This is a genomic window from Thermomonas haemolytica (assembly GCF_004346265.1).
Taxonomy (GTDB): domain Bacteria; phylum Pseudomonadota; class Gammaproteobacteria; order Xanthomonadales; family Xanthomonadaceae; genus Thermomonas; species Thermomonas haemolytica.
In genome coordinates this window covers 155636-210225 of record NZ_SMAP01000003.1, presented here as the reverse complement: position 1 = coordinate 210225, position 54590 = coordinate 155636, and the positions used below count along the sequence as shown (strand labels likewise).

The 54590-nt window shown below is 68.1% G+C and carries 63 protein-coding genes and 4 tRNA genes (2 of these 67 running past the window's edge); 4 read left to right on the top strand and 63 right to left on the bottom strand.

Annotation, left to right across the window (positions count from 1 at the left end; all coding sequences use genetic code 11):
- Positions 1-779 carry the final stretch of an amidase gene (locus EDC34_RS05830; RefSeq protein ID WP_114959678.1) on the top strand. 850 nt of this gene lie to the left of the window's left edge, so 779 of the gene's 1629 nt are visible here — the last part of the coding sequence; its start codon lies off the left edge, out of view; it ends in the stop codon at positions 777-779.
- Between the two features lie 42 nt (positions 780-821).
- Here EDC34_RS05830 and EDC34_RS05825 read toward each other — a convergent pair whose 3' ends face one another.
- The 56 genes from EDC34_RS05825 to EDC34_RS05550 all read right to left on the bottom strand — a co-directional run bounded on the left by EDC34_RS05825 (position 822) and on the right by EDC34_RS05550 (position 45074).
- Positions 822-2213: a class II 3-deoxy-7-phosphoheptulonate synthase gene (locus EDC34_RS05825; protein ID WP_114959679.1), complete on the bottom strand. Its 1392-nt coding sequence runs from the start codon at positions 2211-2213 to the stop codon at positions 822-824.
- Positions 2214-2276: 63 nt separating this feature from the next.
- The gene (locus tag EDC34_RS05820; protein WP_114959680.1) at positions 2277-2795 is read right to left on the bottom strand and encodes a disulfide bond formation protein B; all 519 of its coding nucleotides are present in this window, start codon (positions 2793-2795) and stop codon (positions 2277-2279) included.
- A 111-nt stretch (positions 2796-2906) separates the two neighbouring features.
- Positions 2907-3278, bottom strand: coding sequence for a 50S ribosomal protein L17 (gene rplQ / locus EDC34_RS05815; RefSeq protein WP_114959681.1), 372 nt, complete (start codon positions 3276-3278; stop codon positions 2907-2909).
- Positions 3279-3494: 216 nt separating this feature from the next.
- On the bottom strand, positions 3495-4493 hold the full coding sequence (locus EDC34_RS05810; protein WP_114959682.1) for a DNA-directed RNA polymerase subunit alpha: 999 nt from the start codon (positions 4491-4493) through the stop codon (positions 3495-3497).
- A 52-nt stretch (positions 4494-4545) separates the two neighbouring features.
- Positions 4546-5175: a 30S ribosomal protein S4 gene (rpsD, locus tag EDC34_RS05805; protein ID WP_114959683.1), complete on the bottom strand. Its 630-nt coding sequence runs from the start codon at positions 5173-5175 to the stop codon at positions 4546-4548.
- Between the two features lie 19 nt (positions 5176-5194).
- Positions 5195-5590: a 30S ribosomal protein S11 gene (gene rpsK / locus EDC34_RS05800; protein WP_114959684.1), complete on the bottom strand. Its 396-nt coding sequence runs from the start codon at positions 5588-5590 to the stop codon at positions 5195-5197.
- 12 nt (positions 5591-5602) lie between these two features.
- Positions 5603-5959: a 30S ribosomal protein S13 gene (gene rpsM / locus EDC34_RS05795; RefSeq protein WP_114959685.1), complete on the bottom strand. Its 357-nt coding sequence runs from the start codon at positions 5957-5959 to the stop codon at positions 5603-5605.
- Positions 5960-6299: 340 nt separating this feature from the next.
- A complete protein-coding gene (gene secY, locus EDC34_RS05790) occupies positions 6300-7649 on the bottom strand; it encodes a preprotein translocase subunit SecY (RefSeq protein WP_240311064.1) in 1350 nt (449 codons plus the stop codon).
- A 7-nt stretch (positions 7650-7656) separates the two neighbouring features.
- Positions 7657-8094: a 50S ribosomal protein L15 gene (rplO, locus tag EDC34_RS05785; RefSeq protein WP_114959687.1), complete on the bottom strand. Its 438-nt coding sequence runs from the start codon at positions 8092-8094 to the stop codon at positions 7657-7659.
- A 4-nt stretch (positions 8095-8098) separates the two neighbouring features.
- Complete coding sequence (rpmD, locus tag EDC34_RS05780; RefSeq protein WP_114959688.1) at positions 8099-8287, bottom strand: 50S ribosomal protein L30; 189 nt, start codon at positions 8285-8287, stop codon at positions 8099-8101.
- Positions 8280-8819 (bottom strand): 30S ribosomal protein S5, encoded by a 540-nt coding sequence (rpsE, locus tag EDC34_RS05775; RefSeq protein ID WP_114959689.1) that lies wholly within the window; start codon positions 8817-8819, stop codon positions 8280-8282. Before rpsE ends, rpmD begins: the two co-directional genes overlap by 8 nt.
- Positions 8820-8968: 149 nt before the next feature.
- On the bottom strand, positions 8969-9322 hold the full coding sequence (gene rplR, locus EDC34_RS05770) for a 50S ribosomal protein L18 (protein ID WP_114959690.1): 354 nt from the start codon (positions 9320-9322) through the stop codon (positions 8969-8971).
- A 42-nt stretch (positions 9323-9364) separates the two neighbouring features.
- On the bottom strand, positions 9365-9892 hold the full coding sequence (rplF, locus tag EDC34_RS05765; RefSeq protein ID WP_114959691.1) for a 50S ribosomal protein L6: 528 nt from the start codon (positions 9890-9892) through the stop codon (positions 9365-9367).
- 13 nt (positions 9893-9905) lie between these two features.
- The gene (gene rpsH / locus EDC34_RS05760; protein ID WP_114959692.1) at positions 9906-10301 is read right to left on the bottom strand and encodes a 30S ribosomal protein S8; all 396 of its coding nucleotides are present in this window, start codon (positions 10299-10301) and stop codon (positions 9906-9908) included.
- 190 nt (positions 10302-10491) lie between these two features.
- Entirely contained in the window at positions 10492-10797 is a 306-nt protein-coding gene (rpsN, locus tag EDC34_RS05755; RefSeq protein WP_114959693.1) for a 30S ribosomal protein S14, read from the bottom strand.
- A 9-nt stretch (positions 10798-10806) separates the two neighbouring features.
- A complete protein-coding gene (gene rplE / locus EDC34_RS05750; RefSeq protein ID WP_114959694.1) occupies positions 10807-11349 on the bottom strand; it encodes a 50S ribosomal protein L5 in 543 nt (180 codons plus the stop codon).
- 1 nt (position 11350) lies between these two features.
- Positions 11351-11665 carry a 50S ribosomal protein L24 gene (gene rplX / locus EDC34_RS05745; protein ID WP_114959695.1) on the bottom strand — a complete coding sequence of 105 codons (315 nt, stop codon included), beginning with the start codon at positions 11663-11665 and terminating at the stop codon, positions 11351-11353.
- A 17-nt stretch (positions 11666-11682) separates the two neighbouring features.
- Positions 11683-12051, bottom strand: coding sequence for a 50S ribosomal protein L14 (gene rplN / locus EDC34_RS05740; RefSeq protein WP_114959696.1), 369 nt, complete (start codon positions 12049-12051; stop codon positions 11683-11685).
- Positions 12052-12066: 15 nt separating this feature from the next.
- Complete coding sequence (gene rpsQ, locus EDC34_RS05735; RefSeq protein WP_114959697.1) at positions 12067-12330, bottom strand: 30S ribosomal protein S17; 264 nt, start codon at positions 12328-12330, stop codon at positions 12067-12069.
- A gap of 12 nt (positions 12331-12342) precedes the next feature.
- Positions 12343-12534, bottom strand: a complete 192-nt coding sequence (gene rpmC, locus EDC34_RS05730; RefSeq protein WP_114959698.1) for a 50S ribosomal protein L29 — start codon at positions 12532-12534, stop codon at positions 12343-12345.
- On the bottom strand, positions 12534-12947 hold the full coding sequence (rplP, locus tag EDC34_RS05725) for a 50S ribosomal protein L16 (RefSeq protein WP_114959699.1): 414 nt from the start codon (positions 12945-12947) through the stop codon (positions 12534-12536). Before rplP ends, rpmC begins: the two co-directional genes overlap by 1 nt.
- A gap of 3 nt (positions 12948-12950) precedes the next feature.
- Complete coding sequence (gene rpsC, locus EDC34_RS05720) at positions 12951-13709, bottom strand: 30S ribosomal protein S3 (protein WP_114959700.1); 759 nt, start codon at positions 13707-13709, stop codon at positions 12951-12953.
- 2 nt (positions 13710-13711) lie between these two features.
- Positions 13712-14047 (bottom strand): 50S ribosomal protein L22, encoded by a 336-nt coding sequence (gene rplV / locus EDC34_RS05715; RefSeq protein WP_114959860.1) that lies wholly within the window; start codon positions 14045-14047, stop codon positions 13712-13714.
- 10 nt (positions 14048-14057) lie between these two features.
- Positions 14058-14324, bottom strand: a complete 267-nt coding sequence (gene rpsS, locus EDC34_RS05710) for a 30S ribosomal protein S19 (RefSeq protein WP_114959701.1) — start codon at positions 14322-14324, stop codon at positions 14058-14060.
- 6 nt (positions 14325-14330) lie between these two features.
- Positions 14331-15158: a 50S ribosomal protein L2 gene (rplB, locus tag EDC34_RS05705; protein ID WP_114959702.1), complete on the bottom strand. Its 828-nt coding sequence runs from the start codon at positions 15156-15158 to the stop codon at positions 14331-14333.
- Positions 15159-15168: 10 nt separating this feature from the next.
- On the bottom strand, positions 15169-15465 hold the full coding sequence (gene rplW / locus EDC34_RS05700; RefSeq protein WP_114959703.1) for a 50S ribosomal protein L23: 297 nt from the start codon (positions 15463-15465) through the stop codon (positions 15169-15171).
- A complete protein-coding gene (gene rplD, locus EDC34_RS05695; protein ID WP_114959704.1) occupies positions 15462-16064 on the bottom strand; it encodes a 50S ribosomal protein L4 in 603 nt (200 codons plus the stop codon). Before rplD ends, rplW begins: the two co-directional genes overlap by 4 nt.
- Before the next feature lie 2 nt (positions 16065-16066).
- Positions 16067-16723, bottom strand: a complete 657-nt coding sequence (gene rplC / locus EDC34_RS05690; protein WP_114959705.1) for a 50S ribosomal protein L3 — start codon at positions 16721-16723, stop codon at positions 16067-16069.
- Between the two features lie 11 nt (positions 16724-16734).
- The gene (rpsJ, locus tag EDC34_RS05685) at positions 16735-17046 is read right to left on the bottom strand and encodes a 30S ribosomal protein S10 (protein ID WP_005408208.1); all 312 of its coding nucleotides are present in this window, start codon (positions 17044-17046) and stop codon (positions 16735-16737) included.
- 449 nt (positions 17047-17495) lie between these two features.
- A complete protein-coding gene (gene tuf / locus EDC34_RS05680) occupies positions 17496-18686 on the bottom strand; it encodes an elongation factor Tu (RefSeq protein WP_114959706.1) in 1191 nt (396 codons plus the stop codon).
- 93 nt (positions 18687-18779) lie between these two features.
- On the bottom strand, positions 18780-20903 hold the full coding sequence (fusA, locus tag EDC34_RS05675; protein WP_114959707.1) for an elongation factor G: 2124 nt from the start codon (positions 20901-20903) through the stop codon (positions 18780-18782).
- A 131-nt stretch (positions 20904-21034) separates the two neighbouring features.
- Complete coding sequence (rpsG, locus tag EDC34_RS05670) at positions 21035-21502, bottom strand: 30S ribosomal protein S7 (RefSeq protein WP_114959708.1); 468 nt, start codon at positions 21500-21502, stop codon at positions 21035-21037.
- A gap of 88 nt (positions 21503-21590) precedes the next feature.
- Positions 21591-21965 (bottom strand): 30S ribosomal protein S12, encoded by a 375-nt coding sequence (rpsL, locus tag EDC34_RS05665; RefSeq protein WP_114959709.1) that lies wholly within the window; start codon positions 21963-21965, stop codon positions 21591-21593.
- A gap of 332 nt (positions 21966-22297) precedes the next feature.
- Positions 22298-26515 (bottom strand): DNA-directed RNA polymerase subunit beta', encoded by a 4218-nt coding sequence (gene rpoC, locus EDC34_RS05660; protein WP_114959710.1) that lies wholly within the window; start codon positions 26513-26515, stop codon positions 22298-22300.
- Between the two features lie 71 nt (positions 26516-26586).
- Positions 26587-30750: a DNA-directed RNA polymerase subunit beta gene (gene rpoB / locus EDC34_RS05655; protein WP_114959711.1), complete on the bottom strand. Its 4164-nt coding sequence runs from the start codon at positions 30748-30750 to the stop codon at positions 26587-26589.
- A gap of 233 nt (positions 30751-30983) precedes the next feature.
- Positions 30984-31355, bottom strand: a complete 372-nt coding sequence (gene rplL, locus EDC34_RS05650) for a 50S ribosomal protein L7/L12 (RefSeq protein WP_114959712.1) — start codon at positions 31353-31355, stop codon at positions 30984-30986.
- 60 nt (positions 31356-31415) lie between these two features.
- Positions 31416-31952: a 50S ribosomal protein L10 gene (rplJ, locus tag EDC34_RS05645; RefSeq protein ID WP_114959713.1), complete on the bottom strand. Its 537-nt coding sequence runs from the start codon at positions 31950-31952 to the stop codon at positions 31416-31418.
- 349 nt (positions 31953-32301) lie between these two features.
- Positions 32302-33000: a 50S ribosomal protein L1 gene (gene rplA / locus EDC34_RS05640; protein WP_114959714.1), complete on the bottom strand. Its 699-nt coding sequence runs from the start codon at positions 32998-33000 to the stop codon at positions 32302-32304.
- Positions 33001-33004: 4 nt separating this feature from the next.
- Entirely contained in the window at positions 33005-33433 is a 429-nt protein-coding gene (rplK, locus tag EDC34_RS05635; RefSeq protein WP_114959715.1) for a 50S ribosomal protein L11, read from the bottom strand.
- A gap of 195 nt (positions 33434-33628) precedes the next feature.
- Positions 33629-34204 (bottom strand): transcription termination/antitermination protein NusG, encoded by a 576-nt coding sequence (nusG, locus tag EDC34_RS05630; protein ID WP_240311065.1) that lies wholly within the window; start codon positions 34202-34204, stop codon positions 33629-33631.
- 11 nt (positions 34205-34215) lie between these two features.
- Complete coding sequence (gene secE / locus EDC34_RS05625) at positions 34216-34596, bottom strand: preprotein translocase subunit SecE (protein ID WP_114959717.1); 381 nt, start codon at positions 34594-34596, stop codon at positions 34216-34218.
- A 53-nt stretch (positions 34597-34649) separates the two neighbouring features.
- A tRNA-Trp gene (locus tag EDC34_RS05620) sits at positions 34650-34725 on the bottom strand.
- A gap of 100 nt (positions 34726-34825) precedes the next feature.
- Positions 34826-36016, bottom strand: a complete 1191-nt coding sequence (gene tuf / locus EDC34_RS05615; protein ID WP_114959718.1) for an elongation factor Tu — start codon at positions 36014-36016, stop codon at positions 34826-34828.
- A 51-nt stretch (positions 36017-36067) separates the two neighbouring features.
- Positions 36068-36143: transfer RNA gene (locus EDC34_RS05610), tRNA-Thr, on the bottom strand.
- Between the two features lie 27 nt (positions 36144-36170).
- Positions 36171-36244, bottom strand: a tRNA-Gly gene (locus EDC34_RS05605).
- Positions 36245-36298: 54 nt separating this feature from the next.
- Positions 36299-36384: transfer RNA gene (locus EDC34_RS05600), tRNA-Tyr, on the bottom strand.
- A gap of 128 nt (positions 36385-36512) precedes the next feature.
- Positions 36513-37022, bottom strand: a complete 510-nt coding sequence (locus tag EDC34_RS05595; RefSeq protein WP_114959861.1) for a dihydrofolate reductase — start codon at positions 37020-37022, stop codon at positions 36513-36515.
- A gap of 22 nt (positions 37023-37044) precedes the next feature.
- Positions 37045-37839: a thymidylate synthase gene (locus EDC34_RS05590; protein ID WP_114959719.1), complete on the bottom strand. Its 795-nt coding sequence runs from the start codon at positions 37837-37839 to the stop codon at positions 37045-37047.
- Positions 37836-38732: a prolipoprotein diacylglyceryl transferase gene (gene lgt, locus EDC34_RS05585; protein ID WP_114959720.1), complete on the bottom strand. Its 897-nt coding sequence runs from the start codon at positions 38730-38732 to the stop codon at positions 37836-37838. The genes EDC34_RS05590 and lgt overlap by 4 nt, the downstream gene beginning before the upstream one ends.
- Before the next feature lie 37 nt (positions 38733-38769).
- Positions 38770-39519 (bottom strand): TerC family protein, encoded by a 750-nt coding sequence (locus EDC34_RS05580; RefSeq protein ID WP_114959721.1) that lies wholly within the window; start codon positions 39517-39519, stop codon positions 38770-38772.
- 34 nt (positions 39520-39553) lie between these two features.
- Entirely contained in the window at positions 39554-39934 is a 381-nt protein-coding gene (locus EDC34_RS05575; protein WP_114959722.1) for a diacylglycerol kinase, read from the bottom strand.
- Positions 39935-40054: 120 nt separating this feature from the next.
- Positions 40055-41290 (bottom strand): ABC transporter permease, encoded by a 1236-nt coding sequence (locus EDC34_RS05570; protein WP_114959723.1) that lies wholly within the window; start codon positions 41288-41290, stop codon positions 40055-40057.
- Complete coding sequence (locus tag EDC34_RS05565) at positions 41287-41997, bottom strand: ABC transporter ATP-binding protein (RefSeq protein WP_205388044.1); 711 nt, start codon at positions 41995-41997, stop codon at positions 41287-41289. Before EDC34_RS05565 ends, EDC34_RS05570 begins: the two co-directional genes overlap by 4 nt.
- Positions 41994-43547, bottom strand: coding sequence for an efflux RND transporter periplasmic adaptor subunit (locus tag EDC34_RS05560; RefSeq protein WP_114959724.1), 1554 nt, complete (start codon positions 43545-43547; stop codon positions 41994-41996). Before EDC34_RS05560 ends, EDC34_RS05565 begins: the two co-directional genes overlap by 4 nt.
- 96 nt (positions 43548-43643) lie before the next feature.
- A complete protein-coding gene (locus EDC34_RS05555) occupies positions 43644-44357 on the bottom strand; it encodes a sensor histidine kinase (RefSeq protein ID WP_114959725.1) in 714 nt (237 codons plus the stop codon).
- A 15-nt stretch (positions 44358-44372) separates the two neighbouring features.
- Positions 44373-45074, bottom strand: coding sequence for a response regulator transcription factor (locus tag EDC34_RS05550; RefSeq protein ID WP_114959863.1), 702 nt, complete (start codon positions 45072-45074; stop codon positions 44373-44375).
- 109 nt (positions 45075-45183) lie between these two features.
- Here EDC34_RS05550 and EDC34_RS05545 point away from each other — a divergent pair, with 109 nt between their 5' ends.
- Positions 45184-45525 (top strand): DMT family protein, encoded by a 342-nt coding sequence (locus EDC34_RS05545; protein WP_114959726.1) that lies wholly within the window; start codon positions 45184-45186, stop codon positions 45523-45525.
- 24 nt (positions 45526-45549) lie between these two features.
- Here EDC34_RS05545 and EDC34_RS05540 read toward each other — a convergent pair whose 3' ends face one another.
- The 4 genes from EDC34_RS05540 to nudE are packed head-to-tail and all read right to left on the bottom strand — an operon-like array spanning position 45550 to position 48089.
- A complete protein-coding gene (locus EDC34_RS05540; protein ID WP_114959727.1) occupies positions 45550-45861 on the bottom strand; it encodes an Mpo1-like protein in 312 nt (103 codons plus the stop codon).
- Positions 45858-46760 carry a nucleoside triphosphate pyrophosphohydrolase gene (mazG, locus tag EDC34_RS05535; RefSeq protein ID WP_114959728.1) on the bottom strand — a complete coding sequence of 301 codons (903 nt, stop codon included), beginning with the start codon at positions 46758-46760 and terminating at the stop codon, positions 45858-45860. Before mazG ends, EDC34_RS05540 begins: the two co-directional genes overlap by 4 nt.
- On the bottom strand, positions 46757-47542 hold the full coding sequence (cysQ, locus tag EDC34_RS05530) for a 3'(2'),5'-bisphosphate nucleotidase CysQ (protein ID WP_114959729.1): 786 nt from the start codon (positions 47540-47542) through the stop codon (positions 46757-46759). Before cysQ ends, mazG begins: the two co-directional genes overlap by 4 nt.
- Positions 47535-48089, bottom strand: a complete 555-nt coding sequence (gene nudE / locus EDC34_RS05525) for an ADP compounds hydrolase NudE (RefSeq protein ID WP_114959730.1) — start codon at positions 48087-48089, stop codon at positions 47535-47537. Before nudE ends, cysQ begins: the two co-directional genes overlap by 8 nt.
- Positions 48090-48118: 29 nt before the next feature.
- Here nudE and bioA point away from each other — a divergent pair, with 29 nt between their 5' ends.
- Together bioA and EDC34_RS05515 are read left to right on the top strand one after the other, a co-directional pair.
- Entirely contained in the window at positions 48119-49522 is a 1404-nt protein-coding gene (bioA, locus tag EDC34_RS05520; RefSeq protein WP_162797676.1) for an adenosylmethionine--8-amino-7-oxononanoate transaminase, read from the top strand.
- On the top strand, positions 49513-50244 hold the full coding sequence (locus EDC34_RS05515; RefSeq protein ID WP_114959731.1) for a 16S rRNA (uracil(1498)-N(3))-methyltransferase: 732 nt from the start codon (positions 49513-49515) through the stop codon (positions 50242-50244). The genes bioA and EDC34_RS05515 overlap by 10 nt, the downstream gene beginning before the upstream one ends.
- 31 nt (positions 50245-50275) lie before the next feature.
- On the opposite strand, the gene EDC34_RS05510 is transcribed toward EDC34_RS05515, so the two are convergent.
- The 3 genes in view from EDC34_RS05510 to EDC34_RS05500 are tightly spaced (at most 8 nt apart) and all read right to left on the bottom strand, a layout consistent with a single transcriptional unit that may run on beyond the window.
- Positions 50276-50752, bottom strand: coding sequence for a chemotaxis protein CheW (locus tag EDC34_RS05510; protein ID WP_114959732.1), 477 nt, complete (start codon positions 50750-50752; stop codon positions 50276-50278).
- An 8-nt stretch (positions 50753-50760) separates the two neighbouring features.
- On the bottom strand, positions 50761-51735 hold the full coding sequence (locus tag EDC34_RS05505; protein WP_114959733.1) for a chemotaxis protein CheB: 975 nt from the start codon (positions 51733-51735) through the stop codon (positions 50761-50763).
- Positions 51732-54590 carry the end of an Hpt domain-containing protein gene (locus tag EDC34_RS05500; RefSeq protein ID WP_132982859.1) on the bottom strand. 3078 nt of this gene lie beyond the right edge of the window, so 2859 of the gene's 5937 nt are visible here — the last part of the coding sequence; its start codon lies off the right edge, out of view; the stop codon is at positions 51732-51734. The genes EDC34_RS05505 and EDC34_RS05500 overlap by 4 nt, the downstream gene beginning before the upstream one ends.

Sequence of the window (54590 nt, the reverse complement as noted above, 5' to 3'; positions counted from 1 at the left end):
CCGCCGATCCGGCTGCCAGCGAGCGCAAGGATGCGACCCCGATCGACTACACCGCGCACCTGAAGGCCGACGCGCTCAAGGGCGCGCGGATCGGCGTGGTGCGCAAGCTCACGGGCTACCAGCCGGACACCGACGCCGCGTTCGAAGCGGCGGTCGCCGCGATCAAGGCCGCCGGTGCGACCGTGGTGGATGCCGAGATCCCCACCCTCGGGCAGTGGGACAACGACGAACTGCAGATGATGCTGTACGAGTTCAAGGACGGCCTGAACCGCTACCTGGCCAGCGCCAATACGCCGTACAAGACGCTGGCGGACCTGATCGCCTACAACAAGGCGCATGCCGCGCAGGAAATGCCCTACTTCGGGCAGGAGCTGTTCGAGCAGGCGCAGGCGAAGGGGCCGCTGACCGAGCCGGCCTACCTGGCCGCGCGCGACAAGGTGCGCAGGCTGGCCGGGCCGGAAGGGATCGACGCGGCGCTGCGCAAGCAGCACCTGGATGCGCTGGTGGCACCGTCGATGTCGCCGGCCTGGCCCACCGACCCGATCAACGGCGACCACTTCATCGGCGCCGGCTACGGCGCGGCGGCGGTCGCGCGCTATCCCAGCCTGACCGTGCCGATGGGCGAGGTGCACGGCCTGCCGGTCGGCATCGTGTTCATGGGCAGCGCGTGGAGCGAACCGCGCCTGGTCGAGCTGGGCTATGCCTTCGAGCAGGCCACCCATGCGCGCAAACCGCCGCGCCTGCTGCCGGCGGTGAAGCTGCCACCCGCCGCGAAGTAAGCCGGCGATGGCCCGGCGCGTCGCCGCACGTGGCGGCGCGCCTCAGGCTACGATGGCGCCGCGCTTGCGTACGATCAGCATCGCGATCTCCAGCGCCTGCTCGTAGTTCAGGCGCGGATCCACGGTGGTGCGGTAGGCGCGCTGCAGGTCCAGTTCGGTCAGCTCGCGCGCGCCGCCCAGGCACTCGGTGACGTTCTCGCCGGTCAGCTCCAGGTGCACGCCGCCCAGCCGCGTGCCCGCCGCCGCATGCAGGTCGAACGCCTGCTCGATTTCGCTGCGGATGTTCTCGAAGCGCCGCGTCTTGTAGCCGTTGCGGGTGGATTCGGTGTTGCCGTGCATGGCATCGCAAATCCACAGCACGCGTCGCCCCTCGCGCCGCACCGCCTCCAGCAGCGGCGGCAGCTTCTCGGCGATCTGCTGGGCGCCCATGCGATGGATCAACCCCAGCCGGCCCGGCTCGTTGTCGGGGTTGAGCGCATCGATCAGCGGCAGCAGTTGCTCCGGCGTCACCGACGGCCCGACCTTCACCGCCACCGGGTTCTGGATGCCGCGGAAATACTCGACGTGCGCGCCGTCCAGCGCGGCAGTGCGCATCCCGATCCACGGGAAATGGGTGCTGAGGTTGAACCAGCCGTCGGCGCGCGGCACCTTGCGCGTCTGCGCCTCCTCGTACGGCAGCAGCAGGGCTTCGTGCGAGGTATAGAAATCGACCCGGTTCAAGCTCTGCATCTGGCGCCCGGCCAGGGTTTCCATGAAACGCACGGCGTCGCCGATGTTCTCCACCATCTTCTGGTATTCGGCGGCATGTGGCGACTGCCCCACCCAGCCCAGGCCCCAGTATTCGGGGTGGTGCAGGTCGGCGAAGCCGCCATCGATCAGCGACCGCACGAAGTTCATGGTCATCGCCGAGCGCGCATGCGCCTTGATCATCCGCCGCGGATCGGGGATGCGCGCCTGCGCGGTGAATTCCGGGCCATTGACGATGTCGCCGCGATAGCTCGGCAAGGCGACGCCGTCGCGGGTCTCCATGTCGGCCGAGCGCGGCTTGGCGTACTGCCCGGCGAAGCGGCCCACGCGCACCACCGGCACCTTCAACCCGTGCACCAGCACCAGGCTCATCTGCAGCAGCACCTTGAGCCGGTTGGTGATGACCTCGGCATTGCACTCGGAGAAGCTCTCCGCGCAGTCACCGCCCTGCAGCAGGAAGCGCCGACCCTCCTGGGCCTCGGCCAGCTGCTGCTTGAGCGAAAGGATCTCGCGCGAGGTCACCAGCGGCGGCAGCGCGCGCAACTCGTCCTGGGCCGCCGCCAGCTCCGCCGCGTCCGGGTACACCGGCATCTGCAGCGCCGGCTTGTCGCGCCAGCTGGACGGCGTCCACCCTTGCGCGGCCTGCGGCGCGGTGGCGACGGGAGCGTGGACGGGCGCGATGGACATGGTGCAACCGGAGCGTGGACTGTTGCGCCGCATCATCCCGCGCGCACGCCGCCCCTGCAACCGTTATCTGCGAAACCGATAGTTCTGCCGCTGGCGGAATCCGGCATACAGCGCACCCAGCCCCAGCCCGAGGAACCACAGGAAGGCCCACATCGGCATCGACAGGCCGAGGAACTGCCAATCGATGCTGGCGCAATCCCCGGTGGCCTGCAGCACCTTGCGCGCCGCCCCCAGCCAGGAGTACTGCTCGACGATGAAATTCAAGCCAGGCCCGCAACTGGGCAGGGCCGGCGGATGCAGCTGCACCCAGCTGTGGCGCCCGGCATAGGCCATCCCGGCCAGCGCCGCCACGAACGCCAGCAGCGACCACGCCTTGCGCGCACCTGCCGCGCGCGGGGCATGCAGCGCGCCGAGCAGGAACACCAGGCCGAGCGCACCGAAGCAGAGGCGCTGGAAGATGCAGAACGGGCACGGCTGGATGCCCAGCTTGAACTGCACGTAGAAGGCATAGCCCAGCAGCGCGGCGCAACAGGCGAACCCGAACAGGAACTGCGTGCGGAACGACCAGCGGAACGGATTCATGCCTGCCCCTTCATCGATCCGCCGATTATGGTGCAGAACCCACCAAAACGAAAAACCCCGGGCAGGCCCGGGGTCTTCGTGCAAGGCACCGCGTTGCGGTGCCGGCGCGCCTTACTCGGCGGCCTGCGGGCGATCCACCAGCTCGACGTAGGCCATCGGCGCGTTGTCGCCGGCGCGGAAGCCACACTTGAGGATGCGCAGGTAGCCACCCGGGCGCTGCGCATAGCGCGGGCCCAGCACGGTGAACAGGGTGCCCACCGCTTCCTTGTCGCGCAGGCGCGCGAACGCCAGGCGGCGATTGGCCACGCCGTCGGTCTTGGCCAGGGTGATCAGCGGCTCGGCGACGCGGCGCAGTTCCTTGGCCTTGGGCAGGGTGGTGCGGATGATTTCGTGCTTGAACAGCGACGCCGCCATGTTCGAGAACATCACCTGGCGATGGGCGCTGGTGCGGTTGAACTTGCGGCCGGCTTTCTGGTGGCGCATGGGCTGGATTCCTGATGAAGGTTGGAACGATTGGACTTCGCTGTCGCCATCCAGGCGTTGGAACTGTGGACTGCGGATGGTCCTTGCCGGTCATTCCCTGGACCGGATGCCGCGGGCTTGGCCCGTCGGTGGTTCGGGGCCCGCCGCCAGCCGCCGGGCGTGCGCCGCGGCAGCCATGGGCGGAACCCCGGCCCGCGCAGGGCGCGGGCGGATGGATCAGCCGAGCATGCCGTGGGAAGCGGCGCCGGCGGGCGGCCAGTTCTCCAGCTTCATGCCCAGCGACAGGCCGCGCTGGGCCAGCACTTCCTTGATTTCGGTGAGCGACTTCTTGCCCAGGTTCGGGGTCTTGAGCAGCTCCACCTCGGTCTTCTGGATCAGGTCACCGATGTAGTAGATGCTCTCGGCCTTCAGGCAGTTGGCCGACCGCACGGTCAGCTCGAGGTCGTCGATCGGACGCAGCAGCATCGGATCGACGCCGCCGGCGGGCTGCTTCGGCGCACCACGCTCACGGCGGGTGAAGTCACCGAACACCGACAGCTGGTCGGTGAGGATGTCGGCGGCGGTGCGCACGGCTTCCTCGGCGTCGATCGTGCCGTTGGTCTCGATGTCCAGCACCAGCTTGTCGAGGTCGGTACGCTGCTCGACGCGCGCGGCCTCCACCGAATACGCCACGCGGCGGATCGGCGAGAACGACGCATCCAGCACCAGGCGGCCGATCGTGCGCGCTTCGTCATCGGGACGACGACGGGCGGAGGCCGGCTGGTAGCCGAAGCCACGGCTGATGGTCAGGCGGATGTTGAGCGCCACGTCCTTGGTCAGGGTGGCGATCACGTGGTCGGGGTTGAGCACTTCCACGTTGTGGGTGGTCTTGATGTCGCCGGCGGTGACGACGCCCGGCCCCTGCTTCTTCAGCTCCAGGGTATCGGTGTCGCCGCTGTGCATGCGGATGGCGACGTCCTTGAGGTTCAGCAGGACCTCGAGCACGTCCTCCTGCAGGCCTTCGACCGTGGTGTACTCGTGCAGCACGCCGTCGATCTCGACCTCGGTGATGGCGAAGCCCGGGATCGACGAGAGCAGCACGCGGCGCAACGCGTTGCCGAGGGTGTGGCCGTAACCGCGCTCCAGCGGCTCGATCACGACCTTGGCGCGGGTGTCGGTGATGCGCTCGATCTGCGGTCCGCGCGGACGCAGGACTTGGGTGGCGGTAACCGTCATTCGGGGAGTCTCCTGCAGGCCTGCGCGCGGGGCGCAGGCCGGTGGCAATGGCTTACTTCGAGTACAGCTCGACGATCAGCGCTTCGTTGATGTCGCTGGGCAGGTCGGCGCGATCCGGCACCGCCTTGAACACGCCGGCGAACTTGCCGGCATCCACTTCCACCCAGGACGGCGACAGGTTCATCTGCTCGGCGAGGGTCAGCGACTCCTTCACGCGCATCTGCTTCTGCGCCTTCTCCGACAGCGCGATCGCGTCGCCGGCCTTGACCGTGTAGGACGGCAGGTTGACCACCTTGCCGTTCACAGTGACGCCGCGGTGGCTGACCAGCTGGCGCGCGGCCGGGCGGGTGACGGCGAAGCCCATGCGGTAGACGACGTTGTCCAGGCGGGTCTCCAGCAGCTGCAGGAGGTTCTCGCCGGTGTTGCCCTTCTTGGTCGCGGCCTTCTTGTAGTAATTCCGGAACTGGCGCTCCAGCAGGCCGTAGATGCGCTTGACCTTCTGCTTCTCGCGCAGCTGGGTGGCGTAGTCGGACAGCTTGCCCTTGCGGGCGTTGGCGCCGTGCTGGCCGGGCTTCTGCTCCAGCTTGCACTTGGAATCGAGCGCGCGCGCCGGCGACTTCAGCGACAGGTCGGCGCCTTCGCGGCGGGCGAGCTTGCAGGTGGGACCGATATAACGAGCCATGTTCTTGTGCTCCCGAGCGTCAGACGCGACGCTTCTTCGGCGGACGGCACCCGTTGTGCGGGATCGGCGTCACGTCGATGATGTTGAGGATCTTGTAGCCGACGTTGTTCAGCGAACGCACGGCGGATTCACGGCCCGGACCCGGGCCCTTGATGCGCACTTCCAGCGACTTCACGCCGTAGTCCAACGCGGCCTTGCCGGCCTTCTCGGCGGCGACCTGCGCGGCGAACGGGGTGGACTTGCGCGAGCCGCGGAAGCCCGCGCCGCCCGAGGTCGCCCAGCTCAGCGCATTGCCCTGGCGGTCGGTGATGGTGACGATGGTGTTGTTAAACGAAGCGTGGACGTGCGCGATGCCGTCGGTGACGACGCGCTTGACCTTCTTCTTGGTCTTGTTGGCAGCAGCCGGCTTGGCCATGGTCTGGGTTCCTTACTTCTTGATGGCCTTGCGCGGGCCCTTGCGGGTGCGCGCGTTGGTACGGGTGCGCTGGCCACGCAGCGGCAGGCCGCGGCGATGGCGCAGGCCGCGGTAGCAGCCCAGGTCCATCAGGCGCTTGATGGCCATGCCGACTTCGCGGCGCAGGTCGCCCTCGACCACGTACTTGCCGACCTCGGCGCGCAGGCGCTCGACTTCCGGCTCGGACAGGTCGCGGATCTTGGTCGACGAATTCACGCCGGCCGCCGCGCAGACCAGCTTGGAACGGGTACGGCCAATGCCGTAGATGCTTTGCAGCCCGACCCAGACGTGCTTCTGGGCAGGCAGGTTGACGCCTGCAATACGCGCCATAAGGCGATCTCCGATATGCGTAATGACGCCGAATCACGGGATCCGGCGCGGGAAACATGGAATTGTAGCAAGATCCCGGTCATTCAGGAAGCCCGGCCGCCTCGCGGCGCCCGGACCCGGCATGGGGAGTGTGCCCATGCTCCGGCGACGGCCCCGGGCTGGCAGCGCGTCGGCCTTGCGGCCGCCGCCTGCCCGCGCGCTACTCTGGCGCGCGGATCGGCCCGGAACCACCCTTGCACGGGATCGCTGCAAGGGTCGCCCAGTTGCCGGACCGCGCATTCGTCGATCCGGCGGTTGTTGCGTCCCGCCCGATGGCGGGGGAAGGTCCGCGGCGTGCGCCTCAGCGCGCCCCGCGCCCCTTCAGGTTGGCCTTCTTCAGCAGGCTCTCGTACTGGTGCGACATCAGGTGTGCCTGGATCTGCGCGATGAAGTCCATCACCACCACCACCACGATCAGCAGCGAGGTGCCGCCGAAGTAGAAGGACGTGCCCAGCTTGGTGCGCATCACTTCGGGAAGCAGGCACACCAGCACCAAGTACAGGGCGCCGGCACCGGTCAACCGGGTCAGCACGCCGTCGATGTACTCGCCGGTGGCGCGACCGGGGCGGATACCCGGGATCAGCGCGCCCGACTTCTTCAGGTTGTCGGCGGTTTCCTGCGAGTTGAACACCAGCGCGGTGTAGAAGAACGCGAACCCGATGATCAGCGCCGCCAGCAGGATCATGTGCAGCGGCTCGCCCGGCGACAGCATCTGGCTGACCTTCTGCAGCCACACGGTGGCAGCGCTGCCGGACTGTCCGAACCAGGTCGAGGCGGTGGCCGGGAACATGATCAGCGAGGACGCGAAGATCGGGGGGATCACGCCCGCCATGTTGAGCTTCAGCGGCAGGAACGAGCTCTGGTTCTGGTAGCCGCCGCGGCCGCCCTGGCGGCGCGCGTAGTTCACGGTGATGCGGCGCTGGCCACTCTCCATGAACACCACGAACCAGGTCACCGCGATCACGATCGCCAGGATCACGAACACGGTGATCCACTGCATCTCGCCGGCATTGGCCTGCTGCAGGGTATGCAGCACGGCGCCCGGCAGGCCGGCGACGATGCCGGCGAAGATGATCAGCGAGATGCCGTTGCCGATGCCGCGCTCGGTCACCTGCTCGCCCAGCCACATCAGGAACACGGTGCCGGCGGTCAGCGAGACCACCGCGGTCAGCACGAAGCCCGGGCCGGGGTTGTACACCACCGGGATGCCGCTACCCGCGCCCTGGTGCTGCAGCGCGATCGCGATGCCCGCGGCCTGGAACACCGCCAGGAACACCGACCCGATGCGCGAGTACTGGGTGATCTTGCGGCGCCCGGACTCGCCCTCCTTCTGCATCGCCTTCAGGCTGGGCAGGATCTGCACCATCAGCTGCATGACGATGGAGGCCGAGATGTAGGGCATCACGTTCAGCGCGAACAGGCTGAAGCGCGAGAGGGCGCCGCCGGAGAACATGTTGAACATGTCCACCACGGTGCCCTTCTGCGCATTCATCAGCTGCAGCATGGCCTCGGGGTTCACGCCCGGCACCGGGATGTAGCACCCGATGCGGTAGACGATCAGCGCCCCGACCACGAACAGCAGGCGCGAGCGGAGTTCGGTGAACTTGCCCGCGCCCATCAGGCCCGACAGTGCATCCGCGGTTCGCGACATGCGCCGGTTACTCCGCCAGCTTGCCGCCGGCCGCTTCGATCGCGGCCTTGGCGCCGGCGGTCGCAGCGATGCCCTTCAGCACGAAGGCCTTGGTCAGCTCGCCCTTGGCCACGATCTTGGCGCGCTTGGCGGTGCTCGACACCAGGCCGGCGGCCTTCAGCGCGGCGAAATCGACGTCGCCGGCCGGCAGCGAATCCAGCTTGTACAGCAGGACCTCGGCGGTCTCCTTGGCCATCAGCGAGCGGAAGCCGATCTTCGGCAGGCGGCGCTGCATGGGCATCTGGCCGCCTTCGAAGCCGGCCTTGATCTTGCCCTTGCCGGCGCGCGCGAACGAACCCTTGTGGCCGCGGCCGCAGGTCTTGCCAAGGCCGGAACCGATGCCACGGCCGACGCGGACGCGCTCCTTGCGGGCGCCGTCGGCGGGCTTGAGCGTATTGAGCTTCATGCGATTACTCCTCCACCCGCACCAGGTAGTGCAGCTGATTGATCAGGCCGCGCACCTGCGGGCTGTCCTTCAGCTCGCGGACGCTGTTGAGCTTGCCGAGGCCGAGCGCCTTCACCGACAGGCGGTGGCGCGACTGGGTGCCGCGCAGGCCCTTGACCAGGCGAACCTTGATGGTCTTGCCTTCGTTAGCCATGGATCAGGTCCTCCACCTTCTTGCCGCGCTTGGCGGCGATCTTGGCCGGCGAGTGCATCGCCTCCAGGCCCTTGACGGTGGCGCGCACCAGGTTGATCGGGTTGCGCGAACCGACGGCCTTGGCCAGCACGTTCTTCACGCCCACCGCCTCGAGCACGGCGCGCATGGCGCCACCGGCGATCACGCCGGTACCTTCGGACGCCGGCTGCATGTACACGCGTGCGGCGCCGTGGCCGGCCTTCACCGCATGGAACAGGGTGCCGTTGTTCAGGTCCACGCTGCTCATGTTCTTGCGGGCGTACTCCATCGACTTCTGGATGGCCACCGGCACTTCGCGCGCCTTGCCATAGCCGAAGCCGACCCTGCCGGCGCCGTCGCCCACCACCGTCAGCGCGGTGAAGGTGAACTGGCGGCCGCCCTTGACGGTCTTGCTGACGCGGTTGACCGCGACCAGCTTCTCGATCATGCCGTCATCGATTTCTTCGCGTTCGCGATTGCGATCGCGGCCGCGGGATTCGCGCTGTTCTGCCATTTCGATGTCTCGATTGATTGAAGGAATTTGCGGCATCGCCGCTTATCGTTGTGGTGTACCGCGGGTGGATCGCCAACCCCGCAACCGGAACTGGCGCCCGGCGCCACTTGCGCCGGCAAGCGGACGGGCGGGCCGGAGCCCGCCGCCCATCAGAACTGCAGGCCGCCCTCGCGCGCCGCGTCGGCCAGAGCCTTGATGCGGCCGTGGTAACGATAGCCGGAACGGTCGAACGCCACCTTCTCGATGCCGGCAGCCTTGGCACGCTCGGCGATCACGCGGCCGACCTTGGCGGCGGCTTCGGCGTTCTTGCCGCTCTTCAGGCCTTCCTTGACATCGGCCTGGACGGTCGAGGCCGATGCCAGCACCTTGGCGCCATCGGCGGTGAACAGCTGGGCGTACAGATGCTGGCCGGTGCGCAGCACCGACAGGCGCGGGACGCCGAGTTCGCGGATGCGCGCGCGGGTGGACTTGGCACGGCGCAGGCGGGCGATTTTCTTTTCCATGGTCTTGGTCTCCGAAAGCTGAAGGCGCGTGATCCCGAAGGATTACGCCTTCTTGGCTTCCTTGCGGATGATGGTTTCGTCGGAATACTTCACGCCCTTGCCCTTGTAGGGTTCCGGCGGACGATAACCACGGATCTTGGCCGCCACCTCGCCCACCAGTTGCTTGTCGGCGCCGGCGACCAGGATCTCGGTCTGGGTCGGGGTGGTGATGGTGATGCCGGCCGGAGGGGTGAACGTGACCGGGTGGGAATACCCCAGCGACAGGTTCAGGTCCTTGCCCTGCATGGCAGCACGGTAGCCCACGCCGACCAGCTCGAGCTTGCGCTCGAAGCCGGCGCTGACGCCATGCACCATGTTGGCGAGGATGGCGCGCAGGGTGCCGGTCATCGGCACCAGCGAGGCATCATTGGCGGAGAGTACGGCATGGCCATCTTCCACCTTGACTTCGATCCCGGCCGGCTTGGCGACGCTCAGGGTGCCCTTCGGACCCTTGACGCTGATCGATTCCGGCTGGACGTTGATTTCGACACCCTTGGCCAGGGCGACGGGCTTCTTGGCGACTCGGGACATGTGTGCGACTCCCTTAGGCCACGATGCACAGGACTTCACCGCCGACGCCCTGCTGGCGCGCCTGCGAGTCGGTCATGATGCCCTTGGAGGTGGAAATGATGGCGACGCCGAGGCCACCGAGCACCTTCGGCAGCGCATCCTTGCCGCGGTACTGGCGCAGGCCCGAGCGCGACACGCGCTTCAGGGTCTCGATCACCGGCTTGCCTTCGAAATACTTCAGCGCGATCTCGAGCTCGGCCTTGGCACCGACCTGGGTCACGCGGGCGTCGGCGATGTAGCCCTCGTCCTTGAGGACGTTGGCGATCGCGACCTTGATCTTGGAGGACGGCATCTTCACCGCCGGCTTGCCGACCGCGGCCGCATTCTTGATGCGAACCAGCATGTCAGCGATGGGATCAGTCATGCTCATTTGGTTTCACCTGATGAGTAGCACCGATATCCGCTTTCGCGAAAATCTGTCTGGGTTGTGGGCGCCGCACCCGTAGGCAAGGCGGTTTACGTCAGCCGCAGGCCCCGCATTGCTGCGGGGCCCGGCCTACCTCCGTGTGCACGGAAGGCAGCTTTCTAGTGTAGCAGGTTCCGACTCCGCCGGGAGCGGATTACCAGCTGGCCTTGCGCAGGCCCGGGACATCGCCGCGCATGGTCGCCTCGCGCAGCTTGTTGCGGCCGAGGCCGAACTTGCTGTACACGGCGCGCGGACGCCCGGTCAGGGCGCAGCGGGTGGTCTGGCGGCACGGGGAGGAATCACGCGGCAGCTTCTGCAGCTTGGTCGCCGCGGCCATCTTCTCCTCGTAGGACGCGTCCTGGCTGGAGATGACCTTCTTGAGCGCCTCGCGCTTGGCGGCGTGCTGCTTGGCCAGCTTGGCGCGCTTGGCCTCGCGGTTGATCATGGAAGTCTTGGCCATGACGTGTCCTTAGTTGCGGAACGGGAAGCGGAAGGCTTCGAGCAGGGCCTTGGCCTCGGCATCGGTCTTCGCGGTGGTGGTGATCGCGATGTCCATGCCGCGCATCGCATCGACGGAGTCGAAATCGATCTCCGGGAAGATGATCTGTTCCTTCACGCCCATGTTGTAGTTGCCACGACCGTCGAACGAACGCCCCGACACGCCGCGGAAGTCACGCACGCGCGGCAGCGAGATGTTGATCAGGCGGTCCAGGAACTCGTACATGTGCGCGCGGCGCAGGGTCACCTTGCAGCCGATCGGCCAGCCGTCGCGGATCTTGAACGACGCCACCGAGACGCGCGACTTGGTGACCACCGGCTTCTGGCCGGAGATCTTGGCCATGTCGGCCACCGCGTTCTCCAGCACCTTCTTGTTGGTGGCCGCCTCGCCCACGCCCATGTTGAGCGTGATCTTGACGAGCTTGGGGACTTCCATCGGATTGGTGTAGCCGAACTGCTGCATCAGCTTCGGCACCACTTCGTCCTTGTAGAACTTTTCGAGTCGGGTGGTCATGTCAGATGGCCTCGCCGCTGGAGCGGAACACGCGGATGCGCTTTCCATTCTCCAGCACCTTGGTGGCAACGCGCTCGCCCTTGCCCGTCGCCGGGTTGTAGAGCATCACGTTGGAAATGTGGATCGATGCCTCGCGCTCGACCACGCCGCCGGACTGGCCGGCCTGCGGGTTGGGCTTGGTGTGGCGCTTGACCAGGTTCAGGTTGGCGACGTACACGCGCTCGCCTTCCACGCGCAGCACTTCGCCGGTCTGGCCCTTGATCTTCTTGTTGCCGGTGGTGATCACCACCTGGTCGCCCTTGCGGATACGGTTCATGTTCTTCCTTCCTCCGCTCAGAGCACTTCGGGCGCGAGCGAGACGATCTTCATGAACTTCTCGGAGCGCAGCTCGCGGGTCACGGGCCCGAAGATGCGGGTACCGATCGGCTCATGCTTGTTGTTCAGCAGCACCGCGGCGTTGCCGTCGAAGCGGATCAGCGAACCGTCGGGGCGGCGGACCCCCTTGCGGGTGCGCACCACCACGGCGTCGTACACATCGCCCTTCTTCACCTTGCCGCGCGGGATGGCGTCCTTCACCGACACCTTGATGATGTCGCCGATGCCGGCGTAGCGGCGCTTGGAGCCGCCCAGCACCTTGATGCACATCAGTTCCTTGGCACCCGAGTTGTCGGCAACGTCGAGAAAGCTCTGCATCTGGATCATGGCTGTCTCTCCTGCTTACTCGGCGGCACGGGTGATGATTTCCACCACGCGCCAGTTCTTGGTCTTGGACATCGGCGCGCATTCGGCCACGCGCACCACGTCGCCCTCGTTGCACGAGTTCTCGGCGTCGTGGGCGTGCAGCTTGGTCGAGCGGCGGATGTACTTGCCGTACAGCGCGTGCTTGACCTGGCGCTCGACGAGCACCGTCACGGTCTTGTCCATCTTGTTGCTGACCACGCGGCCTTCGACCGTGTGCAGCTTCTTGGTTTGTTCGGTCATGGCGCCCGTTCCTTACTTGATCTGGCCAAGCAGCGTGTTGACGCGAGCGATCTCGCGGCGCACGCGGCGGGGCTCATGGGTCTTGGACGGAGGCAGCTGGCCGGTGGCCTTCTGCATGCGCAGCGCGAAGCGCTCCTTCTGCAGCTCAGCCAGGTGGGCCTTCAGTTCGTCCGCCGACTTCTGACGCAGTTGCTTGAGTTCCATCAGCGCACCGTCCGGGTCACGAATTGAGTGGTGACCGAGAGCTTGGCGGCAGCCAGGCGGAACGCCTCGCGCGCCACCTCTTCGCTCACGCCCTCGATTTCATAGATCATGCGACCGGGCTGGACCAGCGCCACCCAGTACTCCACGTTGCCCTTACCGGCGCCCATTCGGACTTCGATCGGCTTCTTGGTGATCGGCTTGTCGGGGAACACCCGGATCCACATCTTGCCGCCGCGCTTCACGTAGCGGCTGATGGAACGACGGGCGGCCTCGATCTGGCGCGCCGTGAGCTGGCCGTGGGCGGTCGCCCTCAGGCCGTACTCGCCAAAGCTGACGGCGTTGCCGCTCCAGCTCAGGCCTTCGTTGCGGCCCTTGTGGACCTTGCGGTATTTGGTTCGCTTGGGTTGCAGCATGGTTTATTCCCTCGCTTCGCCGCGCTCGGCGCGGTCGCCACGGTCACGACGCGGACCGCGCGGACGCTCACGGTCACCACGGTCGCCACGCGGCGCCGGGCTGTCGTCCTGCTTTTCCTGGCCGACCTGGCTGAAATCGAAGATCTCGCCCTTGTAGACCCACACCTTGATGCCGATGATGCCGTAGGTGGTCTTCGCCTCGGCAAAGCCGTAGTCGATGTCGGCGCGCAGGGTATGCAGCGGCACGCGGCCTTCGCGGTACCACTCGGAGCGCGCGATCTCGGCACCGTTCAGGCGGCCGGCCACGTTGACCTTGATGCCCAGGGCGCCCAGGCGCATCGCGTTGCCGACCGCACGCTTCATCGCACGGCGGAACATGATGCGGCGCTCCAGCTGCTGCGCGATGGACTCCGCCACCAGCTGCGCGTCGAGCTCCGGCTTGCGGACCTCGGTGACGTTGATGTGCGCCGGCACGCCGAGCACGTCGGACACTTCCTTGCGCAGCTTCTCGATGTCCTCACCGCGCTTGCCGATCACCACGCCCGGGCGGGCGGTGTGGATGGTCACGCGGGCGTTGTTGGCCGGACGCTCGATCAGGATCTTGCTGATGCCGGCCTGGGCCAGCTTCTTGCGCAGCATGTCGCGGACCTTGAGGTCGCCCGCCAGGAACTCGGCGAACTGCTTCTTGCCGGCATACCACTTGGAGTTCCAGTCCTTGGCGATGCCCAGGCGGATACCGATCGGATTGACTTTGTGACCCATGATTAGTTGCCCTCGCCCACGACCACGGTGATGTGGCTGGTGCGCTTGGTGATGCGCGTGCCACGGCCCTTCGCACGCGCCATGAAGCGCTTCAACGCCGGACCTTCATCGACCATGATGGTCTTGACCTTCAGCGCGTCCGCATCGGCCCCGACGTTGTTCTCGGCGTTGGAGGCGGCGGAGAACACGACCTTGTAGATCATGCCGGCGGCCTTCTTGTCCGAGAACTTCAGCAGGTCGAGCGCGCGCGCCACGGGCAGCCCGCGCACCTGGTCGGCGACCAGGCGGGCCTTCTGCGGGGAGATGCGCGCGGTGCGCAGGATTGCCTTCGCTTCCATCGTCATCTCCTTACTTCGACTTCTTGTCGCCGCCATGACCCTTGAACGTGCGGGTCACGGCGAATTCGCCAAGCTTGTGGCCAACCATGTTCTCGTTGACCAGCACCGGGACGTGGTTCTTGCCGTTGTGCACGGCGATGGTGAACCCGATCATTTCCGGCAGGATCGTGGAACGACGCGACCAGGTCTTGATCGGCTTCTTGCTGCTGCCCGCGGCCTCCACCTTCTTCTGCAGGTGGTGGTCGATGAACGGGCCCTTCTTGAGTGAACGTGCCATTGCCGATTAGCTCCTGCGGTCGCGCACGATGAACTGCTGGGTGCGCTTGTTCTTGCGGGTCTTGTAACCCTTGGTCGGCACGCCCCACGGCGTGACCGGGTGCGGGTTACCCTGGCCGGCCTTGGCCTCGCCGCCGCCGTGCGGGTGGTCGACCGGGTTCATGGCCGCGCCGCGGACGGTCGGGCGCACGCCGCGCCAGCGCTTGGCGCCGGCCTTGCCCAGCTTCTCCAGGCCGTGCTCGTCGTTGCCGACTTCGCCGATGGTGGCGCGGCACTCGGCCGGCACCTTGCGCATCTCGCCGGAGCGCAGGCGCAGGGTAGCGTAGACGCCTTCGCGGGCGACCAGCTGCACGCCGGCACCGGCGGCACGGGCGAGCTGCGCGCCCTTGCCGGGCTTCATCTCGATGCAGTGCACGGTGGAACCGACCGGGATGTTGCGCAGCGGCAGAGTATTGCCGGCCTTGATCGGCACGTCGCGGCCAGACATCACCTGGTCGCCGGCCTTCAGGCCCTTGGGCGCGATGATGTAGCGGCGCTCGCCGTCGGCGTAGCACAGCAGCGCGATGTGCGCGGTGCGGTTGGGATCGTACTCGATGCGCTCGACGCGGGCGGGGATGCCCTCCTTGTCGCGCTTGAAGTCGATGATGCGGTAGTGCTGCTTGTGACCACCGCCGATGTGGCGGGTGGTGATGCGACCGTGGTGGTTGCGACCACCGGTCTTGCCCTGCTTCTCCACCAGCGCGGCGTACGGCGCACCCTTGTGCAGGTCGGGCGTCACCACGCGGACCGCACTACGACGGCCGGCGGAGGTGGGCTTGAATGTCATCAATGCCATGGACTTTTCCTCAGGCCGAGACGGTCATGACGTCGATCGCCTGGCCTTCGGCCAGGGTGACGTACGCCTTGCGCCAGTCGCCGCGACGACCCTGGCGGAACTTGAAGGACTTGGTCTTGCCCTTCACGTTCACCACGTTCACCGCCTCGACCTTGACGTCGAAGATCTTCTCGACCGCGGCCTTCACGTCGGCCTTGGTCGCGGTCTTGGCGACCTCGAAGACGTATTGGTTGGAGACTTCCTGCAGGCGCGCGGTCTTCTCGGACACGCGCGGCGCACGGATCACTTCGTACAGATTGGCGCTCATGCCAGCCACTCCTCGATCTTCTTCACCGCATTGGTGGTGACCACCACGGTGTCGGCGCCGACCAGCGCGACCGGGTCCAGGCCCTGCACGTCACGCACCTGCACGTACGGCAGGTTGCGCGCGGACAGGTACAGGTTGTCGGTCGCTTCCTCGGTCACGATCAGCGGGCGCTTGCCCGCCTTCAGGTCGGCCAGCTTGGCGACCAAGCCCTTGGTCTTCGGTGCATCCACGTCGAAGGACTCGACCACGGTGATACGGCCCTGGCGATTCAGCTCGGACAGGATCGCGGCCATCGCGGCGCGGTACATCTTGCGGTTCACCTTCTGCGCGAAGCTGCGCGGCTTGGCCGCGAAGGTCACGCCGCCGCCGACGAAGATCGGGGCAGTCAGGGCGCCGTGACGGGCACCGCCACCCTTCTGCTTCTTCGACTTCTTGGTGGTGCCGTTGACTTCCGAACGGGTCTTCTGCGCCTTGGTGCCCGCGCGAGCCGCATTGCGGTAGGCAACCACGACCTGGTGCACGAGGTCCTCGTTGAACGCGCGATCGAACACCGCGTCGGACACGGCCAGCTTGCTACCGCCGTTGATATTCAGTTCCATGATCAGACTCCCTTGCTCGTCGGGCGCACGATCACGTCGCCACCCGGCGCACCGGGAACCGCGCCACGCACGGCGATCAGGCCACGCTCGGCGTCCACCTTCACCACCTGCAGACCCTGGGTGGTCTGGGTGACATGACCCATGTGGCCGGCCATCTTCTTGCCCGGGAACACGCGGCCCGGGGTCTGGCGCTGGCCGATCGAACCCGGCGCGCGATGCGACAGCGAGTTACCGTGCGTCGCGTCGCCCATGGTGAAGTTCCAGCGCTTGATCGTGCCCTGAAAGCCCTTGCCCTTGGTCACGCCCTGGACATCGACCTTCTGGCCGACCTCGAAGATGTCGGCCTTGATCTCGCCACCCACCTCGAAACCGCCGATCTGGTCGGCCTCCACGCGCAGCTCCCACAGCCCGCGCCCGGCCTCCACCTTGGCCTTGGCCAGGTGGCCGGCGACCGGCTTGGTGAGCAGGCTGGCGCGCTTGACGCCGGCGGTGACCTGCACGGCACTGTAGCCGTCGGTTTCCACGGTCTTGATCTGGGTAATGCGGTTCGGCGTGGCCTCGATCAGGGTCACCGGCACGGACTTGCCATCCTCGGTGAACATGCGGCTCATGCCGGCCTTGCGACCGACGATGCCGAGCGAATATTTCTTCGCGCTCATCCGTGGCCTCCTCAGGTCAACTTGATCTGGACGTCGACGCCCGCCGCGAGCTCGAGCTTCATCAGCGCGTCCACGGTCTTGTCGTTGGGGTCGACGATGTCGAGCACGCGCTTGTGCGTGCGGGTTTCATACTGGTCGCGCGCGTCCTTGTCGACGTGCGGCGACACCAGCACGGTATAGCGCTCGATCTTGGTCGGCAGCGGGATCGGGCCGCGCACTTGCGCGCCGGTCCGCTTGGCCGTCTCGACGATCTCGCTGGCCGAGCGATCGATCAGGCGGTGATCGAACGCCTTCAGCCGGATGCGAATCTTCTGGTCCGCCATGGGAGGAATGCCTCGTGTCTAAAGAGCGTCAGGCGTGACGGCGTCATGTGCGCCACGCCCCGTGAATACAACGGGTACCACTGCGTCCTGCCCGATCCACCAAGCGGCGGACCACCGTCCAGCCAGACGGGATTTCCATGAACGCGCCGAAAGGCCCCGCCGATATGCCCCGGACACTTCCGGGACGGACGAGGCCTTGCCACGCGACATCTCCCTGTCTGGCGAACACGAGGCGCATCCTGCACCTCATTTCGCTCCCCTCGGCAACTCACATCACGCGAGGGTCTTGCATTCTAACGGAGGAGCCCAGGGCTGCGCAAGCCCTGGTTCCACCTTTTCCATCGCACCCGCGTCCACCTGGAACCGGTGGGCCGGACACCCCGGATGACCCCGACATGCGCGGGTTGGCACCCGGACCCGCCGCGCGCCGAAGCGCGCGGGGCCTTGCATTACTTGAGGATCTTGGACACCACGCCGGCGCCGACGGTGCGGCCGCCCTCGCGGATCGCGAAGCGCAGGCCTTCGTCCATCGCCACCGGGTTGATCAGCGTCACCTTCATCTTCACGTTGTCGCCCGGCATCACCATCTCGACGCCTTCCGGCAGCTCCACCGCACCCGTGATGTCGGTCGTGCGGAAGTAGAACTGCGGGCGGTAACCCTTGAAGAACGGCGTGTGGCGGCCACCCTCGTCCTTCGACAGCACGTACACCTCCGCCTCGAACTCGGTGTGCGGGGTGATCGAACCCGGCTTGCACAGCACCTGGCCGCGCTCCACCTCGTCACGCTTGGTGCCGCGCAGCAGCAGACCCGCGTTGTCGCCCGCCTGGCCCTGGTCCAGCAGCTTGCGGAACATCTCCACGCCGGTCACGGTCGTCTTCTGGGTCGGACGAATGCCCACGATCTCGACTTCGTCGCCCACCTTGATCACGCCGCGCTCGATGCGCCCGGTCACCACGGTGCCGCGGCCCGAAATCGAGAACACGTCTTCCACCGGCATCAGGAACGGCTTGTCGATCGCGCGCTCCGGCTCCGGGATCCAAGTGTCCAGCGCGTCCACCAGCTTGATGATCGACGGCACGCCGATCTCCGACTGGTCGCCTTCCAGCGCCAGGCGCGCCGAACCCGCAATGATCGGGGTGTCATCGCCCGGGAAGTCGTACTTGCTCAGCAGCTCGCGGACTTCCATCTCCACCAGCTCCAGCAGCTCCTTGTCGTCCACCATGTCCGCCTTGTTCAGGTAGACCACGATGTACGGCACGCCCACCTGGCGCGACAGCAGAATGTGCTCGCGGGTCTGCGGCATCGGGCCGTCCGCCGCCGAGCACACCAGGATCGCGCCGTCCATCTGCGCCGCACCCGTGATCATGTTCTTCACGTAGTCGGCGTGGCCGGGGCAGTCCACGTGCGCGTAGTGGCGCGTCGGGCTCTCGTACTCCACGTGCGCGGTCGAGATCGTGATGCCGCGCGCCTTCTCTTCCGGCGCCGCGTCGATCGCGTCGTACGCCTTGAACTCACCGCCGAAACGCTCCGCGCCCACCTTCGTCAGCGCCGCCGTCAGCGTCGTCTTGCCGTGGTCCACGTGACCGATCGTACCCACGTTCACGTGGGGCTTGGTGCGCTCGAACTTACCCTTAGCCATGGTTTGAAACTCCAAAATTTTGGGATTGGAAATTGGGGATTCGTGCCCGGTCGCCGGAAGCGCGCTGCGGCTCCCGGCACCGGACGACGATCCTTACGACTTCTTGATGACCGCCTCGGCGATGTTGCTCGGCGCTTCCTCGTAGTGGTCGAACTCCATCGTGAAGGTCGCGCGACCCTGGGTCATCGAACGCAGCGCCGTGGCGTAGCCGAACATCTCGCCCAGCGGGATCATCGCGTTGATGATCTTGCCCGAGGGGCTGTCGTCCTGGCCCTGGAGCACGCCGCGACGGCGGCTCACGTCGCCCATCACGTCGCCCAGGTAGTCCTCCGGGCTGACGATCTCGACCTTCATGATCGGCTCCAGCAGGACCGGGTCGGCCTTGCGGAAGCCTTCCTTGAAGGCCATCGACGCGGCGAGCTTGAACGCCATTTCCGACGAGTCGACGTCGTGGTACGAGCCGAACACCAGCTTCACCTTGACGCCCACCACCGGATAGCCGGCCAGCGGGCCGCTGGTGATGGTTTCGCGAATGCCCTTCTCGACCGCCGGGATGAATTCCTTCGGAATCACGCCACCGGTGATCTCGTTGATGAACAGGAAGTCGTTCTTGACGTCCGGGTTCGCTCTGTCTTCGGCGGTCATCGGCGACAGCTCGATCACCACGTGGCCGTACTGGCCCTTACCGCCCGACTGCTTCGCGTGCTTGTAATCGCTCTTCACGTCGGACTTGCGGATGGTCTCGCGGTACGCCACCTGCGGCTTGCCGACGTTGGCCTCCACGCCGAACTCGCGCTTCATGCGGTCGACGATGATGTCCAGGTGCAGCTCACCCATGCCGGCGATGATGGTCTGGCCGGACTCCTCGTCGGTACGCACGCGGAAGCTGGGGTCTTCCTGCGCCAGGCGGCTCAGGGCGTTGCCCATCTTCTCCTGGTCCGACTTGGTCTTCGGTTCGACCGCCATCGAGATCACCGGCTCCGGGAAGCTCATGCGCTCGAGGACGATCGGGGCGTCGATGGCGCACAGGGTGTCGCCGGTCGTCACATCCTTCAGGCCCACCGCCGCCGCGATGTCGCCGGCCAGCACTTCCTTGATCTCGTCGCGCTGGTTGGAATGCATCTGCAGCAGGCGGCCGATGCGCTCCTTCTTGCCCTTGACCGAGTTCAGCACCTGGTCGCCAGCACTGAGCGTGCCGGAATAGACGCGGAAGAAGGTCAGCGACCCCACGAACGGGTCGGTCATGATCTTGAACGCCAGGGCCGAGAACGGCGCCTTGTCGCTGGACTCGCGGCGCAGCTCCTTGGTCTCGTCATCCACGTCCACGCCCTTCACCGGCGGCACGTCCACCGGCGACGGCAGCAGGTTGATCACGCCATCCAGCATGGCCTGCACGCCCTTGTTCTTGAACGCGGAGCCACAGAACATCGGCACGATCTCGGTCTTCAGGGTGCGCTCGCGCAGCCCCGCGATGATCTCGGCCTCGGACAGGTCGCCTTCCTCGAGGTACTTGTTCATCAGCTCCTCGGAGGCCTCGGCCGCCGACTCCACCATGAACGCGCGCTCTTCCTCGGCCTTCGCCTTCAGCTCGGCCGGAATGTCGCGGTACTCGAAGTTCAGCCCTTGCGAGGCGGCGTCCCAATGGATCGCCTTCATCTTCAGCAGGTCGATCACGCCCTCGAAGCTGTCCTCGGCGCCGATCGGCACCTGCATCGGCACCGGCACCGCGCCCAGGCGCGCCTTCAGCTGGTCGCGCACCTTGTAGAAGTTCGCGCCGGTGCGGTCCATCTTGTTGACGAACGCGATGCGCGGCACGTGGTACTTGTTGGCCTGGCGCCACACGGTCTCCGACTGCGGCTGCACGCCGCCGACCGCGCACAGCACGAACACCGCGCCGTCGAGCACGCGCAGCGAGCGCTCGACCTCGATGGTGAAGTCCACGTGCCCGGGGGTGTCGATGATGTTGAAGCGATGCTCGGGGAAGGTCTTGTCCATCCCCTTCCAGAACGCGGTGGTGGCGGCGGACTGGATCGTGATGCCACGCTCCTGCTCCTGCTCCATCCAGTCCATGGTGGCCGCGCCATCATGCACTTCGCCGATCTTGTGGCTCTTGCCGGTGTAGAACAGGATGCGCTCGGACGTGGTGGTCTTGCCGGCATCGATGTGGGCCATGATGCCGAAGTTGCGGTAACGCTCGATGGGAGTGGAACGGGCCACGGGAGCCTCTCAATGATTTCGGATTTCGGAATGACCGAAGGCCGCCTCGCGGCGGCATCCGGGATGTCGCGGCCCGTCCGGGGCCGCGGCGCGGAGCGACGGACACCGCCGCACCCGCAGTCCCGCCGGGATTACCAGCGGTAGTGGGCGAACGCCTTGTTGGCGTCGGCCATGCGGTGGGTTTCCTCGCGCTTCTTGATCGCACCGCCGCGGTTTTCGGAGGCATCGATCAACTCGCCGGCGAGCTTGCGCGGCATGCTGTTCTCGCCACGCTTGCGCGCAGACTCGATCAGCCAGCGCATCGCCAGCGCCATGCGGCGGGAAGCGCGCACTTCGACCGGCACCTGGTAGGTGGCACCGCCGACGCGGCGGGACTTCACCTCGACTGCCGGGGCGACGTTACCCAGCGCCTTCTCGACCAGTTCCAGCGCGTTCGGATTCTTCTCGCTGATGACATCCATCGCGCCGTACACGATTTTCTCGGCAACCGACTTCTTGCCGCTCTGCATCACCATGTTGATGAAGCGGGCGATGGTTTCGCTTCCGTGCTTCGGGTCCGGCAGCACGGAACGCTGCGGGGTATTGCCTTTACGGGACATGTTGCTTCTCTCGTGGGGCGGGCGCCAGCCCACCGTTATTCTGCGTGGATGAACCTGTCACCCGGATGACACCGGGCCGGCCCGCCTCTTACGACTTCGGACGCTTGGCGCCGTACTTCGAGCGCGCCTGCTTGCGCTTGGCGACGCCGGCGGCATCCAGCGAGCCGCGCACGGTGTGGTAGCGCACGCCCGGCAGGTCCTTGACGCGGCCGCCGCGGATCAGCACCACGCTGTGCTCCTGCAGGTTGTGGCCTTCGCCGCCGATGTACGAGATGACCTCGTAGCCGTTGGTCAGGCGCACCTTGGCCACCTTGCGCAGCGCCGAGTTCGGCTTCTTCGGGGTGGTGGTGTACACGCGGGTGCAAACGCCGCGACGCTGCGGGCAGTTCGCCAGCGCCGGGGAAGCGCTCTTGTAGGTTTCCGGGCTGCGCGGCTTGCGCACGAGCTGGTTGATCGTTGCCATTTCGGGGCTCAATTGGCGGGCACGGGGCCCTGATGGAGACAAATGCAGCCGGATGCTTGCGCAAGCCGGCCGGCCAAAACAAAAAGCACGGCTAGCGCAGGACCTTGCGGTCAAACGCAGCCATGTCGAAAAACCACGCCCGCCGCACAGGCGGCAGGCCGTGATTGATCTGCGATCCCGTCCGTCCTGGACCCAACACGAGGCGCGTCCTGCGACCTCATTTGGTGATCTGGATGGCGCAAGGCCATCAAAAGCCGCGAAAGCATACACGCTAGCCGGGCTCGGCGCAAGCCCTGCCCGGGGGGTTCCCGGGCAGGGTGCGGGGGGCCGGCTTACTCGCCAGCCGCCTCGTCCGCGGGAGCACCCGCCTCGACGGCCTCCGCCGCCGGTTCGCCCGCCAGCGTCGCCATCTCGGCCTCGGTCAACCCGGAGGCCTGCTTGCGGCGCTGGCTGTGGTAGGCCAGGCCGGTACCGGCCGGGATCAGGCGGCCGACGATCACGTTCTCCTTCAGGCCGCGCAGGGTGTCGCGGGTACCGCGCACCGCCGCCTCGGTGAGGACGCGGGTGGTTTCCTGGAACGAGGCCGAGGAAATGAACGACTCGGTCGCCAGCGAGGCCTTGGTGATCCCCAGCAGCACCGGCTCGAACTTCGCCGGGATCTCGCCCTTGCGCGACAGCCGCTCGTTCTCCTCGATCGCGCGCTGGCGCTCGACCTGCTCGCCCACCAGGAAACGGCTGTCGCCGGCATCGGTGATCTCGACCTTGCGCAGCATCTGGCGAATGATGACCTCGATGTGCTTGTCGTTGATCTTCACGCCCTGCAGGCGGTAGACGTCCTGGATCTCCTTGACCAGGTACGCGGCCAGCTCCTCGACGCCCTTCAGGCGCAGGATGTCCTGCGGGCTCGGCTCGCCGTCCACCACGGTCTCGCCCTTCTCCACGTGCTCGCCTTCGAACACGATGATCTGGCGGTACTTCGGAATCAGCTCTTCGTGCTCGGTGCCATCGGCATTCTTGATGATGAGCCGCTGCTTGCCCTTGGTTTCCTTGCCGAAGCTGACCACGCCGGAAATCTCGGCCAGGATCGCCGGATCTTTCGGCTTGCGCGCCTCGAACAGGTCGGCCACGCGCGGCAGACCGCCGGTGATGTCGCGGGTCTTGGATGCCTCCTGCGGGATCTTGGCGACCACGTCGCCCACGCCGACCGGCGCGCCGTCCTGCAGGTTGACGACCGAGCGCGGCGGCAGCATGTACTGCGCCGGCAGGTCGGTGCCCGGGATGGTGAGGTCCTTGCCGTCCTTGTCCACGATCCGTACCAGCGGTCGCAGGTCCTTGCCCTGGCTACCGCGACGCTTGGGATCGGTGATCTCGCGCGATGCCAAGCCGGTGAGTTCGTCAACCTTCTCGATGACGGTGACGCCATCGACGAAATCGACGAAGCGGATGAAGCCCGCCACTTCCGACACGATCGGGTGGTTGTGCGGATCCCAGTTGGCGACGGTCTGGCCGGCCTTGACCTCGCCGCCGTCCTGCACCTGCAGGGTGGCGCCATAGGGCAGCTTGTAACGCTCGCGCTCGCGGCCGTGGTTGTCCAGCACCGACAGCTCGCCCGAGCGCGAGACCGCCACCAGGTGGCCTTCCGCGTGCTTGACGAACTTGAGGTTGTTGAACTTGATCGAACCGGTGGTCTTCACCGTCACGTTGTCGATCGCCGCCGCACGCGACGCCGCACCACCGATGTGGAAGGTACGCATCGTCAGCTGCGTGCCCGGCTCGCCGATCGACTGCGCGGCGACCACGCCGACCGCTTCGCCGTGGTTCACCAGGTGGCCGCGGCCGAGATCACGCCCGTAGCAGTGCGCACACACGCCGAACGGCGCCTCGCAGGTGATGGTGCTGCGCACCTTGATCACCTGTACGCCGGCATCCTCGAGCTTCTGCGCCCACTGCTCGTCGATCAGGGTGTTGCGGGTGATGAACGGATCCTCGTCGTTGCCCGGCAGGAACACGTCCTCGGCCACGATCCGGCCCAGCACGCGGTCCTTCAGCGGCTCGACCACGTCGCCGCCTTCCACGATCGGGGTCAGGGTCAGGCCATTGAGCGTGCCGCAGTCGGTCTCGGTGATCACCACGTCCTGGGCCACGTCGACCAGGCGGCGGGTCAGGTAGCCGGAGTTCGCGGTCTTCAGCGCGGTGTCCGCCAGGCCCTTGCGCGCGCCGTGGGTCGAGATGAAGTACTGCTGGACGTTCAGGCCCTCGCGGAAGTTCGAGGTGATCGGCGTCTCGATGATCGAGCCATCGGGCTTCGCCATCAGGCCGCGCATGCCGGCCAGCTGGCGGATCTGCGCCTGCGAACCACGCGCGCCGGAGTCGGCCATGATGTAGATCGAGTTCATCGACTTCTGGTCGATGATCTCGCCCTTGGCATTGACCACCTTCTCGGTGCCGATGGTGTCCATCATCGCCTTGGCGACGCGCTCGTTGGTGCGCGACCAGATGTCCACGACCTTGTTGTAGCGCTCGCCGGCGGTGACCAGGCCCGACTGGTACTGCTGCTGGATCTCCAGCACCTCGGCCTCGGCTTCCTCCAGGATCGCCTTCTTCTCGGCGGGGATGGTCATGTCGTCGATGCCGATCGACACGCCCGCGCGGGTGGCGAACGCGAACCCGGTGTACATCAGCTTGTCGGCGAACACCACGGTGTCCTTGAGGCCGAGCATGCGGTAGCAGCTGTTGATCAGGCGGCTGATGTTCTTCTTGGTCAGCTCCAGGTTGACCAGCGCGAACGGCAGGCCTTCCGGCAGGATCTCGCGCAGCAGCGCGCGCCCGACCGTGGTGTCCACGATCGAAGTCTGCTGGCTGCGGCTGCCGTCCTCGGCCAGCACGGTCTCGGTGATGCGCACCTTGCACTTGGCGTGCAGCTCAACCACGCGGTTGTCGTAGGCGCGCTTCACTTCGGCGATGTTGGCAAACACCATGCCTTCGCCCGCCTTGTTCTCCAGCGCGCGGGTCATGTAGTACAGGCCGAGCACCACGTCCTGCGACGGCACGATGATCGGCTCGCCGTTGGCCGGCGACAGGATGTTGTTGGACGCCATCATCAGCGCGCGCGCTTCCAGCTGTGCTTCCAGCGACAGCGGCACGTGCACGGCCATCTGGTCACCGTCGAAGTCGGCGTTGAACGCGGTGCAGACCAGCGGGTGCAGCTGGATCGCCTTGCCTTCGATCAGCACCGGCTCGAACGCCTGGATGCCGAGGCGGTGCAGGGTCGGGGCGCGGTTCAGCAGCACCGGGTGCTCGCGGATGACCTCCTCGAGGATGTCCCACACCTCGGCTTCCTCGCGCTCGACCAGCTTCTTCGCCGCCTTGATGGTGGAAGCAAGGCCGCGCGCCTGCAGCTTGGCGAAGATGAAGGGCTTGAACAGCTCCAGCGCCATCTTCTTCGGCAGGCCGCACTGGTGCAGCTTGAGGTACGGACCGACCACGATCACCGAACGGCCGGAGTAGTCCACGCGCTTGCCGAGCAGGTTCTGGCGGAAGCGGCCCTGCTTGCCCTTGATCATGTCGGCCAGCGACTTCAACGGGCGCTTGTTGGTGCCGGTGATGGCGCGGCCGCGGCGGCCGTTGTCCATCAGCGCATCCACCGCCTCCTGCAGCATGCGCTTCTCGTTGCGCACGATGATGTCGGGCGCGTTCAGCTCCAGCAGGCGGCGCAGGCGGTTGTTGCGGTTGATGACGCGACGGTACAGGTCGTTCAGGTCGGAGGTCGCGAAGCGGCCGCCGTCCAGCGGCACCAGCGGGCGCAGGTCCGGCGGCAGCACCGGCAGCACGGTCATGACCATCCACTCCGGGCGGTTGCCGGACTCGATGAAGGCTTCGATCAGCTTGATCCGCTTGGTCAGGCGCTTGAGCTTGGTCTCGCTGTTGGTGGAGGCGATCTCCTCCTTCAGCTGCACCATCTCGCTCTGCAGGTCGATGGTGCGCAGCAGGTCATAGACCGCCTCCGCGCCCATCGCCGCGTCGAAGTCGTCGCCATGCTCCTGGCGCGCCTTCATGTACTCCTCTTCATTGAGGAGCGTGCCGCGTTCGAGCGGGGTAAGGCCCGGCTCGGTCACCACGTACGCCTCGAAGTAGAGGATGCGTTCGATGTCGCGCAGGGTCATGTCCAGCATCAGGCCGATGCGCGAGGGCAGCGACTTCAGGAACCAGATGTGCGCGACCGGCGAGGCCAGGTCGATGTGGCCCATGCGCTCACGGCGCACCTTGGCCAGGGTCACCTCGGTGCCGCACTTCTCGCAGACCACGCCGCGGTGCTTCATGCGCTTGTACTTGCCGCACAGGCACTCGTAGTCCTTGATCGGACCGAAGATGGCAGCGCAGAACAGGCCGTCGCGCTCCGGCTTGAAGGTGCGGTAATTGATGGTCTCGGGCTTCTTCACCTCGCCGTACGACCACGAGCGGATCAGGTCCGGGCTGGCCAGCGCGATCTTGATCGCGTCGAAGTCGAGCGTCTGGCGCTGCTGGTTGAAGAGGTTCAGCAAATCTTTCATTGGGATTCTCCGGGTCGGGGGCAATGGGTCCTGCGGGGCGGCGCGGCCTCAGGGCCGCGCCGTCGCGAAACTCAGTGCTCCTCGAGTTCCATGTTGATGGCCAGGCTGCGGATTTCCTTCACCAGCACGTTGAAGGACTCCGGCATGCCGGCGACCATCTCGTGCGCGCCATCGACGATGTTCTTGTACATCTGGTTGCGGCCCTGCACGTCGTCGGACTTCACCGTCAGCATCTCCTGCAGGGTGTAGGCCGCGCCGTAGGCTTCCAGCGCCCAGACTTCCATCTCGCCGAAGCGCTGGCCGCCGAACTGCGCCTTGCCGCCCAGCGGCTGCTGGGTGACCAGCGAGTACGGGCCGGTCGAGCGCGCGTGCATCTTGTCGTCGACCAGGTGGTTCAGCTTCAGCATGTGCATGTAGCCGACCGTGGTCTTGCGGTCGAACGCCTCGCCGGTGCGGCCGTCGTACAGCTGGACCTGTCCCGACTCCGGCAGGTCGGCAAGCTTCAGCATTGCCTTGATTTCGGCTTCGGTGGCGCCATCGAACACCGGCGTGGCCATGGGCACGCCGTCGGTCAGGTTCTTCGCCATCGCCAGCAGCTCCTCGTCGCTGAACTGCGACAGGTCCACCCGCTCGACGTGGGTCTTGCGGTCGTGGTTGTAGATCTCGTCGAGGAACTTGCGCAGCTCGGCGACCTTGGCCTGCGCCTCCAGCATGCGCTGGATCTTCTGGCCCAGCCCCTTGGCCGCCAGGCCCAGGTGCACTTCCAGCACCTGGCCGATGTTCATACGGCTCGGCACGCCCAGCGGGTTCAGCACGATGTCCACGGTCTGGCCATCGGCCATGTACGGCATGTCCTCGACCGGCACGATCTTGGACACCACGCCCTTGTTGCCGTGGCGGCCGGCCATCTTGTCGCCCGGCTGGATCCGGCGCTTCACCGCCAGGAACACCTTCACCATCTTCAGCACGCCCGGGGCGAGGTCATCGCCCTGCATGATCTTGGCACGCTTGTCGGCGAAACGCTTGTCGAACTCCTTCTGGTGCGCCTCGAGCTGCTTGGCGGCGCGCTCGATGGCATCCGCCGCGTCGTCGTCCTTCATCCGCAGCTGCAGCCAGTCGGACTTCTTCAGCCCGTCCAGCACCAGCGACGACACGGTATCGCCCTTCTTCACGCCCGGGCCGCCGTTGGCGACCTTGCCCAGCAGCTGCTCGCGCAGGCGGGCGTAGATGGCGTTCTCGAGGATGCGGTACTGGTCGTCGAAGTCCTTCTTGACGCGGCGGATCTCGTTTTCCTCGATCTGGCGCGCGCGCTTGTCCTTCTCGATGCCGTCGCGGGTGAACACCTGCACGTCGATCACCACGCCATCCATGCCCGGGGGCACGCGCAGCGAGCTGTCCTTCACGTCCGAGGCCTTCTCGCCGAAGATCGCGCGCAGCAGCTTCTCCTCGGGGGTCAGCTGGCTCTCGCCCTTCGGCGTGACCTTGCCGACCAGGATGTCACCAGCGCGCACCTCGGCGCCGATGTACACCACGCCGGACTCGTCGAGGCGCGACAGCGCCTGCTCGGAGACGTTCGGGATGTCGGCCGAGATCTCCTCCGGCCCCAGCTTGGTGTCGCGGGCCTGGACGGTCAGCTCCTCGATGTGGATCGTGGTGTAGCGATCCTCCTCGACCACGCGCTCGGAGAGCAGGATCGAGTCCTCGAAGTTGTAGCCGTTCCACGGCATGAACGCGACCAGCATGTTCTGGCCCAGCGCGAGTTCGCCGATGTCGGTGGACGGCCCGTCGGCCAGCACGTCGCCGCGCTCGACCCGGTCACCCACGTTCACCAGCGGGCGCTGGTTGATGCAGGTGTTCTGGTTGCTGCGGGTGTACTTGACCAGCGAATAGATGTCCACGCCGGCATCGGTCTCGCCCGAGATCTCGGCTTCGTCCACCTTGACCACGATGCGCGCCGCGTCGATCTGCTCGACCACGCCGCCGCGGCGGGCGTTCACGGTCACGCCCGAGTCGCGCGCCACCGCGCGCTCGATGCCGGTGCCGACCAGCGGCTTCTGCGCGCGCAGGGTCGGGACGGCCTGGCGCTGCATGTTGGCGCCCATCAGCGCGCGGTTGGCGTCGTCGTGCTCCAGGAACGGCACCAGCGCCGCCGCCACCGACACCGTCTGCATCGGCGAGACGTCCATGTAATGGATTTCGCTCGGCGGCTTCAGCAGGTTTTCGCCCTGGAAGCGGCAGGCCACGAACTGCGCGGTGATGTTGCCGTGCTCGTCGCGCGGCGCGTTGGCCTGCGCGATGACGTACTCGTTCTCCTCGATCGCCGACAGGTACTCGACCTCGTCGGTGACGCGGCCGTCCACCACCTTGCGGTACGGGGTCTCCAGGAACCCGTACTTGTTGGTGCGGGCGAACACCGCCAGCGAGTTGATCAGGCCGATGTTCGGGCCTTCCGGGGTCTCGATGGTGCACACGCGGCCGTAGTGGGTCGGATGCACGTCGCGCACTTCGAAACCGGCGCGCTCGCGGGTCAGGCCGCCCGGGCCCAGCGCCGAGACGCGGCGCTTGTGGGTGACCTCCGACAGCGGGTTGTTCTGGTCCATGAACTGCGACAGCTGCGAGGAGCCGAAGAACTCCTTCATCGCCGCGGCCACCGGCTTGGCGTTGATCAGCTCCTGCGGGGTCAGGCCCTCGGACTCGGCCATCGACAGCCGCTCCTTGACCGCGCGTTCCACGCGCACCAGGCCGACGCGGAAGGTGTTCTCGGCCATCTCGCCGACGCTGCGCACGCGGCGGTTGCCGAGATGGTCGATGTCGTCCACCACGCCGCGGCCGTTGCGGATCTCGCACAGCACGCGGATCACGTCGAGGATGTCGGAGCCGACGCCGCCGGTCATCTCGCGCAGGCGCACGGACTCTTCGTCCTTGCGGTCGGCGAAGTACTTGGCGTCGAACAGCACCGGCGCGCCGGTGACTTCCTTGCGGCCCAGGCGGCGGTTGAACTTCATCCGGCCCACGGCCGACAGGTCGTAGCGCTCGAAGGTGAAGAACAGGTTGTGGAACAGGTTCTGCGCGGCGTCCTTGGTCGGCGGCTCGCCCGGACGCATCATGCGGTAGATCTCGACCAGCGCCTCCAGCTGGGTCTTGGTCGGATCGATGCGCAGGGTGTTCGACAGGTACGGGCCACGGTCGAGGTCGTTCACCCACAGGGTGCCCACGCTGGCGATGCCGGCCTTGCGCAGCTTCTCCAGGATGTCCAGGGTGATCTCGTCGTTGGCGCTGGCCAGCAGCTCGCCGGTCTTCGGATCAACCACGTCATGCGCCAGGATGCGCCCGGCGATGTAGTCGTCCGGCACCGCCAGCGCGGACACGCCGGCCGCCTCGAGCTGCTTGATGTGGCGCGCGGTGATGCGCTTGCCGGCCTCGACGATCACCTTGTCGCCATCGGCGAGGTCGAAGTCGAGGGTCTCGCCGCGCAGGCGCTCGGGCACCAGCTCCAGCTGCACGCCTTCCGCCTCGATGTGGAAGGTGTTGATGTCGAAGAATTCGGCCAGCATCTCCTCGTTGGAGTAGCCCAGCGCGCGCAGCAGCACGGTCACCGGCAGCTTGCGGCGACGATCGATGCGGGTGAAGAGCGCGTCCTTCGGATCGAACTCGAAGTCCAGCCAAGAGCCGCGGTAGGGAATCACGCGCGCGGAGAACAGCAGCTTGCCCGAGCTATGGGTCTTGCCGCGATCGTGGTCGAAGAACACGCCGGGCGAACGGTGCAGCTGGGAGACGATGACGCGCTCGGTGCCATTGACGATGAAGGTGCCGTTGTCGGTCATGAGCGGGATCTCGCCCATGTAGACCTCCTGCTCCTTCACGTACTTGATCGCCTTGGTGGACGACTCGCGGTCGTAGATGACCAGGCGCACGGTGACCCGCAGCGGCGCGCCGTAGGACAGGCCGCGGGTGCGGCACTCGCGCTCGTCGAAGGCCGGCTCGCCCAGCTTGTAGCCGACGTACTCCAGCGCGGCATTGCCGCTGTAGCTCACGATCGGGAACACCGACTTCAGCGCGGCGTGCAGGCCCTTGTCCTCGCGCTTGGAGGGCTCGACGTTCTCCTGCAGGAACTCGCGATAGGAGTCCAGCTGGATGGCGAGCAGGTAGGGGACCTCAAGGATAGAGCGGCGCTTGCCGAAATCCTTGCGGACGCGCTTTTTCTCGGTGAACGAATACTGCTTGGCGGTAGTCATGTCGCGTGCGCCTCGTCATGTTCGGCCGCGGTTGCGCGGCCGGCGGGGAAATACAGGAACTGACAGTGGGAAGTCGCTGGTATTGCCGGCACCAGCACGCCCTCTCCCGCTACTTCCGACTGTCAACTCGGTGGCTCTGGAACAACGGTTTCCACAACGGCCAAAGGCCGGGGGCTTCCGCCCCCAGCCTTTGGTGGTCGCCAGCATGTGCAGCCCGGCGACGCAACGAAGGATTACTTGATTTCGACGGTCGCGCCGGCGGCCTCGAGGTCCTTCTTCATCTTCTCGGCGTCTTCCTTCGACACGCCTTCCTTCACGGTGCCGCCGGCCTCGGTGAGGTCCTTGGCTTCCTTCAGGCCCAGGCCGGTGATGGCGCGGACGGCCTTGATCACTTCGACCTTCTTCTCGCCAGCGGACTTCAGGATGACGTTGAACTCGGTCTGCTCTTCGGCGGCGGCGGCAGCCGGGCCGGCGGCAGCAACCGCCATCACCGGGGCGGCGGCGGAGACGCCGAACTTCTCTTCGATGGCCTTCACCAGCTCCATCACTTCCATCAGCGACTTGGCGGCGATGGCGTCGACGATCTGCTCGTTGGTCAGGGACATTGCGATTACCTCTGGATATGTTTCGTTTGAATGGGGAACGTTGTCAGGATCGGACGCGCATCAGGCCGGTTCGGCCTGCGCCTCGGCTTCCGCCGGGGCTGCATCGCCACCGCCCTGCTTGTCGGCGACGGCCTTGACCGCGCGGGCGAACATCGCCGCCGGCTCGGCCAGCACGCGGGCCAGCATGGCAAGGGCCTGGTCGCGGGTCGGCAGGGACGCCAGGACCTCGACGTGGCTGGCCGGGTACTGCTGGCCACCGACGACGACGACCTTGGGCTGCAGCTTGTCGTTGCCCTTGGCGAACTCCTTGATCAGGCGCCCGGCGGCGCCGGGTTCCTCGGTCGAGAACGCGTACAGCAGCGGACCCACGAGGGAATCCTTCGCCACTTCGTACTCGGTGCCGGTGACGGCGCGCGCGGCCAGCGTGTTCTTCACGACCTTCAGGAACACGCCCGTCTCGCGGGCCTTCTTGCGCATCGCGGTCATCTGCTCGACCGTGGTGCCGGCGTACTCGGCCGCGACCAGGGAGTGCGCCGTCGCGGCGACTTGCGCCACCTGTGCGACAACATCCTGTTTCTGGGACAGATTGAGAGCCATAGTCACTCCTCGATTGAACGCCGCCCGCGGCTCCTGCCGCTGGCGGTCCTGGGCGATGCCGGTCCGTGGCATCGGGGATGCAGGGCATCCCGGCGGTGGCCATCCAGAGCTGTCTTGGTCCAAAACATTCCAGAAGGGCATCACCATCTACGCAGGCCCTCCCTCGCGGGAGTGGATTAAGCGACCCCGCCTTCGGCAACGGCGATTCCATGCCGTGTGAGCATCCTTGCCCGTCGTTGCCACGCGCGGACCGCACCTGCGGTCTTTGACGGCTTCCGCCGCGACGGATCGCGGCGGGGCCTTCAAAATTTCGAAGCACCGCGCCGCCGGGGCGGCGCGGCTTGCAGCATTACTTCAGGCTCAGCGAGGCCTGGTCCACGGTGACGCCGGGGCCCATGGTGGAGCTGAGCGAGATCTTCTGCAGGTAGGTTCCCTTCGAGGTCGCCGGCTTGGCCTTGATCAGGTCCAGCAGCAGCGCCTGCAGGTTGCCCTTCAGCGCCTCGTTCTCAAAGTTCGCCTTGCCGATGGTGCAGTGGATGATGCCGGCCTTGTCGGTGCGGTAGCGCACCTGGCCCGCCTTGGCGTTCTTCACCGCCTCGGCCGGATTCGGCGACACGGTGCCGACCTTCGGGTTCGGCATCAGGCCACGCGGGCCCAGCACCTGGCCAAGCTTGCCGACCACGCGCATCGCGTCCGGGGTCGCAATCACAACGTCGTAATTGAGATCACCGGCGATCATCTTCTCCGCCAGGTCATCCATGCCAACGACGTCGGCACCAGCGGCCAGGGCCTCGTCGGCCTTGGCGCCCGCCGGGCAGAACACGGCCACGCGGACCGACTTGCCGGTACCGGCCGGCAGCACGGTGGAACCGCGCACCTGCTGGTCGGACTTCTTGGCATCCACACCAAGACGCACGGCCACGTCGACGGCCTCGACGAACTTGGCCTTGCTGTGTTCCTTGATGATCTTCAGGGCCTCATCGATTGCATAGGCCTTGCCGGGGACGGTCGCAGCCCGGATCGCCTTCTGTCGCTTGCTCAGTGCCATCGCCTTAACCCTCCACCACCAGACCCATGGAACGGGCCGAGCCCGCAATCGTGCGCACCGCCGCATCAAGGTCGGCCGCGGTCAGGTCGGGCTCCTTCGCCTTGGCGATGTCCTCGAGCTGCTTGCGGGTGACCTTGCCCACCTTCTCGGTGTTCGGGCGCTTGGAGCCGGAGGTGATGCCGGCCGCCTTCTTCAGCAGCACCGTGGCCGGCGTGCTCTTGGTCACGAAGGTGAAGGTGCGGTCGGAATAGGCCGTGATGATGACCGGGGTCGGCAGACCCGGCTCGAGCTTGGAGGTCGCGGCGTTGAACGCCTTGCAGAACTCCATGATGTTCAGGCCGCGCTGGCCCAGCGCGGGGCCGACCGGCGGACTCGGGTTGGCCTGCCCGGCCTTGACCTGCAGCTTGATGTAGCCGACTACTTTCTTTGCCATTTTCGGAAGTCTCCGGGTGCAAACGCCTGGCGTGCAGGCTCCCCATCGGACCGGGAACGATCACTTGACCACCGCGCGTCCCGGCATCGCGCGGCGAAATTCCAGTCGCAGCAACGGCCGCACGCGGCGGCCGGTTGCAGCTGCTCCTCGAAGGGAGCCGACAATGATAGCAGAACTACCGCGACGGCGTCCAGATCAGGCCTTTTCGACCTGTCCAAACTCCAGCTCGACGGGGGTGGAACGGCCGAAAATCAGCACTGCCACCCGCAGGCGGCTCTTCTCGTAATTGATCTCTTCGACCACGCCATTGAAGTCGTTGAACGGGCCATCCACCACCCGCACCATCTGGCCCGGCTCGAACAGGACCTTCGGCTTCGGCTTCTCGACGCCATCCTGCACGCGCTGGAGGATGGCATCGGCCTCCTCGTCGCGGATCGGCAGCGGGCGGTCGGCGGTGCCGCCGATGAACCCCATCACCTTCGGCGTTTCCTTGACCAGATGCCAGGACTCGTTGTCCATGCGCGGGATGCCATCCTCGACATGGGTGGCGATCTGCACCAGTACGTAGCCCGGGAAGAACTTGCGCTCGGAACGGCGCTTCTGGCCGGCGCGCATCTCCACCACTTCCTCGGTGGGCACCAGCACCTCGCCAAAGCGATCCTGCATGCCCATCCGCGCGATGCGGTCGCGCAGGGCCTGCGCCACCGACTTCTCGAAGCCGGAATAGGCGTGCACCACGTACCAGCGCTTTTGGACTTCGGTATTGCTCACGGCATTCTCCATCAGGAACCAAGCAGCGTCTTGACGCCGAGCTGGATGATCCAGTCGAAGGCCGCCAGGATCAGGCTGATGGCGATGACCGCGATCACCACGATCCACATCGTCCGGGTCGCCTCCTGGCGGGTCGGCCAGACTACCTTGCGCAGCTCGAAGCGGGACTCGGACAGGAACTCGCGCGCGCGCGCGCCCGCCCCGGTCAGGAGGAACACCCACACGCCCAGCCCCAAGCCCGCCACCACGGCCAGCACCCGCGCCACGCCCGGCAACGCACCATCGAACCAGTAATAGACGAACACGCCCGCCGCCACCAGCAACGCGGCCAGCACGTACTTGACGATGTCCGCGGAGCCTGCGGACGGACGGGGCAGCGAATTGCTGGTCAAGGCGCGACTCTCTCTGGGCTTACTGACCCGGAACGCACGCGCGCTCCGGGAGGTGGCACGCCAGGAGGGACTCGAACCCCCAACCTGCGGTTTTGGAGACCGCTGCTCTGCCAATTGAGCTACTGGCGTATCGAAACTGCACTGTTCCCGAAAAAGGCAACGGCGGCTTGCGCCGCCTGCCTCCACCCCAGCCCGTTTCCGCAGGCGGAAACGGGGGAAACGCAGGGGCTTACTTGATGATCTTGGACACCACGCCGGCGCCGACGGTGCGGCCGCCCTCGCGGATCGCGAAGCGCAGGCCTTCGTCCATCGCCACCGGGTTGATCAGCGTCACCTTCATCTTCACGTTGTCGCCCGGCATCACCATCTCGACGCCTTCCGGCAGCTCCACCGCACCCGTGATGTCGGTCGTGCGGAAGTAGAACTGCGGGCGGTAACCCTTGAAGAACGGCGTGTGGCGGCCACCCTCGTCCTTCGACAGCACGTACACCTCCGCCTCGAACTCGGTGTGCGGGGTGATCGAACCCGGCTTGCACAGCACCTGGCCGCGCTCCACCTCGTCACGCTTGGTGCCGCGCAGCAGCAGACCCGCGTTGTCGCCCGCCTGGCCCTGGTCCAGCAGCTTGCGGAACATCTCCACGCCGGTCACGGTCGTCTTCTGGGTCGGACGAATGCCCACGATCTCGACTTCGTCGCCCACCTTGATCACGCCGCGCTCGATGCGCCCGGTCACCACGGTGCCGCGGCCCGAAATCGAGAACACGTCTTCCACCGGCATCAGGAACGGCTTGTCGATCGCGCGCTCCGGCTCCGGGATCCAAGTGTCCAGCGCGTCCACCAGCTTGATGATCGACGGCACGCCGATCTCCGACTGGTCGCCTTCCAGCGCCAGGCGCGCCGAACCCGCAATGATCGGGGTGTCATCGCCCGGGAAGTCGTACTTGCTCAGCAGCTCGCGGACTTCCATCTCCACCAGCTCCAGCAGCTCCTTGTCGTCCACCATGTCCGCCTTGTTCAGGTAGACCACGATGTACGGCACGCCCACCTGGCGCGACAGCAGAATGTGCTCGCGGGTCTGCGGCATCGGGCCGTCCGCCGCCGAGCACACCAGGATCGCGCCGTCCATCTGCGCCGCACCCGTGATCATGTTCTTCACGTAGTCGGCGTGGCCGGGGCAGTCCACGTGCGCGTAGTGGCGCGTCGGGCTCTCGTACTCCACGTGCGCGGTCGAGATCGTGATGCCGCGCGCCTTCTCTTCCGGCGCCGCGTCGATCGCGTCGTACGCCTTGAACTCACCGCCGAAACGCTCCGCGCCCACCTTCGTCAGCGCCGCCGTCAGCGTCGTCTTGCCGTGGTCCACGTGACCGATCGTACCCACGTTCACGTGGGGCTTGGTGCGCTCGAACTTACCCTTTGCCATGGCTGCGTCTCGTTGGGTTTGCCTGCCGGAACAGGCGTGAGGTTGCGAATATGGTGCTCACGAATGGAATCGAACCATCGACCTCCTCCTTACCAAGGAGGTGCTCTACCGACTGAGCTACGTGAGCAGGTTTTGCGACAGGGCCGTGCAATGGTGGAGCGGGAGACGGGAATCGAACCCGCGCTAGTAGCTTGGAAGGCTACAGTTCTACCATTGAACTACTCCCGCACCGGGAGCCCTGCTTGTTGCATCCCCGGCTGGTAAGGCCGGGGATCTTGGAGCTGGTGGAGGGAGGTGGATTCGAACCACCGAAGGCGTAAGCCAGCAGATTTACAGTCTGCCCCCGTTGGCCGCTTGGGTATCCCTCCGTACATCCCTCGATGCGGGGCCGTGAAGCCCCTCAAAGAGCCCGTTATTGTTGCCGCCACTTGCAGCCATGTCAACACGGCGCACCGGGATTTTTTCGGGAGGCTCCGCGCGGCCCCGTCCCGGCACCTCATCCAGCCGCGGGCGATGCCCGCTCGTAGTCCACGAAGGCGAAGGCGAACGGGTGCGTGGCATCGACCGGATGCAGGCTGCGCGCGGTCTCCCGCCAGCGCCCCGGCGGCAGCGGCGGGAAGAAGGCATCCGCCCCCTCCACCTCCGTCTCGACATGGGTCAGGTGCAGGTGGGTGGCTTGCGGCAGGGCCAACGCGTACAGCTGCCCCCCGCCGATCACGCACAGCTCGTCGCCTCCCGCCGCGGCGACCAGCGCGAGCGCCTGCTGCAGTGAGGCCACCGCCTGCATCCCGGGGAACGGCACCTGGCCGCCGCGGGTCAGCACCAGGTTGCGCCGCCCCGGCAGCGCCCGCCCCAGCGACTCCGCGGTGCGCCGCCCCATCAGCACCGGCTTGCCGAGGGTCAGCGCCTTGAAGCGCCGGAGATCGTCCGGCAGATGCCAGGGCAGCGCGTTGCCGCGGCCGATGGCCGAATGGCGGTCGAGCGCGGCGATCAGGGAGACGCGCATGGCGGAACCGGCCATGGCCGGCCTACACCGCCACCGGCGCCTTGATCGCCGGCCACGGGTCGTAGCCCTCGATCACGACGTCCTCGTAGCGGAAGCCAAAGATGTCGCGCACGTCCGGGTTCAGCTTCAGCACCGGCAGCGGGCGCGGCGTGCGCGCCAGCTGCTCGCGTGCCTGCTCGAAGTGGTTGGCGTACAGGTGGGCATCGCCGAGGGTGTGCACGAAATCGCCTACCCCCAGCCCGCAAACCTGCGCCACCATGTGGGTCAGCAGCGCGTAGCTGGCGATGTTGAACGGCACCCCGAGGAAGATGTCGCCGCTGCGCTGGTACAGCTGGCAGCTCAGGCGGCCGTCCGCCACGTAGAACTGGAACAGGGTGTGGCAGGGCTGCAGTGCCATCTTCGGCAGGTCGGCCACGTTCCAGGCGGAGACGATCAGACGGCGCGAATCGGGATTGCGGCGGATCTCGTCCACCACCCAGCGGATCTGGTCGATCGCCTGCCCGTCGGCGCCCTGCCAGCTGCGCCACTGCTTGCCGTACACCGGCCCCAGCTCACCGTCCGCGTCCGCCCACTCGTCCCAGATCGAGACCTTGTTGTCCTTGAGGTAGGCGATGTTGGTGCTGCCCTGCAGGAACCACAGCAGCTCGTGGACGATCGAGCGCAGGTGCAGCTTCTTGGTGGTGACCAGCGGGAAACCCTCGCGCAGGTCGAAGCGCATCTGCCAGCCGAACACGCTGCGGGTGCCGGTGCCGGTGCGGTCGGCCTTGTCGGCGCCGTGCTCCAGCACGTGGCCCAGCAGGTCGAGGTACTGCTTCACCGCGCCGTCTCCGCACTGGCGACCGGCATCAGGGTCGGCGACGTGCGCGACTTCCACAGCCAGAACAGGCCCAGCAGCACCAGCGGCAGGCTCAGCAGCTGGCCCATGGTCAGCCAGCCGAAGGCGAGGTAGCCGAGCTGGGCATCCGGCTCGCGCACGAACTCGACCAGGAACCGGAAGCAGCCATACAGCAGCGCGAACAGGCCGGAGACCGCATAGCGCGGGCGCGGCCGGCGCGAATACCACACCAGCACGCAGAACATCACCAGCCCCTCCAGGGTGGCCTGGTACAGCTGCGAGGGATGGCGCGCGAACGTATCCAGCAGTCCGGCCTCGTACTGGGCGCGCAGGGTGGCGGCATCCATCGAGGCGAACGGCTCCGGCAGCGCGCGCGGGAAGATCACGCCCAGGCGCTCGAACACGGTGCCGTGGGTGGGCTTGCCCCACAGCTCGCCGCCGATGAAATTGCCGATACGGCCGAACCCGAGCCCGGCCGGCACCAGCGGCGCGATGAAATCGACCGTGTCGAAGAAGTGCAGGCGGTGCCGGCGCGACCACCAGGCGATCGCCGCGAGCACGCCCAGCAGGCCGCCGTGGAAGCTCATCCCGCCTTCCCAGACCCGGAACAGCAGCAGCGGATCGTGGATGAACGGGCCGAAATCGTAGAACAGCATGTAGCCGACCCGGCCGCCCACCACCACGCCGAGCATGGCGTAGAACATCAGGTCGGAGAAGCCGTTGTCGTCCACCCCCGGCAGGCGCCCGGCGCGCACCCGGCGGCGCCCCAGCCACCAGGCCACGGCGAAGCCCAGCAGGTACATCAGCCCGTACCAGTGGACTTTCAGCGGGCCGAGCGAGAGGGCGATGGGGTCGATCTGGTGCAGGTACGGCATAGGAACCATGGGCAGTAGGGCGTGGGGGACCGGCGTGCTACCACTCGCCGGCGCCAGGGATGCGGTGGGCGGCGGCGCGGCGCCGCATCAGCAGGTTCAGCCACTCCACCAGCACCGAGAAAGCCATGGCGAAGTAGATGTAGGGCTTGGGCACGTGCACCTCCAGCCCGTCGAGCACCAGCACGGCGCCGACCAGCAGGATGAAGGCCAGCGCCAGCATCTTGACCGTGGGATTGGCGTCGATGAAACGTCCCAGCGGATTGGCCGCCAGCAGCATGATCCCCACCGCCACCAGGATGGCGAACACCATGATCGGGATGTGCTCGGCGATCCCCACCGCGGTGATCACCGAATCCAGCGAGAACACGATGTCGATCACCGCGATCTGCGCGATCACCAGTGCGAACACCGCCGAGGCCTTGGTGGTACGCGGGTCCTCGTCCTCGCCGCCGGTGATGAGGTCGCGGATCTCCAGCACGCCCTTCACCAGCAGGAAGACGCCGCCCAGCACCAGCACCAGGTCGCGGATCGAGATGCCCTGGCCGAACAGCTGGAACAGGTCTTGCGACATCCGCGCCAGGAACGCCAGCGTCACCAGCAGCAGGATGCGGGTGATGCAGGCCACCGCGATGCCCAGCCGGCGCGCCAGCGGCTTGCGCTCCTCCGGCAGGCGGCTGACCGCGATCGAAATGAACACCAGGTTGTCGATGCCGAGCACGATCTCCAGCGCGCTCAGGGTCACTAGGGTCAGCCACGCATCGGGCGAGGCCAGGAAACTCAGGTCCATCCGCCCACCTCCACCACCGGCCGCGACGTACGCATCACAGCCAGCGGGGCAGCAGCAGGGCGCCCCAGACCAGCAGCACGTTCATCATCAGCACGAACACCGCAGCCGAGCCCATGTCCTTGGCGCGCCCGGCCAGCTCGTGGCGCTCGGGCCCGAAGCGCTCGATCACCGCCTCCATCGAGGAGTTCATCAGCTCCATCGCCAGTACCAGCAGGCAGCTGCCGACCAGCAGCACGCGCTCCACCGGGGTCTGGCCCAGCCACCAGCCCAGCGGGCCCAGCAGCAGGAACAGGCAGACCTCGAGCCGGAACGAGGATTCGTGCAGCCAGGCCGCACGCAGCCCCAGCAGCGACCAGCGCGCGGCGCGCATCACGCCGGCGGGTCCACGCGGGAAATGCCCGTACAGGTCAGCCATGCGTGCAGGTCCGGAAGCGGGAAGCGCGGCGGGTAGCGGGCATCGAACGGAACGCCAGGTGGAACGGGCCGTCATTCTGCCACAAGCCCCCGGCCCGCCCGGGCGGGCGGCCGGCACCCGCTACTGCGAGCGCAGCGCCTCGATCGGGTCCAGCAGCGAGGCCTTGCGCGCCGGGTAGTAGCCGAAGAACAGCCCGGTGGCGATCGAGAACGCAGCCGCCAGCGCCACCACCTGGGCGTTCAGCGCCACCGGCAGCTCGCTGAACTTGCCCGCCAGCAGCGCGCCGACGATGCCGATCGCGATCCCGATCACGCCACCGATCAGCGAAATCAGCATCGCCTCGGCCAGGAACTGCGCGCGGATGTCGCGCGGGCCCGCGCCCACCGCCAGCCGCAGGCCGATCTCGCGGATCCGCTCGGTGACCGAGACCAGCATGATGTTCATGATGCCGATGCCGCCGATCACCAGGCAGATGCCGGCCACCGCGCCCAGCAGCTTCGACATGAGGTTGGTGGTCTGGGTGCGGGTGGCCACGATCTGGCTGATGTTGCGCACCACGAAGTCGTCGTCCGCGCCCGGCTGGATCTTGTGCCGCTGGCGCAGCAGGGCCTCGATCTCGGACTGCGCCACGTCGAGGTTGCGGGCGTCGTCCACCCCCACCGAGATCTGCTGGACCGCGCCCGGCGGCATCCCCTGCGAGGTGGACAGGCGGCGGCGCGCGGTCTCCAGCGGCACCACCACGATGTCGTCCTGGTCCTGGCCGAAGCCGCCCTGGCCCTTGGGCTTGAGCACGCCGACCACGGTGAACGGCACCCGCCCGAGGCGGATGGTCTGGCCGATTCCCTCCTGGTCGCCGAACAGTTCGCGGCGCACGGTCTCGCCCAGGATCACCGGCTTGCTGGAGCCGCCGTAGTCGGCGGGCTGGAAGCCGTCGCCACTGGCGATCTCCCAGCCATTGATCGGGAACCAGTCGGCCTGCACGCCCTGCCACTGGGTGGAGGCATTGTTCTCGGCGAACACCACCTGGGTGCCGCCGCGCAGCGAGCCGGCCACGTACTGGACTTCCGGCACCTCGTTGCGGATCGCCTCCACGTCGCCTTCGGTCAGGCTCCAGCGGCTGCCCTGCGCCAGCCGCGCGCCGCCCGGGCCCATGCCGCCGGCGCCGGAGATGTCCAACCGCTGCGAGCCGAGGCCCGAGACCAGCTTGTCGATCTCGGCCTGGGTGCCCTGCCCGATCGAGACCATCACGATCACCGCGGCGATGCCGATGATCACGCCAAGCGAGGTCAGCGCGCTGCGCAGCCAGTTGCCGCGCAGGGCAAATACCGCGGTGCGCAGGATTTCCAGCGGGCTCATGCGCGGCTCCCGGCACGACGCGCGCCGAGCACGCCGTCGTGGATTTCGTAGATGGCGTCGGCGTGCTCGGCCACGTGCGCATCGTGGGTGATCAGCACCACGGTATGCCCGTCCGAGCGCAGGCGCTTGAACAGCGCCAGGATCTCCTCGCCGGTCTTGCTGTCCAGCGCGCCAGTCGGCTCGTCCGCCAGCAGCAGCGGCGGCGCGTTGATCAGCGCGCGCGCGATCGCCACCCGCTGCTGCTGGCCGCCGGACAACTCGGTCGGCTTGTGCCCGGCGCGGCTGCCCAAGCCCACCGCTTCCAGCATCGCCAGCGCGCGCTCGCGGCGCTCGTGGCGTGACATCCGCACATAACCCAGCGGCATCATCACGTTCTCCAGCGCGGTCATCCGCGGCAGCAGGTTGAACTGCTGGAACACGAAGCCGATCTTGTGCAGGCGCACCTGCGCCAGCTCCTCGGCATCGAGGGTGGAGACGTCCTCGCCATCGCACAGGTAGGTGCCCGAGGTCGGCGTGTCCAGGCAGCCCAGCAGGTTCATCATCGTGGTCTTGCCGGAGCCGGACGGCCCCATGATCGCCACGAACTCGCCGCGGCGCACGGTCAGGTCCGCCCCGTGCAGCGCCACCACCTCGGCCTCGGTGCCGGCCAGGTACACCTTGCTGAGCTGGCGGGTCTCGATGACCGGCGCAAGCGGGTTTGCGATCACGGCGCCCCCGCGGCGCGCTCGCCGCTGATGATCTGGTCGCCCTCGCGGATGTCGCCCATCACCTCGGTGGCGCTGCCGTCGCTGGCGCCCAGGCGGATGTTCACCAGCTCCGGCTTGCCGCCCTTGGCCAACCGGTACACGCTGACCCGCTTGGCGTTGAGCTGGGCATCCACCGCCGCGTCCCATTTCGCACGCTGGTCTTCGCTCAGGGAGGCACGGAAAGCCGCGAACTGTTGATTGATGCGCTCGCGCATGCGCGCACGGATCTGCGCCTGCATGCTGGCGTCGGGCCCACCGCCACCGCCGCCCATGCGCATGCCGCCACCGCCGAACAGGCGATTGCCGCCCTGCTGCGGCGACTGCGCCGCCTGCTGCCGGAACTGCGCCGCGCGCTCGGCCTGGCGCTTCTGCATCTGCGCCAGGGTCTCGTCGAACGCCGCCTGCTGCTGCGCATTCAGGCCCAGCCCGGCCGCGGCCGCGCGCAGGCCGTCGGCCATCCCGTTGCCGCCAGCGCCCGGCCCGCCCTGGCCCGGCGCCTGCGGCTGCAGCGCCGCCAGCGGCGAGCCATCGCTGGGCTTGAAGCGCAGCGCGGCGTTCGCCAACTTCAGCACACCGGTGCGCTTGCTGACCTCGATCTCGGCGTTCACCGTCAGCCCCGGCAGCAGGGTGCCGTCGCTGTTGTCCACCGTGACCACCACCGGGTAGGTGACGACGTTGTTGTTGGTGGTGGCCGCCAGCCGCACCTGCTCCACGGTGCCGCGGAAGCGGCGGTCGGGGAAGGCATCGGCGGTGAAGCTGACCGCCTGCCCCACCTTGACCTGGCCGATGTCGGATTCGTCCACCGCCAGCTCGATCTTCATTTTCGACAGGTCTTCGGCGATGGTAAACAACTCCGGCGCCTGCAGGCTGGCGGCGACGGTCTGGCCCGGTTCGATCTTGCGGGTCAGCACCACGCCGTCCACCGGCGAGCGGATCACCGTGCGCTCCAGGTTGACCCGGGTGGTCTGGGTGGAGGCGGTCTGCTGGCGGATCGCGGCCTGCGCCGAATTGACCTGCGCCTGCGCCTGCTCCATCGCGGCGCGCGCCTGGTCCACGTCGCTCTGGGCCACCAGCTGCTGGCGGCCGAGGTCGGACTTGCGCTGGTAGTCCAGCGTCGCGTTGCGCAGCGTCGCCTGTGCCTGCGCCAGCTGCGCGCGCGCGCTGGCGATCTGGGCCTCGCCCTGGCGGATCTGCGCCTCGTAGGTGGAGGGGTCGATCACCGCCAGCACCTGGCCCTTCTTCACCGGCGAGTTGTAATCGGCCAGCACCTGGGTCACCTGGCCGGAGATCTGGCTGCCGACGGTGACGGTGGTGATCGCGCTCAGGGTACCGGTGGACGAGATCGCCACCCGGATGTCACCGCGCTGCACGGTTTCGGTGCGGTAGCCGCCCTCGGCCGTCTGTCCGCGCTTGTGCCAGAAGTGCCAGCCCACGGCCAGGGCGGCGATGACGACGATGGCGATGCCGGCTTTGCGCAAGGGGGAACGGCGGGGACGACGGGGCTGGCTCATGCGGAGTCTGCGAAGTCTGTGGACAGGCGGAAACGCGCGGGCGCGCGCAGGGTTGACAGGCATTCTCGCCCGCCCGCATGACACCCGACCGTGCCATCAGTCCTGCACGGCGCGCCCGAACAGCAGGCTGGCGCAGGTGCCCTGCCCGGGCGTGCTGTCCAGCCGCAGCGTCCAGCCGCAGCGCTGGGCCAGCCGGTGCGCCACCGACAGCCCCAGCCCGCCGCCGCCGGGCGGCGTGCCCAGGCCGCGGTAAAACGGCTCGAAGGCGCGCGCCAGGGTGGCCGCATCCATCCCGATCCCGGTGTCCTCGATCTCGACCCGGTCCGGCAGCACCCGCACCCGCACCTGCCCGGCATCGGTGTAGCGCGCGGCATTGGCCAGCAGATTGCCCAGCACCACCGCCAGCGCCCGCGGTGGCGCATGCAGCAGCGGATCGGCCTGCTGTTCGAGGGCCAGCGCCAGGCGTTTGCGCTGCAGCTGCGGACGCACCTGTTCCAGCACCTGGTCCAGCAACTCGCCCACGTGGAAGTCCTCGGCTTCCAGCGGCACCTCCTGCCCGCGCGCCAGCAGCAGCAGGGCATCGATGGTGGCCTCCATCCCCGCCACCGCCTCGCGGATGCGCGCCAGCGAGCGCCGCGAGGCCTCCGACAGGCCGTCGTCGTGCGCGATCAGGTCGCTGGCCATGCGGATCACGGTCAGCGGCGTGCGCAGCTCGTGGCTGGCGTCGCGGGTGAAATCCTGCTCACGCGCGAGGCGCTCGGCGGGCGTCGGCGCGTGTGCGGGGTCAGGGCTGGGCGAGGAACTGGGCATGCGCGGCGGGCGGCATCAGGCCGCCAGATCGGCGATGCGGTAGCCCGCGCTCTGCACCGTGTGCAGCAGCGGGCGGTCGAACGGCTTGTCGATCACCTTGCGCAGGTTGTACAGGTGGCTGCGCAGGGTGTCGGAATCCGGCAGGTCGTCGCCCCAGATCTCGCGCTCGATCTCCTGGCGGCTGACCACCCGCGGCGATTCCCGCATCAGGATCGCCAGCAGGCGCAGCGCGATCGGCGACAGCGCCAGCTCCTGGCCGGCGCGGGTCGCGCGCAGCACGGCCGGGTCGAGCACCAGGTCGGCGACCTGCAGCACGCCGCCGCCGACCTGGCGGCGGTCGCGCCGGATCAGGGCATGCAGGCGCGCTTCCAGCTCGCGGATCGCGAACGGCTTGGTGAGGTAGTCGTCGGCCCCGGACGAGAGCCCGCCGAGCTTGTCGTCGAGGGTGTCGCGCGCGGTCAGCATCAGGATCGGGGTGGCCTTGCGCGCCTCGTTGCGCAGGCGGCGGCAGACCTCCACCCCGTCCAGACGCGGCAGCATGAGATCCAGCACGATCGCGTCGTACGGGTTCTCGGCCGCCAGCCGATAGCCGTCAAGCCCGTCCATCGCGTAGTCCACCTCGAACCCGCGGCCTTCCAAGTACTCGCCCACCATCTCGGAGATGTTGCGATTGTCCTCGACGATCAGCACCAGCCCCGCCTGTCCGTTTTCACGCATTACCGTGACCTCATGCACCATGCCGGCAACATGCCCGGCGGCCGGTGGATGCTGCGTGAAGGGCTATCCTGCGCACCCCGGCCCCGCCCCCTGCCCGTCCCGACCGCCAATGCCCTACGCCCGCCTGCTCACCCCGCTGCTGCTGGTGTTTTCCAACCTCTTCATGACCTACGCCTGGTACGGGCACCTGAAGGACCGCACCACCGCGCTGCCCAAGGTCATCCTGATGAGCTGGGGCATCGCGTTCTTCGAATACCTGCTGATGGTCCCCGCCAACCGCATCGGCAGCGCGGTGTACAGCGCGCCGCAGCTGAAGGGCATCCAGGAAGTCATCACCCTGTTGGTGTTCGCCGGCTTCTCCACCTGGTACCTGGGCCAGCCGCTGAAGTGGAACCACTGGGCCGGCTTCGCGCTGGTGGTGTGCGCGGCCTGGCTGATCTTCATGGAGTGAGCGAAGCCGCGCACCGCTCGCGGATCAGAACGGGATCCTGCCGACCAGGATGTCCTTGAACATCACCCAGTCGCCAGCAAACGAATACAGCGGGTGGCGGAAAGTGGCCGGACGGTTTTTCTCGAAGAAGAAATGCCCGACCCAGGCGAAGGCGTAGCCGCAGACCAGCGCCGCCAGCAGCCACCACGGATTGGACTGCCGGAGCGCCAGCAGCACGAAGCCGATGGCCAGGCTGCTGCCGACGAAGTGCAGGCGCCGGCAAGTGCGGTTGCGGTGCTCGCCCAGGTAGAACGGGTAGAACTCGCGGAAGCTGGAGAAACGCGGGGCATCGCTCATGGCGTCGTATCCTCCCGGGCGGCTTTCTCGGCGGCCTTGGCCAGGTCCCAGTAGCGATCCTGCGCCGCCAGCGGCTGGCCGGCAAGCCCGCCATCGGCCGCGGCCAGCGCCTCCATCGCGCGGAAGCGGCGCTCGAACTTGGCGTTCGCCCGGCGCAGCGCCGCGCCCACGTCCACCCGGGCATGCCGCGCCAGGTTGGCGCAGACGAACAGCAGATCGCCGATCTCGTCCTCCAGGCGGTCGCGCGCGGCGGCATCGGCCGGATCCTCGGCCACTGCGGCCAGCTCCGCGCGCACCTCCTCGATCTCCTCGTGCAGCTTGGCGATCACCGGCTCCGGGCCGGGCCAGTCGAAGCCGACCTTGGCCGCCTTCTGCTGCAGCTTCACCGCGCGCAGCCACTCCGGCAGGCCGCGCGAGATGCCGGCCAATGCGGAGGTATCGGCCTCGCCCCTGGCCGCGCGCTCGGCGCGCTTGATCGCCTCCCAGTCGCGCAGCACTTCGTCGCTATCGCCCGCGCGGCTTTCGCCGGCCGCTCCCGGCCTCCTGCCTCCCGCGGCATTGGCACGTCCCTGTGCGGCAAACACGTGCGGGTGCCGGCGCACCAGCTTGTCGCAGATCGCCGCCACCACGTCCGCGAAGGCGAACGCGCCGGCCTCCTCGGCCATGCGCGCGTGGAACACCACCTGCAGAAGCAGGTCGCCCAGCTCGTCCCTGAGGTCGGCCAGGTCGCCGCGGTCGATCGCATCGGCGACCTCGTAGGCCTCCTCGATGGTGTAGGGCGCGATGCTGGCGAAGGTCTGCTCGCGGTCCCACGGGCAGCCGCCATCAGGGTCGCGCAGGCGCGCCATGATCGCCAGCAGGGTGCGGATGTCACGCGGGTCGGCGGGCGCGTCGGTCATGCGGGCAGGCGGGCAGGCAGGGCGGGATCGCCGACGACGATGAAGTCGCCATTGAGCAGGGTGTCGCGCTGGTTGTAGCGCAGGACGCGGCCGCGCGTGTCCAGCACCGCGCCGCCGGCGGCCTCGACGATGGCCTGCCCGGCCGCGGTGTCCCATTCGCTGGTCGGGCCGAAGCGCGGGTAGAGGTCGATCGCGCCCTCCGCGATCTTGCAGAACTTCAGCGCCGAGCCGCAGCCGACCACCTCGCTGCCGGGCAGCGCGTCCAGCAGCGCCTGCGTGCGCGCGTCGCGGTGCGAGCGGCTGGCGGCGATCCGCAGCGGGGAAACGGCCGGCTGGCGCGCGCGGATCGGCTGCGCATCGGCACCCGCGCGGCGGAACGCGCCCTGCCCCGGCGCGCCGTACCAGAGCACGCCGGTCACCGGCTGCTGGATCAGCCCGAACACCGCCACGCCGTCCTCGATGAGGGCGATGTTGATGCAGAACTCGCCGTTGCGCTTGACGAACTCGCGGGTGCCATCCAGCGGATCGACCAGCCACAGCCGGCGCCAGCCGCGGCGCTCGGCGATGTCGATGGCGGCCGATTCTTCCGACAGCACCGGAATGCCCGGCGTGAGCGCCTGCAATCCCTCGACGATGCAGCGGTGCGCGGCCAGATCAGCAGCTGTCAGTGGCGAGCGGTCGTCCTTGTGCTGCACCGCGAACTCACCCTCGTACACCGCCAGGATCGCAGCAGCGGCGCGCTGGGCGATTGCGGCCACGCCTTCGCGCAGGGCCTCATCCATGCGCCTGCTGCTCCAGCCACTCGCGCACCACGAACAGGGCCGCGATGCTGCGCCCTTCCGAAAAATCCTCGCGCAGGATCAGCTGGCCGAGGTCGGCCAGCTTCCACGGCACCACTTCCAGCTCCTCCGGCTCGTCGCCGGGCAGACGCTGCGGATACAGGTCGCGCGCCAGCACCAGATGGGTCTGGTGGCTCATGTAGGTCGGCGCCAGGGTCAACCGGCGCAGCACGCGCAGGTCGCGCGCGCCGTAGCCGGCCTCCTCCATCAGCTCGCGGTTGGCCGCCTGCTCCGGGGTCTCGCCGGCGTCGATCCGGCCCTTCACCAGCCCCAGCTCATAGCGGTGCACGCCGGCCGCGTATTCACGCACCAGCAGCACGGTCTGCGCGTCCAGCAGCGGCACCACCGCCACCGCGCCATGCCCGCGGCTGTGCAGGCGCTCGTACAGGCGGCGCTCGCCGTTGGCGAACTCCAGGTCCAGCCGCTCCATCCGGTACGGGCCGGCGTCGTGCTGGGTGATGCCGTGGATCACGGGCAGGCGCTGGCTCATGCGCACCTCCCGGCGGCGATAATGGCGGGATGAAGGACGTTCACGATTCCATGATAGCCGCGGCCGATGACTGGCGCGCGCGCGACCTGGCCGTGCTGTGGCACCCCTGCACCCAGATGCGCGAGCACCCGCACGCGCTGCCGCTGTTTCCGGTGGAACGCGGCGAGGGCGCGTGGCTGGTGGGCATGGACGGCCGCCGGGTGCTGGACGGGGTCAGCAGCTGGTGGACCAACCTGCACGGGCACGCCGAGCCGCGCATCGCCGCGGCCATCGCGCGCCAGGCGCGCACGCTCGAGCAGGTGATCCTGGCCGGCTTCACCCACGCGCCCGCGGTGGAACTGGCCGAGCGCCTGCTTGCCCTGGCCCCGCGCCAGCCAGGGCGCGCGCCACTGGCGAAGGTGTTCTATGCCGACAACGGCTCGGCCGGGGTCGAGGTGGCGCTGAAGATGGCGTTCCACTGGTTCCACAACCGCGGCATCCCGGGGCGCACCAAGTTCATCGCGCTCACCGGCAGCTACCACGGCGAGACCCTGGGCGCGCTGGCGGTGGGCGACATCCCGCTGTACCGGCGGGTGTACGCGCCGCTGCTGGCGGAGGCCCTGTTCGCGCCCTCGCCGGATGCCTTCGGCAGCGCGGACGACGCCGACGCCCAGCGCAAGGCCGAGGCCGCCGCCGATGCCCTGGCCGCGCTGCTGGACGCGCATCCCGGCGAGGTCTGCGCGCTGATCGTCGAGCCGCTGCTGCAATGCGCCGGCGGCATGCGCATGCACCACCCGGCCTACCTGCGCCGCGCGCGCGCGCTGTGCGATGCGCACGGGGTGCTGCTGATCGCCGACGAGATCGCCACCGGCTTCGGCCGCACCGGCACCCTGTTCGCCTGCGAGCAGGCCGGCATCCAGCCGGACCTGCTGTGCCTGTCCAAGGGCCTGACCGGCGGCTTTTTGCCGCTGTGCGCGGTGCTCGCCACCCAGGCGATCTACGACGGCTTCCTCGACGACTCGCGCGAGCGCGCGTTCCTGCATTCGCACAGCTACAGCGGCAACCCGCTGGCCTGCGCCGCGGCGCTGGCCTCGCTGGACATCCTCGAGCAGGACGGCGTGCTCGAACGCAACCGCGCCACCGCCGCGCGCATGGGCGCGCTGGCGGCGCAGTTCAGATCGCATCCGCAGGTGGCCGAGGTGCGCCAGACCGGGATGGTGGTTGCGATCGAGCTGCACCCGGAGGCCGGCAATACCGAGGACGGCCATGCGGTGGAGATCACCGGCCGCCGCGGCCTGCGCATGTACCGCGCCGCGCTGGATGCCGGCGCGCTGCTGCGCCCGCTGGGCGACGTGCTGTACTGGATGCCGCCCTATTGCGTGGGCGAGGCCGAGCTGCAGGTGCTGGCGCGTGCCACCGCCGCCGCGCTGGAGGAGGCCGCCCGGTGCGCCTGACCCGCTGTTATGTCGACGGCCCGCTGGCACCCGGCGCCGAGGTCCTGCTGCCCGAGGAGGTCGCCAACCACCTGCTGCGGGTGTTGCGCCTTTCGCCCGGCGATGCCTGCGTGCTGTTCAATGGCGATGGCCACGACTACGCGGCGCGCCTGCTCGCCGCCGACAAGCGGCAGGCGCGGGCGCAGGTGCTCACCGCGCGCGCGGTCGCGACCGAATCGCCGCTGCGGATCACCCTGCTGCAGGGCATCGCCCGCGGCGAGAAGATGGACTTCATCCTGCAGAAGGCCACCGAGCTGGGCGTGGCGCGGGTGCTGCCGGTGGAGAGCGAGCGCAGCGAGGTGAAGCTGGCGGGTGCACGCGCGGACAAGCGCCTGGCGCACTGGCGGCAGGTGGTGATCGCCGCCTGCGAGCAGAGCGGGCGCGCGCGCGTGCCGGAGGTGCTGCCGCCGCAGCTGCTGACCAGCGCCGCGGCGCTGCGGGAAGGCCAGGGCTTCCTGCTCGATCCGCAAGCGGACATGACGCTGGCGGCCTTGCGCGACACCGGCCTGCTGGCGTGCACGCTGGCGATCGGCCCGGAAGGCGGCTGGTCACCACGCGACCGCCAGGTTCTAGCGGCGGCCGGCTTTACTGGCCTGCGCCTGGGGCCGCGGGTGCTGCGCACCGAGACCGCGGGACTGGCGGCGATCGCGGCGCTGCAGGCGCTGGCCGGCGATCTCGGCTGAACCCTCGGCCGAAACGGCGTAGGCGGCGCGCTCAGGCCGCGGCGGCCAGCGCCTCGCGCAGGGTGTCCTCGAGCGCCTCGAGATCCGGCACCATCGCCTCGTCCTCGTTCAGGCGCACCCGCGCCAGCACGCCCGGGGGCAGCGCCTCGCCGTCCGCATCCAGGGTCGCCAGCGCCGCCTCGGTCACCGTGACCAGGCGCGGGAAGCCCTGCGTCAGCAGTGCGAAATAGGGGCGCCGGGCATCGCCGCCGAGCGCCTTCAACACGATCACCTTGCTGCCCAGGCCGCCCTGCTCCTCGGCCAGCCCCGCGAACCGCGAAAACGACAGCAGCGGCAGCTGCCAGCCGCGCCAGCGGATGCGGCCCAGCAGCCAGGCCGGCGCGTTCTCCACCGGCTCCGGAGTGGCGAACGACAGCACCTCGGCGATGGTGGCGTTCGGCAGCAGCAGGCGCGCCTGCGCGACCTGGATCAGGACGCCGCGGATGATCGGTGCGAATTCGGAAGACATGGGCTACCTCAGGCGGGCCAACGGTGCAGCAGTTCGCGGGACATCTCGGCCAGGCTGCGCGACTCGCCGCCGCGCGTCACCAGCATGCGGCTGGTGGCCGGATCGAAGCAATTCTCGGGGGCCTGGCCGTACGCCAGCCCGCCGGCCAGGCGCAGCGACAGCGCGGCGTCCACCCCCGACGGATCGGCGCCGCTGAGCAGCAGGAGGGCGCTGTCGGCCGGCGGCAGCCCGGCAAAGCGCGGCTCGCCCTCGCAGGCGGCGAAGATCGCCCCGGCCGGCGCGCGCACCACGTCCAGCCCGTCCGGCATGACGTGCACGCAGCCCGCCTGCAGCGGCGCGCCGGGCTGGGCCAGCACCACCTGCATCAGGGTGGCGCGCTGCATTTGCCGCACCAGCTTGTCGTACTGCCCGCCATCGAGCTTCTGGCGCAGCAGCACCGGCCGCGGGAACCCCGCCGGCAGGCTGGCCAGCAGCTGGCGCACCGCATCCGGGCCACCGATCCCGGCGGCGATCGCCACCGCCCCGATCGGTGCAGCCGGCGCGCGCGACGGCGCCTGCGGCACCTCCGGCAACGCCGCCACCTGCAGCGCGAGCGCCTGCATCTCTTCGGCGAATCCGATCCGCGCGCTGTGCTCGGGCGGTGCAGGCAGCACGTCGTCATGGCCGTCCAGCTTGGCCGCCAGATGCCGGGCCCAGCGCGCGGCCTCCCAGCCATCGCGCTTGGCGGCGACTTCGGCCTCGTCGAACACCACGTCCAATGCCGGGTCGGCCAGCAGCGGATCGAACCGGTCCAGAACGCTCTCGGTGGCCGCGTCCAGCACCACCACCAGCGCCTGCGGCGCCTGCGCGCGTACCGCCGCCTCGTCGGCCTCGGCAGGGTCGAGCGTAGCGGCCAGCGCGGCACCCGCCGCGCGCACCGCCTGCTCGGTACGCTCGCGCGCGGCGCCCGGGCGCGCCAGCACCACCACGCGGCGCCCGCTCATTGCGCCAGCCCGTCACCCACGTACTCGAGCTTGAGCAGCTCGAACACGTTACGCATCAGCTCCGGCTCCTGATAGGGCTTGCCCAGGTAGCGCTCGACGCCGATCTCCATCGCGCGCTGGCGATGCTTCTCGCCGGTGCGCGAGGTGATCATCACGATCGGCACGTCGCGCAGGCGCACGTCGGCCTTCATCGCGGTGGCCAGCTCGTAGCCGTCCATGCGCGGCATTTCGATGTCGAGCAGCATCAGGTCGGGCACCAACTCGGCCATGCGCTCGAGTGCATCGAGGCCGTCCTTGGCGGTGGCGACCTCGAAGCCGTGGCGCTCCAGCACGCGGCCGGTGACCTTGCGCATCGTCACCGAGTCGTCCACCACCATCACCAGCGGGACGCGGCGGGTTTCGACCGGCGCCGCCGCTGCGTGCCGCAATGCACCGGAGGCAGCCAGGGTCGCCTGGCGGCGCACCAGCGGGGCCACGTCGAGGATGACCACGACGCGACCGTCGCCCATGATGGTCGCGCCGAAGATGCCCGGGATCGAAGCCAGCTGCGGCCCGCCGGTCTTGACCACGATTTCGCGGCTGCCCAGCACCTGGTCGACGGCGACCGCCGCGCGCAGCTCGCCGGAGCCGACCAGCAGCAGCGGCATCTGCAGATGCCCTTCGGCCTTGGCAGGCGCGGTTCCGACCAGGACGCCGAGGTCATGCAGGGCGTAGTCCTCGCCACCGTAGCGGTAGACCGCCCCCGCCTGCGCCAGCTCTTCGCGCGCGATGCGGCCGACGCCGCGCACGGCTGCGATCGGCACCGCGTACTCGGTCTCACCGATCTTGACGAACACCGCCTGGGTCACCGCCAGGGTCTGCGGCAGGCGCAGGGTGAAGGTGGTGCCCGCGCCGGGGCGCGAGGCGATGTCGATCGAACCACCGAGCTGGCGCACCTCGCTGGCCACCACGTCCATCCCGACCCCGCGGCCGGCGAGCCGGCTGACGGTCTCGGCGGTGGAGAAACCCGGCTGCATGATCAGCTGGTACAGCTCGGCATCGGTGAGCTCGGCATCGGCGCTGATCAGGCCGCGTTCGATGCCGCGCGCGCGGATCGCGGCGCGGTTGAGGCCGGCACCGTCGTCGCTGACCTGCAGCACCACTTCCGCACCCTCGCGGCGTACCGCGATCCGGATGCTGCCTTCCTCCGGCTTGCCGGCGGCTTGACGTGCCTGCGGGGTTTCCAGCCCGTGCGCGATGGCGTTGCGCAGCATGTGCTCCAGCGGCGCGGTCATGCGCTCCAGCACGTTGCGGTCGAGTTCGCCCTGCGCGCCTTCGACCCGCAGCTGGGCCTGCTTGCCGGTTTCGGCGGCGGCCTGCCGGATCACCCGGCGCAGGCGCGGCACCAGCGAATCGAACGGCAGCATGCGCGTGCGCATGAGGCCTTCCTGCAGCTCCGAGCTCACCCGCGACTGCTGGGTCAGCAGGGTCTCGTACTGGCGGGTGAGCTCTTCCATCGAGCCGTGCAGGCTCTGCAGGTCGGCCGCGGACTCGGCCAGCGCGCGAGAGAGCTGTTGCAGGGTGCTGAAGCGGTCGAGTTCCAGCGGGTCGAACGCCTCGCGCCCGCTGTCGCTCTCGCGCTGGAAGCGCGCGATGATCTGCGCCTCGGTCTCGGCATCCAGGCGGCGCAGCTGGTCGCGCAGGCGCAGGTTGGTCTGCTCCATTTCCGCCGCGGTGCTGCGGAAGGCCGACAGCTGCTGCTCCAGCCGCGCGCGGTAGATCGCGACTTCGCCGGCGTAGTTGACGAGGCGGTCGAGCAGGTCGGCGCGGATGCGGACCTGCTCCTGCGGCGCGCGCACGCCGATCTCGTCGTCCTCGAACGCGCCCTCCGGCCGGATCGGCGCCGACAGCGGCGTGAGCACCGGCTTGGGCGCCGGGGCCTCGGGACGGGCGGGGGCCGCCTCGGGAACCTCCGCTGCCGGTGCAGCCGGCGCCGGCGCGCGGTTCTCGGCGCGGGCGTTGAGCTCGCCGATCAGGCCGTCCGGCATGCCGATGGCGCGCCGTGCGGCGATCCGGGTGATCATGGTGTGCAGGCGATCGAAGCCGCGCTCCAGCAGCGCCACGCCGGCATCGCCCAGCTCCACGCGCTGTGCCGCCACCGCTTCCAGCAGGGTCTCCATGGCGTGGCCGAGCTCGCCCGCCGCCATCACGCCGGCCATGCGCGCGCCGCCCTTGAGGGTGTGCAGGTCGCGCTGCAGGCCGACAATCAGCTCGTTGTCGTCCGGCGTCTCGCGCAGCTGCGCCAGCAGGCCGTCGGAGTGGTCGAGCAGGTCGCCGGCCTCCTCCACGAAGATGTCCACCAGCTCGAGATCGAGCTCGCGGGTGTCGAGGGCTTCGTCCGGATCCTCGGCCGCGGCCGCGGTGGACTGCAGCGCGGCCAGTGCGGCCAGCTCGCGCGCCCTGGCGGCAGCAGCCGCCTCTGCGGCACGCCGCTCGGCCTCGCGGCGCTCGGCTTCGGCGCGGGCCGCAGCGATGCGCTCGGCCTCCAGGCGCTCGGCTTCGGCGCGGGCCGCCGCGATGCGTTCCATCTCCAGCCGCTCGGCTTCGCGACGCGCCGCCTCTTCCGCCGCGGCTTGCTCGGCCGCAAGCCGCTCGGCTTCGGCGCGGGCGGCTTCCTCCGCGGCCAGCCGCTCGGCCTCCGCCTGCTCGGCTGCCAGACGTTCTGCCTCCAGCAGCGCGGCTTCGGCGGCCGCCTGCTCAGCGGCAAGCCGCTCGGCTTCCTGACGCGCCGCCTCTTCCGCGGCCTGACGCTCGGCCTCCTCGCGCGCGGCCTGCTCGGCCGCGAGCCGCTCGGCCTCCTGACGCGCCGCCTCTTC

Coding starts and splice junctions, on each gene's coding strand:
- EDC34_RS05825 (WP_114959679.1), bottom strand. CDS start 2,213: ATGTCCATCGCGCCCGTCCACGCTCCCGTCGCCACCGCGCCGCAGGCC.
- EDC34_RS05820 (WP_114959680.1), bottom strand. CDS start 2,795: ATGAATCCGTTCCGCTGGTCGTTCCGCACGCAGTTCCTGTTCGGGTTC.
- rplQ (WP_114959681.1), bottom strand. CDS start 3,278: ATGCGCCACCAGAAAGCCGGCCGCAAGTTCAACCGCACCAGCGCCCAT.
- EDC34_RS05810 (WP_114959682.1), bottom strand. CDS start 4,493: ATGACGGTTACCGCCACCCAAGTCCTGCGTCCGCGCGGACCGCAGATC.
- rpsD (WP_114959683.1), bottom strand. CDS start 5,175: ATGGCTCGTTATATCGGTCCCACCTGCAAGCTCGCCCGCCGCGAAGGC.
- rpsK (WP_114959684.1), bottom strand. CDS start 5,590: ATGGCCAAGCCGGCTGCTGCCAACAAGACCAAGAAGAAGGTCAAGCGC.
- rpsM (WP_114959685.1), bottom strand. CDS start 5,959: ATGGCGCGTATTGCAGGCGTCAACCTGCCTGCCCAGAAGCACGTCTGG.
- secY (WP_240311064.1), bottom strand. CDS start 7,649: ATGTCGCGAACCGCGGATGCACTGTCGGGCCTGATGGGCGCGGGCAAG.
- rplO (WP_114959687.1), bottom strand. CDS start 8,094: ATGAAGCTCAATACGCTCAAGCCCGCCGACGGCGCCCGCAAGGAGCGC.
- rpmD (WP_114959688.1), bottom strand. CDS start 8,287: ATGGCTAACGAAGGCAAGACCATCAAGGTTCGCCTGGTCAAGGGCCTG.
- rpsE (WP_114959689.1), bottom strand. CDS start 8,819: ATGGCAGAACAGCGCGAATCCCGCGGCCGCGATCGCAATCGCGAACGC.
- rplR (WP_114959690.1), bottom strand. CDS start 9,322: ATGGAAAAGAAAATCGCCCGCCTGCGCCGTGCCAAGTCCACCCGCGCG.
- rplF (WP_114959691.1), bottom strand. CDS start 9,892: ATGTCCCGAGTCGCCAAGAAGCCCGTCGCCCTGGCCAAGGGTGTCGAA.
- rpsH (WP_114959692.1), bottom strand. CDS start 10,301: ATGAGCATGACTGATCCCATCGCTGACATGCTGGTTCGCATCAAGAAT.
- rpsN (WP_114959693.1), bottom strand. CDS start 10,797: ATGGCCAAGACTTCCATGATCAACCGCGAGGCCAAGCGCGCCAAGCTG.
- rplE (WP_114959694.1), bottom strand. CDS start 11,349: ATGACCACCCGACTCGAAAAGTTCTACAAGGACGAAGTGGTGCCGAAG.
- rplX (WP_114959695.1), bottom strand. CDS start 11,665: ATGAACCGTATCCGCAAGGGCGACCAGGTGGTGATCACCACCGGCAAC.
- rplN (WP_114959696.1), bottom strand. CDS start 12,051: ATGATCCAGATGCAGAGCTTTCTCGACGTTGCCGACAACTCGGGTGCC.
- rpsQ (WP_114959697.1), bottom strand. CDS start 12,330: ATGACCGAACAAACCAAGAAGCTGCACACGGTCGAAGGCCGCGTGGTC.
- rpmC (WP_114959698.1), bottom strand. CDS start 12,534: ATGGAACTCAAGCAACTGCGTCAGAAGTCGGCGGACGAACTGAAGGCC.
- rplP (WP_114959699.1), bottom strand. CDS start 12,947: ATGCTGCAACCCAAGCGAACCAAATACCGCAAGGTCCACAAGGGCCGC.
- rpsC (WP_114959700.1), bottom strand. CDS start 13,709: ATGGGTCACAAAGTCAATCCGATCGGTATCCGCCTGGGCATCGCCAAG.
- rplV (WP_114959860.1), bottom strand. CDS start 14,047: ATGGAAGCGAAGGCAATCCTGCGCACCGCGCGCATCTCCCCGCAGAAG.
- rpsS (WP_114959701.1), bottom strand. CDS start 14,324: ATGGCACGTTCACTCAAGAAGGGCCCGTTCATCGACCACCACCTGCAG.
- rplB (WP_114959702.1), bottom strand. CDS start 15,158: ATGGCATTGATGACATTCAAGCCCACCTCCGCCGGCCGTCGTAGTGCG.
- rplW (WP_114959703.1), bottom strand. CDS start 15,465: ATGAGCGCCAATCTGTACGAAGTGATCCGTGCGCCGCGCGTGTCCGAG.
- rplD (WP_114959704.1), bottom strand. CDS start 16,064: ATGGAACTGAATATCAACGGCGGTAGCAAGCTGGCCGTGTCCGACGCG.
- rplC (WP_114959705.1), bottom strand. CDS start 16,723: ATGAGCGCGAAGAAATATTCGCTCGGCATCGTCGGTCGCAAGGCCGGC.
- rpsJ (WP_005408208.1), bottom strand. CDS start 17,046: ATGGCGGACCAGAAGATTCGCATCCGGCTGAAGGCGTTCGATCACCGC.
- tuf (WP_114959706.1), bottom strand. CDS start 18,686: ATGGCTAAGGGTAAGTTCGAGCGCACCAAGCCCCACGTGAACGTGGGT.
- rpsG (WP_114959708.1), bottom strand. CDS start 21,502: ATGTCCCGTAAAGGCAATACCCCGCAGCGTTCCGTGCTGCCGGACCCG.
- rpsL (WP_114959709.1), bottom strand. CDS start 21,965: ATGGCAACGATCAACCAGCTCGTGCGCAAGCCGCGCAGCCCGGAAACC.
- rpoC (WP_114959710.1), bottom strand. CDS start 26,515: ATGAAAGATTTGCTGAACCTCTTCAACCAGCAGCGCCAGACGCTCGAC.
- rpoB (WP_114959711.1), bottom strand. CDS start 30,750: ATGACTACCGCCAAGCAGTATTCGTTCACCGAGAAAAAGCGCGTCCGC.
- rplL (WP_114959712.1), bottom strand. CDS start 31,355: ATGTCCCTGACCAACGAGCAGATCGTCGACGCCATCGCCGCCAAGTCG.
- rplJ (WP_114959713.1), bottom strand. CDS start 31,952: ATGGCTCTCAATCTGTCCCAGAAACAGGATGTTGTCGCACAGGTGGCG.
- rplA (WP_114959714.1), bottom strand. CDS start 33,000: ATGGCACTGAGCAAGCGACAGAAGGCGATCCGGGCTGCGACCGTCCCC.
- rplK (WP_114959715.1), bottom strand. CDS start 33,433: ATGGCAAAGAAAGTAGTCGGCTACATCAAGCTGCAGGTCAAGGCCGGG.
- tuf (WP_114959718.1), bottom strand. CDS start 36,016: ATGGCAAAGGGTAAGTTCGAGCGCACCAAGCCCCACGTGAACGTGGGT.
- EDC34_RS05595 (WP_114959861.1), bottom strand. CDS start 37,022: ATGCGCGTCTCCCTGATCGCCGCGCTCGACCGCCATTCGGCCATCGGC.
- lgt (WP_114959720.1), bottom strand. CDS start 38,732: ATGCCGTACCTGCACCAGATCGACCCCATCGCCCTCTCGCTCGGCCCG.
- EDC34_RS05580 (WP_114959721.1), bottom strand. CDS start 39,519: ATGGACCTGAGTTTCCTGGCCTCGCCCGATGCGTGGCTGACCCTAGTG.
- EDC34_RS05575 (WP_114959722.1), bottom strand. CDS start 39,934: ATGGCTGACCTGTACGGGCATTTCCCGCGTGGACCCGCCGGCGTGATG.
- EDC34_RS05570 (WP_114959723.1), bottom strand. CDS start 41,290: ATGAGCCCGCTGGAAATCCTGCGCACCGCGGTATTTGCCCTGCGCGGC.
- EDC34_RS05560 (WP_114959724.1), bottom strand. CDS start 43,547: ATGAGCCAGCCCCGTCGTCCCCGCCGTTCCCCCTTGCGCAAAGCCGGC.
- EDC34_RS05555 (WP_114959725.1), bottom strand. CDS start 44,357: ATGCCCAGTTCCTCGCCCAGCCCTGACCCCGCACACGCGCCGACGCCC.
- EDC34_RS05550 (WP_114959863.1), bottom strand. CDS start 45,074: ATGCGTGAAAACGGACAGGCGGGGCTGGTGCTGATCGTCGAGGACAAT.
- EDC34_RS05545 (WP_114959726.1), top strand. CDS start 45,184: ATGCCCTACGCCCGCCTGCTCACCCCGCTGCTGCTGGTGTTTTCCAAC.
- EDC34_RS05540 (WP_114959727.1), bottom strand. CDS start 45,861: ATGAGCGATGCCCCGCGTTTCTCCAGCTTCCGCGAGTTCTACCCGTTC.
- mazG (WP_114959728.1), bottom strand. CDS start 46,760: ATGACCGACGCGCCCGCCGACCCGCGTGACATCCGCACCCTGCTGGCG.
- cysQ (WP_114959729.1), bottom strand. CDS start 47,542: ATGGATGAGGCCCTGCGCGAAGGCGTGGCCGCAATCGCCCAGCGCGCC.
- nudE (WP_114959730.1), bottom strand. CDS start 48,089: ATGAGCCAGCGCCTGCCCGTGATCCACGGCATCACCCAGCACGACGCC.
- bioA (WP_162797676.1), top strand. CDS start 48,119: ATGAAGGACGTTCACGATTCCATGATAGCCGCGGCCGATGACTGGCGC.
- EDC34_RS05510 (WP_114959732.1), bottom strand. CDS start 50,752: ATGTCTTCCGAATTCGCACCGATCATCCGCGGCGTCCTGATCCAGGTC.
- EDC34_RS05505 (WP_114959733.1), bottom strand. CDS start 51,735: ATGAGCGGGCGCCGCGTGGTGGTGCTGGCGCGCCCGGGCGCCGCGCGC.